Origin of the sequence: Acinetobacter sp. YH12155 (assembly GCF_013418255.1) — a bacterium.
In the GTDB taxonomy this organism is placed as follows: Bacteria; Pseudomonadota; Gammaproteobacteria; order Pseudomonadales; family Moraxellaceae; genus Acinetobacter; species Acinetobacter indicus.
Genome location: NZ_VPCK01000009.1, coordinates 57,672 through 102,259, shown reverse-complemented (window position 1 = coordinate 102,259; position 44,588 = coordinate 57,672). Strand labels below are relative to the sequence as shown.

The following is a 44,588-nucleotide window of genomic DNA, read 5'->3' as shown; positions in this document are numbered from 1 at the left end:
GAATAATTCAAGTGAATTTGTTTGAAAGAAGAACTTTAAAAGCTTTATTTTCACCCGATAAAATACCCATAAAACAAGAGGAAGCTCAAATGAGCTTCCTCTTGTGAAAAATTGTGGGACAGCAATGATCTTCAGGATGCTTTTTTTACGCCTGGGATTTCATTTTTTCAGTAGATGGATGAAGAGGCAATTATGAAGAGATTCGACAGAAAAATTACACAGCGTTGACCAAAATTAGCATTTTGACACCTGTGCCCTCCACGATCTTTTCTCAAAGTTTTTCTACATTAAAGTCAAGACAAATTGAATGTGCTCTTTGGAGTGTAACCATGAAGATCAACAAAATTTTATTGAGTACAGTACTGGCCAGCTCAGCGCTTATGATGGGTACAGCACACGCCGACAACAACACCCGTGTCGCAGTAGGTTCCGCTTTAGGTGGTGTGGTCGGTGCAGCCATTGGCCAGCAAATGGGCGGCTCAACCGGTGCGTTAATTGGTTCTGCCTTGGGTGGTGCCGGTGGTGCAGCAGTCTCTGCCGATAAACGTGACCGCAATGGTGCAGCCATTGGTGCCGCTTTAGGTAGCGCTGGTGGTTATAGTGTCGGTAAAAACATGGCCGGCAGCAATGGTGGTTATATTGGCGCAGCCTTAGGTGGTGGTGCCGGTGCAGTATTAGGCACCAAAGTCAGCGAAGATCGCCGTTATGATGACCGTTATGACCGTCGCTACGACAGCCGTGGCTACCGTTACAACGACTATCGTTATAATGACCGTTACCGCGGTGATAATGGCCTGCATCTGGGTCATTATAAAAACGGGAAACGCCGTTAATTTCAAAGTTCAAAATCTGAACCTATCACAAGCACCTTCGGGTGCTTGTGTTGTTTTACACGATGAAACCTTATATCGAAAAAAAACGATATACAAACATCGCGACACAACGTATGCTGTGAGCCATAGATATGTGAATAGAGAACGCCAATGCGCAGTTTAAAAGACACACAATTTTCCATTCTGGAACTGGCACCGGTTCGTGACGATAAAACCATTCAATTTTCCCTGCATCATGCGCTAGAGCTGGCGCAACGGGCAGAAAAACTGGGCTATGCCCGCTTCTGGCTGGCTGAACATCATAATATGGACGGCATTGCCAGCTCGGCCACAGCGGTGCTGCTCGGCTACATTCTGGCCAACACCCAAACCTTAAAAGTCGGCTCTGGCGGGATTATGTTGCCCAACCACGCCCCTTTAGTGGTGGCAGAACAGTTCGGTACACTGGCTACACTCTATCCGGACCGGATTGAGCTGGGTCTTGGTCGTGCGCCCGGCACTGATCAGACCACCATGCGTGCCTTGCGCCGTGGCCGTCAGGAAACTGAAGACCAGTTCCCGCAAGATGTGCTGGAAATTCTGCACTATTTCAAAGAACCTGAACCGCAGCAACGCATTGTAGCGACGCCGGGACAAGGCACCCATGTTCCGGTCTGGTTACTCGGTTCCAGCCTGTTTAGTGCCCAGCTGGCAGCCCGATTGGGTCTGCCCTACTCGTTTGCCTCACACTTTGCGCCGCGGATGCTCGGTCAGGCCATTCAGCTGTATCGGGATAACTTCCAGCCGTCTGAATATCTAGATCGGCCTTATGTATCGATGGGCGTGCCAACGGTCGTGGCGGCCACCGATGAAGAAGCGCAGTTTTTGGCCACCAGTGCCTATCAGCGGGTTTTAGGTTTAATGCGTGGTCAGAGCCTGAAACTGAAAGCGCCAGTCGCCAGCATGGACGGTTTATGGTCACCGGCTGAAAAAATGTCGGTGGATAACTTCTATGCCATGGGTCAAATTGGCTCACCTTCGACTGTTAAAGCCGGCTTAGAACAGTTGTTGAGCCGTTATGAGGTCGATGAGTTTATCTTTACCTGTGATGTCTATGACACTGAAAAACGTCTGCAAAACTTTGACTACCTGATGCAGCTCAAATAAGTTTCATCGAGCTGTAATGGAGCCTGTAAACCGTGTGGATTTACAGGCTTTTTTTATTGTGACGGTGAATCTATTCTCGCCCCATCCTGCACTGATATTTTCGTCACCGTGACCGAAATGACTGGCCAGATAGTTAAAGCGCTTTACCTTCCAGCAAGAGCTGACTAAAAATAGAGTAAAACATCTAAATTGATAAAACCAAGAATGAAAGGATGCCCTCATGGTCGTTAAACAGCAGGATACCGGCAAAAGCGTTTTTGAAAATTGTGCAGCAGACTTTCATGCCTTTCAGGGGCTTTGCATCAGTGCCAAAGACAGCAAACAGCATGACTTCAGTCAACGCAGCGTGGCGATTATTGGTGCCAATCAGGACAGTGTCTCGCAGCTGGACAAAATTGCCCAGGTCGCCAGTCAGGTTAAAGTCTTTCAGATTGAACCGCATTTTGTATTACCGAGTACCGAACGCGGTATCCATCGTTTAATCAGCCATCCGCTGGTATTTAAAAACCGCCGGCTGTTTAACAACCGGGTCAAGAATATTCTGGCCTTGCGCTTTTTAGATGCGCAGGTGGTAGATACCTGGCTAAAACGTCAGCTGACCCCGAATATTGCCGATACCCAGCACGCCTATTTTAAATCGGACAGTTATTATGCTGCGCTGCAACGTGACAACTGTCAGTTAATTACCTGGCCCATTGCCCGAATTGCAGAACACAGTATTTATACCATTGATGGCAGTGAATATAAGGTCGATGTGATTATTACGACTCACCGTAATCCGGAAAAGTAAATACAGGTACAAGTAAATTAAAAGAGCGGTAAATTAAGAGAAAAGTGTTATTAATTTTCAAGCCGATGAGAGCAATGGATGAAACAGGATTTTAGACCGTTTTTTTAGTTTTTTAATTTATTTTCAGTCTAATATCCACTGGAATACTGCAGCCTGCAGTATTCCAGTTTTAATAACAATTACTTAACCAATACGACGTTTTAGACCGGTCATTTGCAGGACACGGGTGGAAATTTCTTCAATCGACATTTCAGACACATTCAGGTATTTAATACCTTCAGAAATATAAATGCCTTCAATGGCACGTAATTCCATCTGGCACTGGTTAAAGCTGGCATAACGGCTATTGGCTTTACGTTCGGTACGAATTGCCACCAGACGCTCGGCATCAATCATCAAACCGAATAATTTATGTTTGTGTGGACGCAGCACAGCTGGCAAACGGTTATCATCCAGATCTTCTTCGGTCAGTGGATAGTTGGCCACACGTATACCAAACTGTAATGACAAATAAATCGAGGTTGGGGTTTTACCAGAACGGGATACGCCAATGAGAATCAGATCAGCTTTGTCATAGTGACGGGTACGTGCGCCATCATCATTGTCCAAAGCAAAATGCACCGCATCAATACGTGCCTTATATGACTCAGAATCTGTCACTGCGTGAGTTTGTCCAACCAAGGTGGTTGGTGGTGTACCCAATTCCTCTGAAAGCTTGCTAATTAAGCCTTCGAACACATCTAGGTTAATCGCTTTTGCAGTGTTAATAATGTCACGCACATATTGATCTACTAGCGTGTCAAAAACCAAAGGCAGTTGACCATCTTGCTGTGCACGCGCATTAATCTCAGTCACCACATTCATTGCCGCTTCTTCAGACGTAATATAAGGATGAATGTGAATATCAAAGTCTACATTTGGAAACTGCGCTAAAAGGGAGTGTCCCAAGGTTTCGGCTGTAATTGCGGTTCCATCGGAAATAAAGAACACACTCCGCTTAATTTGTTTACCTTCGGACATTAAAATTCTCCTTAAACATTTGTCTTAGTGCTATATAATCTTTATAGTAAACTGATCTTACATGACTGTCGCTTAGTTAAATCAAAAAGCTAAGCATATTCAATATAATTTCATGCCAAGATAGTGATTAATACTGCAAAAGTGGAGTAATAACTTTGGAAGCGCGCGTAATTGGTCTAGAAAAATTAGGGAAACACGACGTTGAGCTCGTAGGTGGGAAAAACTCATCTCTGGGCGAAATGATCAGCCATTTGTCTAATGCTGGCGTCTCTGTACCAGGTGGCTTTGCGACAACGGCTCAAGCTTATCGTGAATTTCTCGAGCAAAGTGGCCTAAACGCTAAAATTCAAGCCGAGCTTAAAACGTTAAATGTAGATGACGTCAATGCTCTTGCTGAGACAGGCGCAAAAATCCGTCAATGGATTGTCGACACTCCGCTTACGGCAGAACTTGAAAAAGAAATCCGCGATGCTTTCGCAGAACTTTCTAACGGCAACCCTGACATCGCGGTTGCCGTTCGTTCATCTGCTACCGCAGAAGATTTGCCAGATGCTTCTTTCGCGGGTCAACAGGAAACTTTCCTGAACATCCGTGGCATCGACAACGTCCTGATTGCCATTAAAGAAGTATTTGCCTCTTTGTACAACGACCGCGCAATTTCTTACCGTGTACACCAAAACTTTGACCATGATGTTGTTGCCCTGTCTGCTGGCGTACAACGCATGGTGCGCTCAGAAACAGGTGCCGCAGGTGTAATGTTCACCCTGGATACAGAATCTGGTTTCCGTGATGCAGTCTTTATTACGGCTTCTTACGGTCTGGGTGAAATGGTGGTACAAGGTGCGGTCAACCCGGACGAATTCTATATCTCTAAGCCACTGTTAAGAGCAGGTAAACACGCAGTTCTACGTCGTAACCTCGGTTCTAAACACCAGAAAATGATTTATGGTGAAGAAGGTGCGGCTGGTAAATCTGTGGTTGTGGTTGATGTTGAAAAAGCCGACCGTCAACAGTTCGCCTTAAACGATCACGAACTGCAAGAACTGGCAAAACAGGCGTTAATCATTGAAGAGCACTATGGTGCACCAATGGACATCGAATGGGCCAAAGATGGTGATGACGGTTTAATTTACATTGTTCAGGCGCGTCCGGAAACAGTGAAAAGCCGTCAAAACGTGGGCACCATGGAACGCTACCTGCTGAAACAACGCGGCACTGTGTTGTGTGAAGGCCGTTCAATTGGTCAGCGTATCGGTTCTGGTAAAGTTCGCATCGTAACCTCGATTAAAGAAATGGACAAAGTCCAAGACGGTGATGTACTGGTTTCTGACATGACCGACCCGGATTGGGAACCAGTGATGAAACGTGCCGCTGCCATTGTCACGAACCGTGGTGGTCGTACCTGTCACGCTGCGATTATTGCGCGTGAATTAGGTGTTCCTGCAATTGTGGGTTGTGGTAATGCCACTGAAGTCTTGACTGACGGTCAGGAAGTGACAGTATCTTGTGCTGAAGGTGATACCGGTTTCATTTACGAAGGTGCTTTAGATTTTGAAGTACAACGTAACTCAATCGAGTCGATGCCTGCGCTGCCGTTCAAGATCATGATGAACGTGGGTAACCCGGACCGTGCATTTGACTTCGCGCAAATTCCAAACGAAGGCATTGGCCTGGCACGTCTTGAGTTCATCATTAACCGTATGATTGGTGTGCATCCAAAAGCACTACTGAATATTGACAGCTTGCCACGTGAAACACGTGCAGCCGTAATGGCACGTACTGCGGGTTATACTTCTCCAGTTGAATTCTATGTGGAAAAACTGGTGGAAGGTATTTCAACGCTGGCAGCCGCGTTTGCAGACAAGCCAGTCATCGTGCGTATGTCTGACTTCAAATCAAACGAATATGCCAACCTGATTGGCGGTAAGTTATACGAGCCGGAAGAAGAAAACCCGATGCTAGGCTTCCGTGGTGCAAGCCGTTATGTATCAGACAACTTCCGTGACTGCTTCGAGCTTGAATGTCGCGCACTGAAAAAAGTCCGTGATGAAATGGGCTTAACCAACGTACAAATCATGATTCCATTTGTACGTACTGTGGCTGAAGCGAAACGTGTGATGGAACTGCTGGCACAAAATGGCCTGAAACGTGGTGAAAATGGTCTGAAAGTGATCATGATGTGTGAATTACCAACCAACGCCCTGTTGGCTGAGCAATTCCTTGAACACTTCGACGGTTTCTCAATCGGTTCAAACGACTTGACCCAGTTAACCCTTGGTTTAGACCGTGACTCAGGTATTGTTTCTCACCTGTTTGATGAACGTGATGCAGCGGTAAAAGCCCTGCTGTCGATGGCGATTCATGCTTGCCGTAAAGCCGGTAAATATGTCGGCATCTGTGGTCAAGGTCCATCTGACCACCCTGACCTGGCAAAATGGCTGATGGAACAAGGGATTGAATCTGTATCGCTGAACCCAGACTCAGTATTAGACACCTGGTTCTTCCTTGCTGAAGAAAAAGCTCAACAAGCTTAATAAAACATGTTAAAAAAGACCCATTCATTGGGTCTTTTTTATTTATAGATTTGAGATTTAAACTTTATGCAGATTTACTTGGCACGAAATAATCAACAAGCCGGTCCATATACCCTGGAGCAAGTAAACCAGATGCTTGCCAGCCAGCAAGTGTTACTGACAGATCTTGCATGGCATCAAGGGATGACAGAATGGAAAGCTTTAGGTGAGCTCACCCAAGGTAAACTTGTATATCAACCTGAAGGCTACGAGCCTGCGCCGGCCGCACCGGAAGCATCACCGTTTCAGCAGCCGCAGAATACTGCCAGCTATAACAATTCAAGCCTGAACCAGCCGCAAGCAAAAGCCACTCAAACCGAACTGGCCTCTATCGGCACCCGTGCACTGGCGAAAATTATTGACCTCTTGCTGTGGTTACCGGCTGCCGCCATTCCATCTTTCTTTTTAACGCAGGACCAGTTTGGTCAACTGTCTGAACTGCAACAGAAAATGCAGTCAGCCACCAGCTCTGATCAGGCCGTGCAATTACAGTCAGAACTGTTTCGCCTGATTCCTGCCGATGCCTGGCAAATGATGGCTATTTACCTGCTGATTATGCTCGGGATTCAGGCGTTTCTGCTGGCCAAAAGTGGACAGAGTATTGGTAAACGTTTAACCAAAATCAAGATTGTCGATGCTGAAGACCACAGCAAAGTAGGCCTGACCCGCGTATTTGCCCTGCGTACCCTGGTTTTCATTATTTTGAATCTGTTATTCATGCCGTTTATTACAATTGCCGATTATATCTTCGCTTTGGGTGAAAAACGTCAGACCTTGCATGACAAACTGGCCAAAACCAAAGTCGTAAAGCAAGAAAAATAAAAGATCAAAAAAGGGATGAAATTTCATCCCTTTTTTATTCATTACATTGATATACAAATAAAAATATTTCGTAAAAAAGTTAATTCCGAGTGACAGAATCGGTTTTTATTACAGTCATTTAAAGCCGCTTTTTGAGTAGCTTAGTTTGTCGATATCAGGCATAATGCCCTACAACGTAGCGGTGTATCATGATTGACAAGGATTTTTGCGTCAAAAAAATACTTATCAATCATGCGACACTATAATCGCTATCCCATAATTAAATTAGGGAATGGGACTCTTCACCGAGGTTGTAAAATGAGACAAACGATTTTAGCTGTATTGTCTTTATCTACGATGGCTGCACTCTTAACCGGGTGTGGTGGTGATATGGTACTTCTAAACTCGCAAGGTCCAGTTGCTGAAGGTCAATCGAACTTGATGATGACTGCGATCTACTTGATGCTATTAGTGGTGATTCCTTCAATCATCATGGCATTATGGTTTGGTTGGAAATATCGCGCATCAAATAAAGATGCAGACTATAAACCAACATGGGCACACTCTACTGCGATTGAAATCGTGGTTTGGGGTATCCCGGTTATTATTATTGGTATTTTAGCTTGGTTAACTTGGTGGGGTTCCCACAAGTATGACCCATACCGTCCAATCGAGTCAGATAAGGCTCCATTAACTGTTCAGGTTATTGCCGAACAATTCAAATGGATCTTCATCTACCCAGAACAGAACATTGCGACTGTTAACGAAATCCGCTTCCCAGAGCAAACGCCGGTAAGCCTTCGTTTAACATCTAACTTTACAATGAACTCGTTCTTTATCCCTGCATTGTCTGGTCAGATTTATGCAATGGCGGGTATGCAGACTCACCTGAATATATTAGCGAACAGCACTGGTCAATACCGCGGCTTCTCATCTAACTACTCAGGTTACGGTTTCTCTCAAATGCGCTTCCTTGCTCACTCTGTAACTGAAGCTGATTTTGATCAATGGGTAACTGCGGTTAAAGCCGGACAAGGCACAACGATCAATCCTGAAGCTGTTCAAAAAACAGTTCTAGATCAAGCTGAATTTGCATCTTTACGTGACGGTAACCGTTCACAGAAACAAATTGATGCAATGGTTCGTAACGCGAAAACAGAACTAGAGAAAAAACTTGCTGCAACTGCTGAAGCAGAAGGTCCTTATAAGACTCAGCCACATCCTGTGACTTATTACTCTTCTGTAGAGCAAGGCTTGTTTGAATCTGTGATCAATAAATACATGAGTAACTATCATGGTGCAGACCATTCAGCTCAAGCTGAAACTGCGCTTGAAGCGCCTGCTTCAGAAGCTCATGTAAACGTTGAACATGCGACTGCTTCTGTAGAGGAATAAGACATGTTTGGTAAGTTAGGACTAGATGCAATTCCGTACGATCCAATCGTACAGGCTACAGTTGTAATGATGATCCTGGGCGGTCTCGTTCTTGTTGCGGGTATTACCTACTTCAAGAAATGGGGTTACCTGTGGAATGAATGGTTCACATCTGTAGACCATAAAAAAATTGGTATCATGTATATCATCGTGTCTGTGGTCATGCTGCTGCGTGGTTTCGCCGATGCGATCATGATGCGTCTTCAGCAATTCCTTGCACGAGGTGGTGGCGAAGGTTATTTACACCCTGAGCACTACGACCAGATCTTCACCGCACACGGTGTGATCATGATCTTCTTCGTGGCAATGGGTCTTGTAGTAGGCTTGATGAACATCTCTGTACCTTTACAGATTGGTGCTCGTGACGTTGCCTTCCCATTATTAAACTCTTTAAGCTTCTGGCTGTTCGCTGGTGCTGCGGGTCTAATCATGGTTTCACTTGCAATTGGTGAGTTCGCTGCAACAGGCTGGATGGCTTATCCTCCACTGTCAGGTATTGAATACTCTCCAGGCGTAGGTATGGACTACTACATCTGGGCATTACAGATCTCCGGTTTAGGTACGCTTCTAACGGGTGTTAACTTCTTCGTTACCATCATCAAGATGCGTGCGCCTGGCATGAAATTAATGGACATGCCGATCTTTACCTGGACATCTTTATGTACAGCGGTACTGATCATTGCTTCATTCCCAGTGTTAACTGCAACAATTGCAATGTTAACGCTTGACCGTTACTTCGGTTTCCACTTCTTTACAAACGACATGGGTGGTAGCCCAATGTTGTATGTAAACCTGATCTGGACTTGGGGTCACCCTGAAGTTTATATCTTGGTATTACCAGCATTTGGTATTTACTCAGAAGTTGTTGCGACGTTCTCTCGTAAAACGTTGTTCGGCTACAAATCAATGGTGTATGCAACTGTAGCAATTACTGTATTGTCTTTCGTTGTATGGGTTCACCACTTCTTTACCATGGGTGCAGGTGCCAACGTTAACGCGTTCTTCGGTATCATGACCATGATTATTGCGATCCCGACGGGTGTGAAAATCTTCTCTTGGTTATTCACCATGTACAAGGGCCGCATCACCTACACAACTCCAATGCTGTGGACACTTGGCTTCCTAGTGACTTTCGGTATCGGTGGTTTAACAGGTGTATTAATGGCAGTTCCACCAGCGGACTTCCTGGTACACAACTCTTTATTCCTGATCGCTCACTTCCATAACGTAATTATTGGTGGTGTAGTATTCGCGATGTTCGCAGGTATCATTTTCTACTGGCCAAAAATGTTTGGTTGGAGACTGAATGAAACTTGGGGTAAAGCTGCATTCTGGTTCTGGTTCTTAGGTTTCTACTTTGCGTTCATGCCGCTGTATATCCTTGGTTTCATGGGTATGACGCGTCGTCTGAACACATATGACAACCCAGATTGGGACCCATATGTCATGATCGCGATGGTGGGTTCGGTAATGATTGCCATTGGTATTGCATGCTTCTTAATGCAAATCATTGTTGGCTTCTTGCAACGTAACCAGCGTCTTGACCACACTGGCGACCCTTGGGATGGCCGTACCCTTGAATGGGCGACTTCATCTCCTGCTCCGTTCTATAACTTTGCGCATCTTCCAAAGATCAATGGTATTGATACTTTCTGGACTGACAAAGAGAATGGCGTAGCTTACGCGAAACCAGCGAAGTACGAAGACATCCACATGCCAACCAACCGTGCTGCGGGCTTTGTGATTGCTATGTTTATCACAGTAATGGGCTTTGCACTTATCTGGCACATCTGGTGGTTAGTAGTTGTAACGTTTATCGCGTCTATCATTTCGTTCATCGTGAGCTCGTTCACGAAGAAAGTGGACTACTATGTTCCTGCAGCAGAAGTAGAACGCATTGAAAACGAACGTTATGCCTTACTTGAAAAACACTTGAAGAAGGACTAAGACAATGGCTGAGGTACTTCATCACGACAACCACGGACACGATGAGCATCATCATCACGATGATACTGACATCACTGTCTTTGGTTTCTGGACTTACTTGATGAGTGACTTGATCATTTTCGGTACACTCTTCATTGCATTCGCTGTATTAAGCAGCCACGTTCCAGTTGGTACTCCAAGTGCAAAAGATCTTTTTGGCGAGTCTTTAGGTTTCGTTTTAACTGAAACCTTCGCCCTGCTGATCTCTTCAGTAACCTTTGGTTTTGCAGTTCTGGCTGCATACAAAAAAGATGTTGCTAAAGTTTTAACTTGGTTAGGCATCACATGGATCTTCGGTGCGATCTTTATTGGCATGGAACTATATGAGTTCAATCATTTAGTTCACGCTGGTCATGGCCCAAGCGTTAGTGCGTTCTTATCTGCGTTCTTTACTTTAGTTGGTACGCACGGTATTCACGTTACTTCTGGTCTGGTATGGATGATCGTGTTAATGATTCAAATCAAGAAATATGGTTTGACTCTACCTAACATGCGTCGTCTTGCTTGCCTAAGCTTGTTCTGGCACTTCCTTGACATCGTATGGATCTGTGTATTCAGCGTCGTTTACTTGATGGGAGTTCTATAATGGGTCACGATCACAACGCTGCTGGCGCATCACACGGTAACTTCAAGCAGTACTCTGTTGGCTTTATCCTGTCTGTTATTTTAACCGTTATTCCTTTTGGTATGGTTATGGCAGGTGGTTTTAGCCGCAGTCTGCTGGTCACAGTTATTGCGATTACTGCGGTTGCTCAGGTTCTTGTACAGTTAGTTTACTTCCTGCACATGAACTCGTCTTCAGAACAACGCTGGAACGTGATTGCGTTTATTTATACAATCCTCTGTATCGCTATTCTGTTAGTCGGTTCAGTATGGATTATGAACTACCTTCACTACAACATGATGATCTAAACTGGTTGTCATGCTGAAAAAGTATTTATTCCTGACTAAGCCAGGAATTCTCTTCGGTAACTTCGTTACCACTTTGGGTGGCTACTTTGTAGCCACTCAAGGTTCTGTAGATTTCCTTCTCCTGCTTCTTACCCTTCTGGGCACTACCCTGGTAGTGGCATCTGGATGTGTGGTTAATAACGTAATTGACCAAGACATCGACCAAAAAATGAAACGTACACAAAATCGTGCGATGGTAAAAAAAACCATTTCAGTTCCGGTTGCTTTAGCGTTTGCTTTGGTACTGGGTGTACTGGGTTTTAGTATTTTATGGTTTGGGGTAAATGCGTACGCTTTCCTTTTTGCCGTGATTGGTTTTGTGGTTTATGTCGGCTTTTATAGCTTATGGACCAAACGCACCACCATTCATCAGACCATTATTGGTAGTATTTCGGGCGCAAGTCCACCAGTCATTGGTTATACTGCGGTTGCAAACCAGTTTGACCTGGCTGCCCTGCTTATTTTTCTGGGCTATGCACTGTGGCAAATGCCGCATTCCTGGGCGATTGCCATTTACCGCTTCGATGACTACAAAAATGCAGGTATTCCAATTTTACCTGTGGCGCGTTCTGTGTATCGCACCAAAGTAGAGTCGCTAATTTATGTGATTCTGTTTACAGTGGTCATGAATGCCTTATTTGTATTTGGATATGCCAACTGGTTATATCTGCTGATTTTAAATGCCCTGTGTATTTACTGGCTGTACATTGCCATCCTCGGCTTTAAAGCAGAAAATGATCAGCTGTGGGCAAAACGCTTCTTCCTGTTCTCTGTAATTTTAATTACCGTGATCAGTTTAAGCTTCAGCATTACTGCGCAAGCTCCTGCAAATTCAATCATCCTCTTTTAAAAGATAGAGCCCTCTCTATCTTTTAAGATGGGACTCCCCTTTCTGCTTCCGGTTTTCTTTTCTTCGATCTCTTTTTCTGATTTATAGCTACTTACTCTCTATTAGTAAGCTTATTACCATAATTCCCCCACCTCACTCTTTTGTTGAAATAAGTGATCAAGCTCTTTGTTCAATGGCTTGTATTTCGTTAGCAAAAGCACTAAAATTCACGCTTCGCAATTTTGCGACACAACCCTGGTTGTGACTCCTTGCTTCTGGCTATTTGGTCAGGGGCTGCATAAACCGTAAGGAGCTGACAATGCGTCACTACGAAATCGTACTTTTGGTACACCCAGACCAAAGCGATCAAGTTGTGGGTATGGTAGAACGTTACCTGACTCACATCAAAGAAGCTGAAGGTCAAATTCACCGTTTAGAAGATTGGGGCCGTCGTCAATTGGCTTACCCAATTAACAAAATTCACAAAGCGCACTACATTTTAATGAACGTTGAATGTGGTCAAACGACTCTTGATGAACTTGAAGAATTGTTCCGTTATAACGACGCGATCCTTCGTAGCTTAATCATCCGTCGTGAAAACGCTATCACTGAAGAGTCTTTACTGGCTAAGAGTGCTGAAGAAAAACGTGCGCGTAAAGCTCAACGTGAAGAAGCACAACAAGTTAACCAAGACTCTGCTGAAGCATAAGGAGAACATCAATGGCACGTTTTTACCGTCGTCGCAAGTTCTGCCGCTTTACAGCTGAGAACGTTACGTACATCGACTACAAAGATATCGATACTTTAAAACAGTACATCACTGAAAACGGCAAGATCGTTCCTAGCCGTATTACAGGTACTAAAGCTCGTTACCAACGTCAATTAGCGCTTGCGATCAAACAAGCTCGCTACTTAGCGTTGATCCCTTACACTGACAATCATAAGTGAGGTTGAGCTGTGGATATTATCTTATTACAACGCATTAAAAACCTTGGTAAATTAGGCGATAAAGTATCAGTTAAAGCTGGTTACGGCCGTAACTTCCTTATCCCTCAAGGTAAAGCAGTTGCTGCGACTGAAGCAAACACTGCTGCTTTTGAAGCTCGTCGTGCTGAACTTGAGAAGCAAGAAGCTGAAGTATTGGCTGCTGCTCAAGCACGTGCTGACCAACTGAACGAAGTAAATATCGTAATCACTGCGAAAGCGGGTGACGAAGGTAAATTATTCGGTTCAATCGGTACTCGTGACATCGCTGACGCGTTAACGAACGCTGGTTTAGAAGTAGACCGTTCAGAAGTTCGTTTACCAAACGGTGCGCTTCGTCACACTGGTGAATTCAACATCGCAATCCAATTGCACCATGATGTTGTTGCTGAAGTTCTCGTTACTATCGTATCTGAGTAATTTCTCGCAAGAAAAAAGGGCATGCCTTGGCATGCTCTTTTTTTATTTCTGTAAAAATCTCCTCACCTTTTTGTAAGCTATCCGTTCTTAAAATCTGCTCGCTTTTTTTGCCAGAGCGCGTATGATTTGTGGTTACACCGTTTATTGAATTCATGCTATAAGACCACCGGTTTTATTTGGTATTCATCGTATTAAAATCAGGGAATTATATGTCACAGGCGCTGGCCAACACCAAACCAACTCCAGTCAAAACAGAGAGTTCCAGCAACGATTCCGGTGCGCTCAAAGAGTTTCGCACCCCGCCGCATAACCTGGCCATTGAGCAGGCCGTTCTGGCTGCCCTCATGACCGTGGCCGAATCACTGGAACAGGTCGGAGATGTATTACAGGAATCCGATTTCTACGCCACGCGACACAAATATATTTACCGTGCCATTGATACCCTGGCCAAAGAAAACTCCCCTTATGATGCCGTTCTGGTCAATGACTGGCTGATCAAGCACAATCTGCTTGATGCCATTGGTGGTGAAGAATATCTCATGCAGCTGATGGCCGATTCACCATCGAGTTTCTATAACCTGGAAACTTATGCGGCTAAAATTAAAGAGTTTTCGACCTTAAGAAACATGATTAAAGTCAGCTCGGAAATTCTGCAAAATGCCTATGACACCAAAGGCCGCACTGTCAGTGAAATTCTAGACCTCGCTGAAACCAATATTTTCCAGATTGCCGAGCAGCACAATAACAACAAGAAAAATGCCGGTCCGAAAGCCATTAATACCGTCGTGGCCGATGTCTTCGACAAGTTAAATGAACTGTCGCAAATGGATGGCAACATTACCGGTCTGACCACCGGCTTTGTCGAGCTGGACAATAAAACTTCGGGGATGCAAGCTGGCGACCTGATTATTGTTGCGGCCCGTCCGTCAATGGGTAAAACCACCTTTGCCATGAACCTGGTTGAAAGTGTACTGTTCAATAACGACCTGCCGGCGCTGGTTTACTCCATGGAAATGCCAGCCGATTCAATTGCCATGCGTCTGATTTCCTCGTATGGCAAAGTGCATCAGGGGAATTTACGTTCCGGCAAACTCAGCGGCGATGAATGGTCCAAAGTCACCGGCACCATTTTACAGCTACAAGAAAAACATTTATATATTGATGACTCATCAGCACTGCCTCCAACCGAAGTACGTTCGCGTGCACGCCGAATTGCCAAACAGCACGGCGGCAAACTCGGCTGTATCATGGTCGACTATTTGCAGCTGATGAAAGTACCGGGCATGGGCGATAACCGTGTCGGCGAGATTTCAGAAATTTCGCGTAGCTTGAAAGCCCTGGCCAAAGAAATGCAATGTCCGGTCATTGCCCTCTCCCAGCTCAACCGCTCGCTGGAAAACCGTCCCAACAAACGCCCAGTAATGTCCGACTTACGTGAATCGGGTGCGATTGAGCAGGATGCCGACTTGATCATGTTCATTTACCGTGATGAGGTCTATAACAAGGAATCTAAAGAAGCCGGTACTGCCGAAATTATTATTGGTAAACAGCGTAACGGCCCGATTGGTACCGTGCGTCTGGCGTTTGAAGGCCAATACACCCGCTTTAGTAACCTTTCCCCTGAGTTTTATGCTCAGTACGATGATGATGAATAATTCAGCCATCATTGCCTTTCCATGACCCTGTAGGAGTAAATAAGGGTGCGCCAAGCTACAGTTTATATTGATCGCGCTGCGCTTCAATATAATTTAAACCGTGTCAGACAACTTGCCCCAACTGCCAAAATTGTCAGTATGGTCAAAGCCAATGCTTATGGACATGGCGTTAAAGACTGCTTAGCAGCCTTACAAGACAGCGATGCCTTTGGTGTCGCCTGTTTACAAGAAGCACTGGAAATTCGTGAACTGGGGTTCCAGCAACCCATCACCCTGATTGAAGGCGTGTTCACTAAAGATGAAATGCCAATTGTCATTGAACGGAATATCGAGATTGTGGTGCATCAGCCTGAACAGGTTACATGGCTCATTGCGCACAAAGATGCCTATATCTCTAAAAATCTGAAAGTCTGGGTTAAGCTCAACAGCGGCATGAACCGTCTGGGCTTTAAACTTGAGGTGATTAAAGAGGTCATTCAGCAATTAAAATCGGCCGGCTTTACCTGTGTTCTGGCGATGCACTTTGCCAATGCAGATGCTGATCATCCACTGAATGATGAACAGATCCGTCAGTTTCTGGAAGTAAAAAACGACTGCGCACCGATTTTAGCTTCGTGCTGTAATTCTGCTGCTATTTATAAATATCCGGAACTGCATTTTGATTTTGTCCGTCCCGGCATCATGCTTTATGGCGCAACTCCGTTTGCAGACCGAGATATTTATGCACTAGATTTAAAACCGGTGATGACCTTTAGCGCAGAAATTATTGCCTTAAATGAGATTCAGGCCGGTGAACAGGTTGGTTATGGCTCGACCTTTACTGCCGATAAAGCTATGCAACTGGCTATTGTGTCCATTGGCTACGGTGATGGCTATCCACGTGCCTTCTTTGCGCAGAATTTTGTCGCCATTAAAGGCCAAAAAGCAGCTGTAGTCGGTCGTGTTGCCATGGATATGATTGCTATTGATGTAACTGGATTGGATGTTCAGTTAGGCACGGAAGTCGAGCTTTGGGGCAAGCAACGATTAGTGGATGATGTCGCAGCAGCCAATGGCACCATTGGTTATGAGCTGTTGTGCCGCTTAACCCAGCGTCCGGACCGTAAAGTTATTTAATCTTTTCAATAAAAGAGAATCTCAATGGAGGTTCTTTTTTTATTCTTTTTATAACGCAGGCAGCAGATTTAAGCCACCTCATCTACCACCGAATGATTTAGCGCCTCATATAGCACCTGAAGCAATCCATCAACCTGTGTGGCATTTAATTGATGCGGTAAAAATTGCGCATGACCGAGTTGCTGAAAATAGGCTTTGATCTCGCTATTACGCATCACATATTTCATGGCCCAATCCTGAAAACGCTGCTGGGCAACATGATTCTCGGTAAAAATTTGGATATTCTGATGACGCGGATCACCAACAATCCCGGCAAAAATTTCCTGAACGGCCTGTTCATCACCTTGCAGACATTGAAAAAAATAACCCTCTGCATAGCACAGCACACCCGATACCTGATGCTGGGTATTAGCATTGCGCGCTTCGATCAGAATATTGCGTAAATCTTGCAGTAAATTTTCAGCCGTCGAGGTACTCTGGCTGGCATAGCAAAGCTGAAACATATTCAAGTCCTTATCATGATCTGTACGAATATTTTTTGATTTTCTTAAGGATTTATCATTCAAGGAAAACTTGATTAAAATAAAGGGACTGAGCTTTTAAGTCAAATAATCTTCGGTTGGCACCGGCAATTCCTGCAACCCGCGTCTTAAGGTATCGGACCACTGCTTGCTGATATTTTCAAAGTACGGGTCTTCTTCGTAAATGCGTTTGCCCAAAGGAATATGCAGGCTGTCTTTATGATAGACCATACAGTCCAGCGGCATCCCCACGGACACATTGGAACGTAAAGTGGAATCAAAAGAAATCAGGCCGCAGCGCAAGGCATCTTCTAATGACATATCGTAACGCAAGGCCCGGTCAAGAATTGGTTTGCCATATTTGCTTTCTCCAATCTGGAAAAACGGCGTATCACGCGTGGCGCAAATAAAATTGCCTTGTGGATAAATATGATACAGCTGCATCGGCTCGCCTTTAATCTGCCCGCCCACCAGCAAATTGCAATAATAATTATGCTGCTCGTCTTTATCGTCAGTGACATCCTGAATGACTTTTTTCAGCAAGCAGCCCACCAATTCTGCCACTTCAAACATGGTTTTGACACTATATAAATGCGGTTCCTGGTTTAAAGTCAGATGATTTTTTAAATGACCGATGACTGCCTGTGTGGTCGCCAGGTTACCCGAGGTCTGAATGGTAATCAGGCGCTCGCCTTCCACGCCAAAGGTATACAGCTTGCGAAATACCGAAATGTGATCGACCCCGGCATTGGTACGCGAATCACTAATAAACACCAGACCATCTTTTAAACGCAGCGCACAGCAATACGTCATAGCATTATCCTTTTAATTGTCATCCATTACTTAGCAGGCCAGAACCTGCACCATGGTCTGCATATGCTCGATGCCGCCTTTTTCTCTTACGCCCCGGACCGGCGCCACATCCCAATAATCCCGCCCGACGGCCAGATAGACATGCGAGTCTGGCTGAAAGGCCAGATTGCTGACATCAAAACAGTACCAGTGCTGTTCTAAAAATACCTCTACCCAGGCATGACTGGCAAGATGTGAACTGTTGCTGCTATATAAATAACCGGAAACATAACGTGCCGGGATGCCTAAAGATTTACACATGGCAATCAGCACATGGGCATGGTCCTGACAGACGCCCTGTTTGGCCTGAAAGGCTTCAATGGCGGTGGTCTGCACCGAAGTTTGGGCCGGACGGTATGGCATATGGCTTAAAATCGCTTCTGACAAACGGATCAGGTTGTCACGATTCACCTGCAACACATACTGCCGTGCAAAACACTGCATTTCAGGGCTGCACAGCGTGCTGGCTGTTGGTTGTAAAAATAGATAGGGATTCAGCTGATCTTGCAGGCCCCATCGCGTCTGCGGACGCAACTCGACAATACCCTGCGCCATAATACTCAGACTTTGATAGCTAAAGCGCTGGGTGCTGGTCATCCAGATATTCTGAAAAGCATCCTGTTTAATCTCGGATTCCCCTGGCACACTAATCGCCCAATGATGAACCTGTTGATGGGCATTGTTCGGCGGGGTCATTTTAATATATTGAATACTGTTACAGGCCGGTGCCGAATAATGATAATGGGTCTGGTGATTAATCATGAGCCTCATGCATCGGCCTCGAACAGTTGCTGGATATGGTCACTAAACTGGTAAAAATGCATGCTGTCGGGCTGCTGCTTCAGCTTCATCCAGATTTCGGGTAAAGAATCCCAGCCGGCTTGGGTCAATAACCCTACCACCACTTCAATATAATAGACCGTGCCCTGAATATCCTGCTTTAAGCGCAATTGCCGGTCCAGTTGCTCGAGATGCTGCCCCAGTTTAAAGAACAGGAAAATATCAGATGCTTCAGCCTCTAAGACTTCATGACAATCTCCAACTACATCACAGATATAGGCTGGATTTTCTTTGGCATTTTTAATGTACTGGTTTAATTCGGCATAGGCATGTGCCGACAAGACCCCGCGTAAATCCTGAATATTATCTTTGGCATACTGAAACTGCTGATGAAAAGAGGCGGGCTGTTCCGGATTTAGAATCAGCTCATTTAAAGATGCCGCATCAAAGGCTGGCAAACAGAAGGCGTGTGCATACTGCAAGGCATCATCATTATATTTAAATGGAAACTGACTGCATAAATACTGGATGCGGGTCAAATAACGACCCAACCAGAAAATCTGCTGTGCATTACGACTCAGTAAAATCACATGATTCTCCTTGGGAGTTGTTATGAATGTAAGGGATCAACCACCCAGGTATCTTTAATGCCACCACCTTGAGATGAATTGACCACCAGCGAACCGGCCTGCATGGCCACACGGGTTAAGCCACCGGGAACAATTTCAGTACGATAAGGCGAGCTGAGCACAAAAGGACGTAAATCAATATGCCGTTCGGCAATGCCCTGTTCGGTTAAGGTCGGACTCACCGACAGATTCAGGGTCGGCTGGGCAATGTAGGCTTGCGGTGCGGCCAGAATTTTCATTTTAAACTCGGCCAGTTGCTCCTCGGAGGCTTGAGGACCAATCAGCATGCCATATCCGCCTGAACCTTGTGCTTCTTTCACTACCAACTGTTCCAGATGTTCCAGCACATAGGCCAGATCATCTGCTTCGCGGCACTGATAGGTCGGGACATTATTTAAGATTGGTTGTTCACCCAAATAGAAATGAATCATTTTATCGACATAAGGATAAATGGATTTGTCATCGGCCACCCCGGTACCCGGCGCATTGGCGATGACGACGTGATGCTGTAAATAGGCCGACATCAGGCCCGGCACACCCAGGGTGCTGTCCGGTCTGAAACAGAGCGGGTCTAAAAATGCATCATCTACCCTGCGATAAATTACATCAACCTGCTGTTTGCCCCGCACCGTTTTCACATAAACCTTGTCATTTAATACAAACAGGTCACTCGATGTTACCAAAGGTACACCCATCTCACGGGCTAAAAATGCATGTTCATAATAGGCATTGTTATAGCGCCCCGGGGTCAGCACCACAATAAAAGGCTGATCGACATAGGCATTTTCGGCCAGAATTTCTTTTAAAAGCTGCGGATAATGCTCGATGCCCTGAATATTATTCTGCTGATACAGCTGGGGAATCAGTTTCTGGCTAATCTTACGGCTTTCCAGCATATAAGACACACCCGATGGCGTTCTTAAATTGTCTTCCAGCACAAAAAATTCACCGTGCTGATCACGAATAATGTCAATGCCACTAATCTGACTATAGACCTTACCCTTCAGACCATGACCAAGCATATGTGGCTGATAGGCTTCGTGGGTCAGCACCTGCAGTTCCGGTACAATGCCAGCTTTTAGAATATCCTGTTGATGATAAATATCATGTAAAAACAGATTTAGCGCCCGGGTACGCTGGGCACAGCCCAAGGCCACTGTATTCCATTGCTGCCGGGCCATAACCCGCGGAATAATATCAAAAGGAATGGTGCGCTCGGTGCCTTCCTGATCGCCATACACGGTAAAGGTAATTCCCTGATACAGAAAATGTGCTTTGGCGGCATCATTCAGTGCTGTCAGTTCTTCTAAACTGTGCTGGGTCAGCCATGGTTCGATTTTCTGCGCGGCACTATCGGCAAGGCTCTGTTCGCCCGACAATTCATTAAAAAATTCAGATTTCAATTGTTCGAATAATACAGATGATTTTTGCTGCGGCAGCGAAATATCGGTCACCGAGACCTGCACCCGCTCTAAAAGATGGTCTGATGTTATTGTATCTATTGAATTTGTATCTTGATTTTCTTTCAGCATACAAACCTCATCATTGTTATCCTTTCTAATTTTATATAAGCAATTCCAGTGCCAATAATTGTGACTTGGTATTCACTCTTTCTTTATCGCCGATCTGTACAGATAAAACAAATCTTATTTTGCTTCATCTTGTATCAATTTATGGCCAGACCTCGTGCCTGCCACTTGCCAAAAAGCATGACATTTCTTATTGTGTGGACTATAGCCATGTACTCTCCAATATTTATCTCAGCGCTGATTCCAATATGTCGACACAAGAAAAAGAAACGTCCAATAGCCTCTATCGCCAGTGGCAAATCCTGTCCCGCCTTTCTACCGGAAAATGGATGGGTACCCGTGAATTACAGGAAATTCTGCAACGTGAAGGCATTGATATCAGCCTGCGTACCATCCAGCGCGATTTAAACCAGATTTCGCAGCGCTTCCCGATTGAAAATAATGGCACCGTCCCGCAAGGCTGGCGCTGGCGCTCCGATGCACCGCTACAAAGCCTGCCGCACATGACCAGCTCACAGGCAGTCACCTTTATGATGGTGGAAGAACATCTCAAACATCTGTTACCACCTAGCCTGATTGAGGAAATGACTCCGTGGTTTGATCTGGCACGGCGCAGCCTGTCGACCCAGAACAATGTCCGCCAGTGGATTAACCGGGTGCGGATTGTGCCGGCCATTCAGCCGCTGATTCCGCCAGTGGTCGATAAAAGCGCACAACAGGCTATTTATGAAGGCTTATTGCAGGATAAACAGCTGGAATGTGTTTACCATCCACGTACCACCGCTTCGGAAGAAAAGACCTATATTCTGAATCCGCTGGCGCTGGTACAAAAAGGTGCAGTGATTTATCTGATTTGCACCCGACACGACAAAACCGATATTCAGACCTTTGCCCTGCATCGCTTTAAATCGGCGGAGGTATTAAATTCCCGCGCCCTGCATCCGGTTAATTTTGATATTGATGCCTATATTGAATCCGGCGCGCTGGGCTTTAGAGTCGATTACAGCAAGCCGACTGAAAATATCGAGTTGAAACTGACCATGTCAGAAGCCGATGCACATTATTTTGAAGAAACCCGTTTAAGCAAAGACCAGCAGATTATCCAGCTGGACAATGGCTTGTATCAGGTCATTTCCAATGTACCATTTACCTCACAACTGGTGTGGTGGCTGCGCAGTTTTGGCAAAAAACTGGTACAGATTGAACCGGCAGAAGTGTCTGACGCTGTGCATCAAGTCAATGAATAAAAAAGGTCCCAAGTCCGGGACCTAACATTTGCTTATCATTTTTTTCAATTTTTTTGTTATCGCTGCTGATTTTTAGGGAAGTTGAACAGGATACGATTACTGTTAGCATGCCAATTCAGCCGTATTATAACGAATGGTTTTTAAGGTCATCGTGCACTCCTCTCTGTTTGGATAAGATGACTGTAACGCTTCCAACATCATCTGTGAAATCATAAGATCTGCAGCTTAAATCTGTTTTTTTCTTAAACTCAATTTCCACTTTATTTATTCAGCACATAAAAAAGCCCGCGATCTCAACCGCGGGCTTTTTCACAAATTAGGATCTTTTAAGCAGATTTACGGGCTTGGGCATTTTTACGAATGGTGATCATCACCAATTGAACTGCCGCAGGAGTCACGCCTGGAATACGGCTGGCCTGCGCCAGAGTTTCCGGCAATACCTGTTTCAGCTTCATGGTGATTTCACGCGACAGACCGGATACGCCGTCATAATCAAAATCAGCCGGGATTTTGGTTTCTTCCAGACGTTTCATCTGCGCCACATCTTCATGCTGACGGTTGATATACCCTTCGTATTTTACCGCAATTTCAATCTGGTCACCGACTTGCTGCGACACTTCTGAACCAGTCAGTTCGGCAATTTGCGCAAAAGTGATGTTTGGACGTTTCAGCAGGTCAATTGCAGAACATTCTTTGGACAGATCAGCACCGGTCATTTCAACGAATTTTTTACCCATCGGGTTATTTGGCGCAGCCCACAAGTGCTGTAAACGGCCTTTCTCACGCTCAACTGCATCCATTTTTTCACAGTAAGCATTCCAGCGCGCATCATCCACCAGACCCAGTTCACGGCCAATCGCGGTTAAACGCTGATCTGCGTTATCTTCACGCAGCATTAAACGGTATTCGGCACGTGAGGTGAACATCCGGTACGGTTCTTTGGTTCCCAAGGTAATCAGGTCGTCAACCAGTACGCCCATATACGCTTCATCACGTTTTGGCGTCCACTGTTCCTGATCCCAGGCACGGCGTGCAGCGTTCAAACCTGCAAGCAGACCTTGCGCACCGGCTTCTTCATAACCAGTGGTACCGTTGATTTGACCAGCAAAATACAGGTTATTAATGGCTTTGGTTTCCAAAGTGAATTTCAACGCTTGTGGGTTAAAGTAATCATATTCAATCGCATAACCCGGACGCAGAATATGGGCATTTTCCATACCACGGATTGAGCGTACCAGTTCAAACTGCACATCAAAAGGCAGTGAAGTTGAAATACCGTTTGGATACAGCTCATGTGTATCTAGACCTTCAGGCTCCAAGAACACTTGGTGCGAATCTTTGTCGGCAAAACGGTGAATTTTATCTTCAATCGAAGGACAGTAACGTGGACCTACCCCTTCAATCACGCCGGTATACATTGGCGAACGATCCAAACCACCACGGATAATGTCATGGGTTTTTTCATTGGTATGGGTGATATAACAGTTGACCTGTTCAGGATGCATCGAGGCATCGCCCATAAATGACATCACTGGAGATGGGAAATCACCCGGCTGCGGGGTCATCACCGAGAAATCGACTGAACGTGCATCAATACGCGGTGGAGTCCCAGTTTTTAAACGGCCCACTGGTAGTTGTAATTCACGTAAACGGTGTGCCAGAGAAATAGAGGGTGGATCACCGGCACGACCACCGCTGGATTTTTCCAGACCGACGTGAATCACACCACCCAGGAAGGTCCCGGCAGTCAGCACTACCGTTTTGGCATCAAAGCGAATGCCCATTTGGGTGACCACACCTTTAACGGTATCGCCTTCTACAATCAGGTCATCCGCCGCTTGCTGGAAAATATCCAAGTTTGCTTGGTTCTCAAGCGTTTCACGAATCGCGGCTTTATAACGAACCCGATCAGCCTGCGCACGTGTGGCACGCACTGCAGCACCTTTACGCGAGTTCAGAATACGGAATTGAATCCCGCCTTTATCGGCAGCCAGCGCCATCGCACCGCCCAAGGCATCAATTTCACGCACCAGATGCGATTTACCAATACCACCAATGGCCGGGTTACAGCTCATCTGCCCCAAAGTCTCAATGTTATGAGTTAAGAGCAAGGTTTGTCGGCCCATACGCGCCGCAGCCAAAGCCGCTTCCGTACCCGCGTGACCGCCGCCGATAACAATGACATCGTAAACTTTAGGATAATGCATAGTGGTAAATTGAGAGATAAAAAGAAATGACAGAATATTATAGCAAAAGCCGGCGTATAAGTTGACAGATTAAGTCAATTTTATTTGGATTTTCTCGTGGTTTTTCACCTGATTGATTGGCTGGCAATGTAAATGAACGTTGCAGATATACTGCAAATAAAAACATTTCATATTAAAAATTAACCAGATATAGGTTGTTTTATTTTGATTATTTTTTATCCTAAATCATGTACTCATTACAAACAAGCACAGGTACGAATTATGAATAAGAAGATACTCCTCTCATCCATCCTCTGCGGTTTATGTTTATCTCCATTTGCAGCTGTACAGGCAAATGACAAAGTTGAAAAAGTGTACGATTCACAGCGCTATCAGAATGTCTGTAAAGGCAAATCTCAAGGTGCTGCGGTCAGCTTTGCCTATCGTGGCATTATCTGGAACGGTACCTGCCAGCCACAGTTCTTCCCGGCAGACAGAAAACTCGATATTCACGGTGATGAAGCTGCACTGTATACCACCTGTGGCCAAGACATGAATGCAACCACGGCAACCATTTCCGGTGCAGAAGTTCGTGGTAAATGTGCCCTTGGATTTACCCCGCCGCGTCCTGCTCAAATGTAAACTCCAACCCGATTCACATCTAGCCAAAATATGTGAACTCAATCAAGAAAACAGCCATTTATTACCAAGTAAATGGCTGTTTTTATTATTTTTATGGTTGATTTAAAACTCAACTCAATTACACTGAAACTGGGGAAAATAAGAATTAAATAGGATGATGCCATGCAAAGCGGCATTTTTACCTTCTTTCTACCGCTAACCTTGGCGGTATTAATGATGGGTTTGGGCTTGCTACTCAGCCCTAAAGATTTTATTCGGGTCAATCAGCAACCGAAAGTCATTTTTATTGCCTTGTTTACCCGGCAGGTCTTGCTGGTTGGACTGGCATTTATTCTCTGCCTGTTTTTAGAACTGCCTCCTTTGCTGGCAGTGGGGTTAATGTTGCTGTCAGCTACCCCTAGTGGTTCCACCTCTGCCCTGTTCAGTTATGTCTATAAAGGCGATGTAGCCCTGAATATTGTCGTGGTCGCCATCAATTCGGTGATGGCCATTTTAACCCTGCCTTTTATCATTAGCATTGCCATGCGCTATTTCATGGCCGATCAGACCGAAATCAACATGCCAATTGAACGGATTGCCTATACCTTCCTGCTAATTTTAGTACCAGTCTGTCTGGGAATGGCCATTCGCTCGTCTTTTCCAGAGCTGGCCAAACGGCTGAGTAAACCGATTCGGCGCATGTCGGTATATTTTATTTTTGCCCTGTTCTTTTTCGCGCTCTTTCAGGAGCGCTATCAGCTGGCGCAGTATATGGAACAGGTTGGACTGGCCACCGCCCTGTATGCTTTTGTCAGTCTGGTGGCCGGTTATGTGCTGCCACAGCTGATGGACATTTCCGAACAGCAGGCGCGCTCCTGCGGTTTCTTTATGAGTATTCATAACACCGCGCTGTCTTTAACCCTGGCACTGTCGGTACTACAAAGCACCCAGATTGCCATTCCTGCCGCCATTTACACCATCTTCATGTATATGTTTGCCTTGATCTTTGGACATTTACTGGCTAGACGAATGCCGTTAAATTCGGTAAAACAGAAAGTCATAGAGTAATTTGAATAAACAGTAAAAGATATTTTGCATGAAGCAACTGTCTTTTCTCACAAGGATAAATTTGACAGGAAGGTCATATGGATTCAGGCATTATTACCGTTATGCTGCCCTTGGCGCTGGCCATTATTATGGTTGGGCTGGGGCTGGAACTCACGCCCAAAGATTTCGCACGCGTTACCAAACACCCCAAAGCAGTCCTGGTCGCACTATTTTGCCAGCTGGTATTGCTGGTCGGGATTGCCTTTTTATTATGTAAAATTCTGGCACTACCGCCGTTACTGGCCGTCGGCATGATGCTGCTGGCTGCTTCGCCGGGTGGCAGTACCGCCAACCTGTTCAGCTATTTATTTAAGGGCGATCTGGCGCTCAACATTACCTTAACCGCAATTAACTCGGTGATTGCAGCACTGACCTTACCCATTATCGTCAATTTCGCAATTGCCCACTTTTTACAGGCTGACCAAAGCATTGGCCTGCAATTCAGTAAAATCTTGCAGGTATTCGGGATTATTATTGTGCCGGTGATTATTGGCATGTTAATTCGTCATTATGCCCCGCGACTGACCGAGAAACTGAATAAACCGTTACGGATTTTTGCAGTGATCTTTCTGATTTTAATTATCATTGGGGCCATTGTGCAGGAGCGACACAATATCCTGAATTATATTGGTGATATTGGCCTGGCTACCGCACTGTTCTGTATTTCCAGTCTGGTGATTGGTTACTTCGTCCCACGCCTGTTTGGGATTAATAGCGCCCAGGCCCGTGCCAGTGCCTTTGAAATTGGGATTCATAACAGCACGCTTGCCATGACCATTGCCTTAACCGTTATGGCCAGTTCAACCGTGGCCATGCCGGCGGCAGTCTATTCTATTTTCATGTATATCTTCGCCGCCATTTTTGGCATGTTATTAAACCGCTTTGTGCCGATTGCCGAACCCAAGCCTGTGGTGGCAAACAGTTAAGTACTTTTTTCACCCAAGGATGTCGCGCTGGCATCCTTTTTATTTTGTACATTGGTAGGCGAAACCGATTGCCTTCCGCTACAATATCCTTTTGAAAAAACAAATTAGGTTATTCCTGTGAAGTGGTTACAAATACATATTACTGTTGATCAAGCTCAAGTCGACTTTACTGAAACATTACTCAGCTCACTTGGCGCCGTGAGTGTAACGCTGGATGATGCTGAAAATCAGGACTTGCTTGAACCACTTCCAGGCGAAACACCGCTGTGGAACAAGGTGATTGTGACCGGTATTTATGCACAGGACGAAAACGAAGAAATTGATGTGGCTGCGCTGGAAACTTTCATTCGCACTCAACTGCCAGATGCACCAATGCGTAGCGAATTCCTGGAAGATCAGGTCTGGGAACGCTCATGGATGGATTATTACGAGCCAATCCAGATTGCTGAAAAATTCTGGATTGTACCGGAATGGCTAGAGCCCCCTGAAGCAGATGCGGTGAATATTAAACTGGATCCGGGTCTGGCCTTTGGTACCGGTAACCATGCCTCAACGTTCCTGTGCCTGCAATGGTTAGGTAAAACCGATGTTAAAGATAAAATCGTCATCGACTATGGTTGCGGTTCTGGCATTTTAGGTGTTGCTGCCCTACTTTTAGGTGCGAAAAAAGTCTATGCCACTGATATTGACCCGCAGGCGGTTTTAGCCACCCAGCAAAATGCTGAATTGAATGGCGTACTGGATCGTCTGTTTGTCGGTCTGCCTGAAGAGTTTAATGAAACCTTAAAAAATCAGAAAGCCGATGTACTGGTTGCCAACATTCTGGCTGGCCCGTTAATGATGCTTGCGCCTGAATTCGCAACTTTAACCAAATCTGAGGGAGAGTTCGCACTTGCAGGTGTAATCGAAGAGCAAGTTGCTGAAGTTTCTAGTGTTTATTCTGAATTTTTTGATATATTAGAGGTCGAAAAACGTGAAGAAAACTGGTGCCGAATTTCCGGGAAGCGCCAGCCGCATTAATCAACCTCTATAGATCTTATGAGTGAAAAGCAGACCAAGTGCCCCGAGTGTTTAACCACCTATAAAGTTTCTGTTGCACAGCTTACAGTGGCTCAGGGCATGGTTTGCTGTCCCAAATGTGCCTCTACCTTTAATGCACTCTCGCATCTGGTGCAGCCAAAGCCTGCGCCAACCCAGCTCGAATACAACGGTTTTACTGGTGGACAGGTCAGTTCGCCGGTTCTGGCCGATCATGGTCTGGCTTTTGACGACACACATGAAACCCATCTGCTGGATATTTTTGACCGTAAGGTTGAACATTCCAATATTGATTTAAAGACCTACTTAAACAATCTGAATTATTTCAGCACCGAACCGATTGCCAGTATTCCCTCGATGAATCTGTCTGAAAATGAACTGCAGCAAGAACGCAAGAAACATGGTGCGGGCTATTACACGCTGTGGGGTATTGTCAATTTTAGTCTGGTCGGTTTGCTGATTTTCCAGATTCTATGGTTTAACCCGAAATTCATGAACAACAGCCCTGCCCTGACTGTGGCTTTTAACGGGGTCTGCCAGCTGTTTAACTGTGAAACCTTTGAAAAGCAGTACAGCCTGATTTCAATTAACCGTGTGCGGGTGAAACGCTATGACCATGAACATACCTTGTTCTCCGGCGAGCTGATCAATTTTCATGACAAGAGTTTGGTATTGCCAAAACTGAAAATCACCTTAAAAGATGATAATGAAGAAGTGGCGTCCTATGTACTCGAACCGAAAGAGTATTTAATTAAAAGTCTGGCCAGCATTGAGCGGATTCCAAAAAATACCCCATTCAAGTTTGAAATTCAGCTGCCAGTGACCCGAAAAAGCTTTGATACCTATAATTTAGAAATTATCAAGCCTTAAAAATTAAAAAAAAATGTAAAAAAAGTGCAGTTTTCTTGCTCACTTTTTCTAAGACAATGGTATGATACGCGCCACGTAAGCTTAGTGCTGCATACTCCTCAGTAATTCAAAACAAATAGAAACTCGCAGAATGCGCCTTATTTTCAATAACGCGTATTGAGCAGGTTTTTTCGTTTCGATTTTTGGTCTGTAACAATTATTAATCTATTGTTACGCTTATTTTTCGACCAGCGCTGTGAGTTGTGGCAAGCTAAATGTTCCAGTTTTAGAACTCTCGTTTTAGGATCTAAAACGGGGTTCATTTATTTATAGACCACATTTATATATCACTTTACCCAAGTGATATCTGATTTTTCGGATTAATTCGCATGAATAGCAAATCTCCTATTTTTACTGCACAATCTGATGTCGCTCTTCGTATCCACGTTGATCGCGCAGTTCGCCATTACTTTGCTCAATTGCAAGGCGAGCAACCTTCTCAGGTGTATGACATGGTGCTAGCAGAAATGGAGAAACCTCTTTTATCTGTAGTTCTAGAATATACACGTGGTAACCAGACACGTGCTGCCGAGATTCTAGGCTTAAACCGTGGTACTTTACGTAAAAAGTTAAAAGCTCACGGTTTAATGAGTGAATAAATGATAAAATGCTCGCGGCTTTCGTGGGCATTTTTTTTAACCGCATTTTGCTAATGTTTTAATCTGTTTTTTGATAACTGTGACGAAAATCATGACTATTAAACGCGCTTTAATCTCTGTTTCTGACAAAACTGGAATTGTTGAATTTGCACAAAATCTAGTGGCTCTTGGGGTAGAAATTTTATCTACAGGCGGTACATATAAGTTGCTTAAAGACAACAATATCGCTGTAGTTGAAGTTTCAGAGCACACCGGTTTTCCAGAAATGATGGATGGTCGTGTAAAAACTTTACATCCTAAAATTCATGGCGGCATTCTGGCTCGTCGCGGTCTAGACGAAGCTGTAATGGCAGAACACAACATCGATGCAATCGATTTGGTGGTAGTGAACCTTTATCCATTTGCAGCAACGGTTGCAAAACCTGACTGCACCCTGCCAGATGCGATTGAAAACATCGACATCGGTGGTCCAACCATGGTTCGTGCTGCGGCGAAAAACCATGCGTCTGTCGGTATCGTCGTCAACGCATCTGACTATGCGACTGTTATTGCCGAGCTTAAAGCTGAAGGCAGCCTGTCATACGCAACCCGTTTTGACCTGGCAGTGAAAGCATTTGAACATACTGCACAATACGACGGCATGATCGCATCTTACTTAGGCGCTCGCGTAGGTAAAGAACAAGGCGAAGCAGACAAATTTGCGCGTACGTTCAATACACAATTGAACAAAGCACAAGATTTACGTTACGGTGAAAACCCGCATCAATCTGCTGCATTCTATGTAGACCCAGCGGCAACTGAAGCATCTGTTTCAACAGCTAAACAGCTGCAAGGTAAAGAACTTTCTTATAACAACATCGCCGACACTGATGCTGCGCTTGAATGCGTGAAATCATTCGCGAAACCTGCTTGTGTGATCGTAAAACACGCGAATCCATGTGGTGTTGCGGTATCTTTAGACGGCATTCAAGCGGCTTACGACTTGGCTTATGCAACCGATCCTGAATCTGCATTCGGTGGCATCATTGCATTCAACCGTGAATTAGACGTTGCAACTGCACAAGCCATTGTTGACCGTCAATTCGTTGAAGTGATTATTGCACCAAGCGTTGCTGAAGGTGTTTTGGACGTGACTGGCGCGAAGAAAAACGTACGTGTACTGGTCTGTGGCGAATTACCAGCAATTGACGAACGTGCGCCACAAATGGACTATAAACGTGTCAACGGTGGTTTGCTGGTGCAAGACCAAGACTTGGGCATGATCACCAAAGATGATCTTAAAGTGGTGACCAAACGTGCTCCAACCGAGCAAGAAATTGACGACATGATCTTTGCCTGGAAAGTGGCGAAATACGTGAAGTCTAACGCGATTGTGTATGCGAAAAACCGTCAAACCATCGGTGTGGGCGCAGGCCAAATGAGCCGTGTAAACTCTGCGCGTATTGCAGCAATTAAAGCTGAACATGCAGGCCTCGTGGTTGAAGGTGCAGTGATGGCATCTGACGCATTCTTCCCGTTCCGTGATGGTATTGATAACGCTGCGAAAGCAGGGATCAAATGCATTATCCAGCCGGGTGGTTCTATGCGTGATGAAGAAACCATTGCAGCAGCTGACGAAGCTGGTATTGCCATGGTGTTCACTGGCATGCGTCACTTCCGTCACTAATTAACTAAATTAATTAGAAGTCGTATTTAATCATCCCCCTAAATCCCCCTTTGTAAAAAGGGGGACTTTTCGCGTAAGAGAACAGTGTTTTTCGCGATTCCCCTCCCTTTCTTAAAGGGAGGTTGGGAGGGATTCAATTTTGAGGGATTTTTTAAATGAACATTTTAGTTTTGGGTAATGGCGGTCGTGAACATGCATTGGCATGGAAAATCGCACAAGATGAAAAAGTTGCTAAAGTTTTTGTTGCACCAGGCAACGCAGGTACAGCAACCGAAGCTAAATGTGAAAACATCAATTTAAGCATTTTAGACAATGCGGCGATTATCGACTTTGCAAAAAACAATGCGGTAGATTTAATCGTGGTTGGTCCTGAAGCACCGCTGGTCAATGGTGTGGTGGATGCTTGCCGTGAAGCAGGTTTAAAAATCTGGGGTCCAACCCAGTTTGCAGCGCAGCTTGAAGGCTCTAAAGCATTTGCCAAGCATTTCTTAAAACGCCACAACATTCCAACTGCATTCTATGACGTATTCACTGAAGTTGATGCAGCCAAAGCCTTTGTTGAAAAAAATGGTGCGCCGATTGTGATTAAGGCGGATGGTCTTGCTGCAGGTAAAGGCGTAATCGTGGCGATGACCAACGAAGAAGCATTTGCAGCCATTGATGACATGCTGGCAGGCAACAAATTTGGTGATGCCGGTTCTCGCGTAGTCATCGAAGAATTCCTTGCAGGTGAAGAAGCATCATTCATTTGTATGATTGATGGCGACAACATCTTGCCAATGGCCACTTCTCAAGACCATAAACGTATTTTTGAAGGCGACCAAGGTCCAAACACAGGCGGTATGGGTGCCTACTCTCCTGCGCCTGTGGTGACTGCAGACGTATTTGAGCGCGTGATGAAAGAGGTAATGCGCCCAACCATTGACGGTATGAAAGCAGATGGTCACGTATACACCGGTTTCTTGTACGCTGGCTTGATGATTGATGAACAAGGTCAACCAAAGGTGATCGAGTTTAACTGTCGTTTCGGCGACCCTGAAACTCAACCAATCATGATGCGTTTAAAATCATCTTTGGTTGATCTGGTTGAGGCTGGTATTGCAGGTAACTTGCCAGCAGAAGCTGAATGGGATGAGCGTAAGACTGTCGGTATTGTTTTAGCATCTAAAGGCTACCCAGAAACGTCTAGCAATGGCGATGTGATTTCTGGTTTAAACACCGAAATGACCGATGCCAAAGTGTTCCATGCCGGTACAAAAGCCAATGAAAATGGTGAGATTGTCACTGCTGGTGGTCGTGTACTTTGCGTAACTGCACTAGGCAACACCATTGGTGAAGCACAAGCAAAAGCTTTAGAACTTTGCCAAAAAGTAACCTTCGACGGCGTTCAATATCGTAAAGATATTGGTTACCGTGCGATTGCGCGTGAAAATGCTTAATTCTCTCTTAGATTGATTAAGTAAAAAACCCCGCTGAGTGCGGGGTTTTTTATGCTTCGAAGGTTTCCCTCTCCTCTCAGGAGAGGGTCAGGGAGAGGTGCTTTAATTTTTCATTATGAAGCCAACCCTCCGCCTCACCTTCTCCCTGAGCCATATATAGCGCAAGAGAAGGGATTTCATGTCTTATCTCATTACGGAAATTATCATTCTTTTCTTGATAAATGCATTTATGATGCATCAAGAGCTTATTAATCATTTTAACATGAAAATCCACCTGCAAACCCCTCGCCTGATCCTCCGCCAATGGCAAGACAGTGATGCATCCCCATTTATCCAAATGTGTGCCGATCCTGAAGTCATGCGCTATTTCCTCAATCCCTTGACCGAGCAGCAAAGTCTGGCTTTTATGCAACGTATCCAAAATTTTATTGCCACACACGGCTGGGGCCTGTTTGCTGTCGAACTAAAAAGCAGCAGTGAATTTATCGGGTTTATTGGTTTACATCAGCATCTAGAACACTATGATTTTGCCCCATGTATTGAAATTGGCTGGCGACTAGCCAAGCAATACTGGCACAACGGTTATGCCACCGAAGGCTCAAAAGCCGTACTGGATTATGCTTTTCGTGAGCTACAGCTGGACAACGTAGTTTCCTTTACTACCGTGCTCAACACGCCCTCGGAAAAAGTCATGCAAAAAATTGGCTTAAGCAAAGTCAAAACCTTTGCGCATCCGCTGGTGCCGGCAGATCATCCTTTACTCATGCATGTGCTCTATCAAATTGATCGCCAAAGCTATCTGCAAGCGCATTAAAAATCTCAAGTTTGGATGAAAACTGTCATAGGATTGAAGGAAATAATCATTATAAAGATCTATCATCCTACCCCATCTGTGCTATATCTATTTTTACGATTTAGATTGGATAATTTTTTATATAAACATCTATAAGATTTTTTCATAGATTTAGCCCTTTCAATTCAAAATAGTAAATTGATTTGTTTATTCTTTTCTTATTTTATGAACTTTACTTATGCAGGAATACGGCTAAAGGTCTAGTTTCTATACACTATTTTGTATATCAATTTATTGTTATGATGTAGGCCATTTTTTCGCTATCTTCTAAAAATAAAGTTTTCAATTACATGGCTTTAAGCGTTTTTAAAGTCAATTGAAAAATACAGCAGATAGCTAAAAGCCTAAACGAATTCGCGCACTGGACGGACTTGAATCTCGCCTCTTTCGGCTCAAGTGAAACCCCGGCGCTTAAAATTATCAATAAAGTAACAGCCTGGCTGCTTCACTTTATTTGGGATGGACACATGAAAAAGTTCCTTGGCCTGGTTCTAGGTCTTTCTGTTGGTTTAGCTGGCTGTGCAAAACAGGAAACGCCGGCAACTGACGCCGCACAAACTGATGCTGCAACTGTACAAACCGTCACCATGGCATCTACCGGTTCCGATGCTGACATCTGGCGCTATATTGCGACTTTGCCTGAAACTGAAGCGGCGGGTATCAAGCTGGAAGTGAAAAACTTCACCGATTACGTTTCAATGAACACCGCTGTGGCAAACAATGAAATTGATGTGAACGCATTCCAGTCTTATGCTTATCTGGTGGCTTACAATGCCAACAATGAGCAGAAGATTGCGCCGGTTTCGACCACCTATCTTGAGCCAATGGGTATTTACTCAAGCAAAGTGAAAAAAGTGGAAGAGTTCCAGAACGGCGCGACCATTGCTATTCCGAATGATGCAGCCAATGAAGCGCGTGCCCTGCTGTTATTGCAATCTGCAGGTCTGATCAAGCTGAAAGCAGACTTCTCTCCTGCAACGGGCACTCCAAATGACATTACTGAAAATGCCAAAGCAATTGTCATCAAGCCAATTCAAATGGCGACTGCAGTTCGTGTTAAAGATGAAGTGGATGCCATTGTGCTAGGCAATACCCTAGCGATGGAAGGCGGTTTAAACGTACTGAAAGATTCAATCTTCTACGAACCAATTGACCAGAGCACCAAGCTGAACGTCAACGTATTGGCAGTTGCAGAAGCACGTAAAGATGACCCGATCCTGAAAAAAGTCGGTGAGCTTTATCACACTGAAGCGGTGAAACAGTATGTAGATCAAAACTTCGGTGGCACAAAAGTTGCGGTAAATAAACCTGTCAGCTATTTAACTGAAACCAATTAAGCATATAATGCTGAGTTAACAAACAGGCAAAGTGTACTTTGCCTGTTTTTCATTTTTGTACAGTTTCTTGACGCTATGATCGAATTTAAGAATATTTCCAAACATTATCAGCTTAAAGGCCAGACCATTCGCGCGCTGGATCAGGTCAATCTGCAAATTCCAGATGGCAGTATCTTTGGAATTATTGGTTATAGTGGTGCAGGAAAAAGTACCCTCATTCGTCTGATTAATTTGCTGGAGCGCCCGAATGAAGGTCAGGTAATCATCAATAACACTGACTTTACCGCTTTAAGTGCCAAGGCGCTGCGTCAGGAACGTGCCAATATCGGCATGATTTTCCAGCACTTTAACCTGCTGCAAACCAAAACCGTAGCGGCCAATATTGAAATGCCGATGAAACTGCTCGGCTGGTCGGCGGCAGAGCGTGAAAAACGCCTGAATGAACTGCTCGAATTTATTGATCTGAAACATAAAAAAGATGCCTATCCAGATGAGCTGTCTGGCGGTCAAAAACAGCGGGTCGGGATTGCCCGTGCCCTGGCCAATCATCCTAAAATCTTACTTTGTGATGAAGCCACCAGTGCGCTGGATCCGCAAACCACGCAATCGGTGCTGGAACTGCTAAAAAAAATTAATCGTGAACAAGGCATTACCATTGTCATGGTCACCCATGAAATGGATGTAATTGAATCAGTCTGTGATTATGTGGCCGTTATGGAACATGGCCAGGTGATTGAAACCGGTTCTACCCTGGACATTTTTAGCCAGCCGCAGCATCCAACCACCAAGAATTTTATTCAAACCGTGCTGCAACAGCAGTTACCGGTGAATATTTTAAACAATCTGGAAAACCAGAATCAGCACAGTATTTACTGCCTGAAATTTTTAGGGAAATCGGCGCAGGAAACCGTGATTCAGGCAGTAATTAAACAGTTTGATTTAAGCCTGAATATTTTATTTGCTAACATGACTGAAATTAATGGCGCGGTGATTGGGCAGATGTTTATTCAGTTGCTAGGGGACCCGGCCATTATTCAGCAAGCACTTCAGTTCCTCGAACAAAATGGGGTTCAGGTTGAACAAGCAGGAGTACAAGGATGAGAGATTTAATTGTCCAGTGGCTCACCAGCCTGACCGCGCCGTTCTGGAAAAGCGCCCTGTCGATGGACCAGTTTGTCACAGCCTTACAAGAAACTTTCCACATGGTGTTTTTTGCCATGCTGTTTGGCTGTATCTGGGGCTTTATTCAGGGGATTACCCTGGTCGCCACCCGTCCGGGCGGTATTTTACCGAACCGCGCGATTTATCATGGCCTGAACCCGATTGTAAATGCGCTACGTTCCCTGCCGTTTATTATCCTGTTAATTGCCGTTATTCCTTTAACCAAGTTTCTGGTCGGTACCTCAATTGGCACCTGGGCTGCCATTGTCCCGCTGACCATTTATGTCGGTCCATATATTGGCCGTCTGGTGGAAACCTCATTGCTGGAAGTGAATGAAGGGATTATTGAGTCAGCACAAGCCATGGGTGCGACACCGCTGCATATTATTTTCAAGTTTATTTTGCCGGAAGCACGTAGCTCGCTGATTCTAAACCTGACCACCGCCACCATCAGCCTGATTGGTGCAACTGCAATGGCCGGTGCCGTCGGTGCCGGTGGTATTGGTGATCTGGCGATTTCTTACGGTTACCAGCGTTTTGATACCAGCGTGGTGATTCTGACCGTCATTGTGCTGCTGATTCTGGTGCAAATTGTGCAGATGCTGGGTGAATGGCTGGCTAAACTCAGATAAGGGTTCACCTCTCTATTCTCTATCCAAAGCGAGATAGATTCCTCGTCCTCAAATCAATCACCCTCTACGGAGGGTTTTATTTTGGCTGTTAATCACCCTCATAGCAGCCCGAAAACGCTGGTTTTCAGCCCATGCAGATTACTGTTCAAGTGATGAGAAACCAATCCGCTACGTTGGTTTACATATCTAAAACTTCGCCATTTCCCCTTAATTTCAAACTGAAAGCCAAAATCCCGTGCTAAAATGTGCAGTGGTTTTTGCAGGGACTGATTTATGCACTTTGTTCATCTTGGTATTCATACTGAATTTTCGATTACAGAATCTATCGTACGTATACCTGATTTAGTCAAAGCCGCAGCCAGTGAAGAAATGCCTGCCCTGGCCATCACCGACCTGTCCAACCTGCATGCCGCCGTCAAATTCTATGGCAAATGTCTGGGCAAAGGCATCAAGCCGATCATGGGTTCGGAAATCCGCCTGAATGATGCCGAACATCGCATGACCTTACTGGCCATGAACAATCATGGCTGGCGTAATCTGACCGAAATCGTGTCGCGCGGTTTTATTGAAGGCCAGCAGCTGGATATTCCCTGCGTACAGAAAGACTGGGTCTTGGAGCAGCATGACGATTTAATCGCCCTGCTCGGCATTCACTCCGATGTCGGTAAAATGCTCTGCACCTCGAACCCGCAAAAAGCCGAACCTTTACTTGAAGAATGGATTGCCAAGTTTGGAAACCGGGTTTATCTGGCCCTGACCCGCACCAATCGCCCGAATGAAGAAGACTTCATTTATGAAGCGGTACAGCTGGCGAAAAAATATAATATTGGCGTGGTGGCACATAATGATGTGCACTTCATCAGCCGTGAAGATTTTGAAGCGCATGAAGCGCGCGTCTGTATTGCCGATGGTTATGTCTTGGGTGATAGCCGCCGTCCGAAAAACTACAGCCCGGAGCAGTATTTTAAAACCGCTGCAGAAATGACCGAGCTGTTTGCCGACATTCCGTCTGCCATTGAAAACACCTATCACATTGCCAAGCGCTGTAATGTGACGCTGCAACTGGGCAAATACTTCCTGCCGGATTACCCGATTCCGGAAGGCCATACCATTGAAACCTTCTTTGCGCATTTATCCAAGGAAGGTCTGGAAGAGCGCCTGAACCATCTTTATCCGGTAGCGCAGCGCGATGAAGACTGGCCTGAAATCCGCAAACCGTATGATGAGCGGATTGAATACGAAATTAATATTATTAACTCGATGGGATTCCCGGGTTACTTTCTGATCGTGATGGACTTCATTCAGTGGTCGAAGAATAACGGCGTGCCGGTCGGTCCGGGTCGTGGTTCGGGTGCCGGCTCGCTGGTGGCGTACAGTTTAAAAATTACCGATCTGGATCCGCTGCGCTATGAACTGCTGTTCGAACGTTTCCTGAACCCGGAACGTGTCTCGATGCCCGACTTTGACGTCGACTTCTGTATTGCCGGCCGTGACCGCGTGATTGACTACGTGGCCCGTACCTATGGCCGTGATGCGGTATCGCAGATTGCCACCTTCGGTACCATGGCCGCTAAAGGCGCGATTCGTGACGTGGCCCGGGTTTTGGGTAAATCTTATGGTCTGGCCGACCGTATTTCCAAAATGATTCCGACCAAACCTTTGGGTCTGAGTCTGGAAGAGTCGCTGGCGGCTGAACCGCAGTTAAAAGATATTGTCACCAATCCGGGTAACCCGGACTATGACGATGCTTCTGAAATCTGGGAAATGGCATTAAAGCTCGAAGGCATTACCCGAAATACCGGTAAACACGCCGGTGGTGTGGTCATTGCACCGACCAAAATTACCGACTTCTCTGCGGTACTGTGCGATGCCGATGGCACCGGCCGGGTGGCCCAATACGATAAAGATGACGTTGAAGCCGCTGGTCTGGTCAAGTTCGACTTCCTGGGGCTGCGTAACCTGACTGTAATTGAAGATGCGGTGCAGAATATTAATAAACGGGTTAAACCCGAGATCCCGCTGGATATTGCCCATATTCCGCTGGATGACAAAGATGCCTATTTGGTCTTTGCCAATGCCAATACCACCGCGGTGTTCCAGTTTGAATCCGTGGGCATGAAAAAGATGCTGAAAGAAGCACGCCCGAGTAAATTTGAAGAAATTATTGCTTTCGTATCTTTGTATCGTCCGGGTCCAATGGACCTGATTCCGGACTTTATTCATCGTATGCATGGCGGTGAATTTGAATACCTGCATCCGCTGCTCGAAGGCGTACTGGAGCCAACTTACGGGATTATGGTGTATCAGGAGCAGGTGATGCAGGCCGCACAGTACTGTGCCGGCTATACGCTTGGTGGTGCAGACTTGCTGCGCCGTGCCATGGGTAAGAAAAAACCCGAAGAAATGGTCAAGCAGCGTAAAATCTTTATTGAAGGTGCAGCCCAAAAAGATATTGATGAAGCCACCGCCAACCATATTTTCGACTATATGGAAAAGTTCGCCGGCTATGGTTTTAACAAATCACACGCGGCTGCCTATGCGTTAGTGGCCTACCAGACCGCCTGGCTCAAAGCCCATTACCCGGCTGAGTTCCTGGCTGCCGTCATGTCCTCGGAAATGCAGAACACCGATAACGTGGTGTTCCTGATTGATGACTGCCGCCACAATGGTCTGGAAGTATTACCACCGTCGGTGAATATGTCGCTGTATCATTTCCATGCCACCGATGACAAAACCATTGTGTATGGTTTAGGCGCAATTAAAGGCGTGGGTGAACAGGCCATGCAATCGGTGATTGATTCGCGTATCCAGCAAGGGCCATATAAAGACCTGTTTGATTTCTGTCACCGGATTGACCTGAAAAAAATCAATAAACGGACCTTAGAGGCCCTAATCCGTGCCGGTGCTCTGGACTGTTTGGGCATTGAACGTTCCAGCCTGATGGCGCAGTTACCGGAAGCAGTGCAAGCCGCAGAACAGGCCCGTTCTAACCGTGAAACCGGCATTATGGACCTGTTTGGTGAAGTCGAAGAAGTACAGCGCAAACCGGCAAAACCGGTCAAACCGTGGTCCGATGAAGTCCGCTTAAAAGGTGAAAAAGATACTTTAGGCCTGTACCTGACCGGCCACCCGATTGATGTATACCGGGCTGAGCTGAAATCCTTTATTCCGGCGCGAATTAATGAACTGAGTCCGACCCGCCGTGGGGTCACCACAGTCTTTGCCGGACTGGTGCTGGATGTGGCCAACTTCCCGAACCGGGTGGTGGTGACCTTAGATGATGGCACCGCACGAATTGAAGTATCAGCCAATCACGAGCGTTTCCAGCGCTTTAAAGACATCATCCAGGTTGAAAAAGTGGTGGTGATTGAAGGCGAAATTTATGAGCGCGAAGGTTTTGACCGTCCAATGGGGCGTCTGACCAAAGCCTTTAGCCTGAATGAAATCCGTCAGAAACGGGCCAACAGTATCAAGATTACGCTATCTGCCGAACATGACAGTAAAACGCTGAGTCGTGATGTACAGCAGATTTTGATGCCGTATACCAATATTGATATGAGCGCGCATATTCCTGTGATCCTGTATGTAGATTATGGCTATGCCACTGCTGAACTGCATTTAGGCGTGCAATGGAAAGTCGCGCCAATGGATGAACTGCTGATCAAGCTACGTGATTATTTTGGTAAAGATGCTCTGCATATCGAATATCAGGTGAAATCTAAAGCCGCCCAAGCGGTTGCGCATGAGCCCAAGCCTGCCCACGTTCCGGCACCTCCAGCGGACATGAGCATGGATGATGCGCTCGATTTATATCAGGCCGAAATGGGTCAATATTCTTAATTTAAAATTTTCTTTATTCTGGACCTTGTATGAGTCAAGTCGACAATGCTGCCTTGTCAGCACATCTCTCCCATGTGCGTATTGTCATGGTCAATACCACTCTGCCCGCCAATATCGGCAGCGCCTTACGCGCCATGAAAACCATGGGCCTGTCCAAACTGGTGCTGGTCGCACCGAAGACCTATCCGCATCCGGATATTGACGCACTGGCGGCCGGTGCCACCGATCTGATTGAACAGATTGAAATTGTCGACACCCTGGAACAGGCCATTCAGGACTGTCATCTGGTGTTTGGTACCAGTGCGCGCAGCCGCACCATTCCCTGGCCGCTGCTGGATGTCCGCCCGGCTGCGGAAAAAGCCATGCAGGCCGTCACGGCATCGCATCAGGAAATTGCGGTGATTTTTGGCCGTGAAGATCGTGGTCTGACCAATGAAGAACTGGCCCTGGCCAATTACCATGTCACCATTCCGGTGAATAGCGATTACGGCGTGTTAAACGTGGCCCAGGCCATTCAGATTATCTGTTATGAAATGCGGATGGCAGCCATGGCCCGGGTAGAACAGCAGCCAGACCCTAAAGCCACCATGCAAGTTCTTGATGGTATCGAAATGGAATGGGATGAACCTTTAGTGACCCATGCCCAGATGGAACAGTTCTATCCGCATATTGAAAAAATGCTGGCCGAGATTGAATTTATGGATCCGAAAAATCCAAGATTATTACCTTTGCGCTTGCGTCGGCTTTTTGGACGTATACAATTAGATCGTATGGAATATCACTTATTACGTGGCATTTTTAGTCGCGTACAGGCATTGAATAACGGTTCATGGAAAAAATCATCAACAACATCGACACAGGACGAGGATCAAGATAATGCTTAAACAGCTCAAAGAAGATATACAAGCTGTCTTTGCGCGCGATCCTGCTGCACGCAATACCTTGGAAGTCTTAACTACCTATCCCGGCATTCATGCCCTGATCATGCATCGGGTTGCACATGAACTCTGGAACAAAGACTGCAAGGGTTCGGCGCGCCTGCTGTCTTCATTTAGCCGCTTTGCCACCGGTATTGAAATTCATCCGGGCGCGAAAATTGGTCGCCGTTTCTTTATTGACCACGGTATGGGTGTGGTGATTGGTGAAACAGCCGAAATTGGCGATGATGTGACCCTGTATCATGGCGTGACCCTTGGGGGGACCACCTGGAACAAAGGCAAACGTCACCCGACTTTAGAAGATGGCGTGATTGTCGGTGCTGGCGCGAAAATTCTCGGGCCATTTACCGTGGGTAAAAATGCCAAAGTCGGTTCCAATGCAGTGGTGACCAAAGCGGTACCGGCCAATACCACCGCGGTCGGCAATCCGGCGCGTTTTATTACCAAAGATCAGCCAAAAGATGAAGCCGAAGCACGCCGCCGTGACTATGCCGAAAGCATCGGTTTCCAGCCGTATGCGGCTACCCAGGATCAGTCTGATCCGATTCTAGACGGTATGCGGGTCTTGCTCGACCGTATTCAGCACAATGAAAAACGCATGAATACCTTATGTCAGCGTCTGTCTTTACTCGACCCAAGCTTTAAAAAGCAGCAGCAAAACGAACAGCCATTTAGTGCTGAAGAATTAAAAATTATTGAAGATGTGCGCCGTGAATGTGAAGCACAAAGCAGTCAGTCCAAAGCTTAACAACACGGTAACAGCAAACTTCTTGCCTTCTCTTGCATGTTCGTCACAGATTTTTTAGACTGACGAACATGCTCAGCCATTTTAAAATAAATTAACGGATGAATATTATGACGCTTAAACCTTTGGCATTTGCTCTGATTGCGACCACTTTAGTTTCAGCCTGTTCCACTGCACCAAAACAACAAAACCCAGCCAATGCACCAATTGTGTTTACCGAGCCTGATCTGACCCCTCCATTTTATGCTTTAAATCCGTTTAATTATGATGCACCTCCTCCATTTGAACTAAACCTGCAACAGGCTGCGGCCCAGCCAGTGACCAAAATGGAAGTAACTGCCCCGGATAATCCATCGAAAAAAATTACTTTAGACACCAACCGTCTGATTATTCCGACCATCAACAACAACCAGCGCAGCTTGAAGTTTGCGGTGCTGGCCGGTGAAAATGAAATTGACATCACCGAAATTGATGACTTTTTACAGATGGTCGAAGGTAAAGCACGTCACTATCCACCACGTTTTACTGACCGTCAGGAACGCCGCGGTTTTGAAGCTAAACTCAAAGAAGTCACCCAACAACTGGACAGCCTGGCGGTACAGGAAAATGCCTCTTTTGATGTGCTGATTCGTGCCTTTAAAGCCAGCGTAATGGCACGTAACCTGGACTTAGGTTCAATTTATACCACCCGTTCTCTGGCTTATGCACAGCGCATCCTGAAAATTAACAAGGAAGATGCCGAAGCCAATTTCTGGTTTGGTTTTGCCCTGTCTGAAGGTGGCGGTCATCGTGAAGCAATTTCTTATTTAGATAAAGCCATGAAAGCCGGCGTACAGGAAGCCTATCTGGCTGCTGCCAACAACTATATTGCTTTAGAGCAAAAGAAAAATGCGGTACAGACCTTGAAAAACTACAAGATCAAGTATCCGCAAGAAGCAGCTGTGGCAGACCGTTTAATTACTGAAATTGAAAAACAGGGCCGCTGGAATGTCTGGCAAATCATGACACCGAAGGCTTAAGTCTGGTGAAAGAAAAAATAGGTCATGTTATATGGCCTATTTTTTTGTCAATTGAAAAAACCAAGAAATTCAGTATGATTAAAAAAAACTTATAAAATACGATGCGAATTCACATGACCACTATGACGTATAAGATGATGCTGGCCACCGCGCTCAGCAGTTCCATTCTCGTTGGCTGCCAAACGGTCAGTGTTAAACAGCAAGCATTAAATGTCAGCATTGCCAACGAACGGGAAAGTATTTTATCTCGTGACCGCTTGAGCGAGGCCAGCCTCAATGTCTTGTCCATGACTGGCCGTGAAGCGCAAATCTGTACCGAAAACCCGAAACAGTGTATTGATGAACTGAAGCAGATTCCGGAAATTCTGGATGAACAGCTGCTGTCCACTGCCAGCGAAGTTTATCTGGCCAAAGCCATGCAACTGGCCGATTCTTCCAATTGTAAAATCGGAATTTTAAGCAAACACCAGTCTGAAGAAAAACAGCAATTACAGCAGCAGAACTATCAAAAATGCCTCGACCAGCAGCTGTTTATGCTGGATAAAAGTATCCGTTATAGCTATGCCTATATGTTCAAAACCGAACGGGCGCCACAAGACCGGATTTTTGACAACCGTCAGGTACAAATCCGCGACTTTTATAATCAGGCCATTGCCAAACTGGTGTCCAGCTATACCCTGCGCTATCAACCAGATGTGGTGGCCAGCCAGATTCAGGTCGGTGAAAGTACCTATCATATTGACTTCAATTATTTTCCAACCTTAAAACAGCAAAAAATCGAGCAGTTAAGAGCCACCTATGACCTGAACTTTTCAGGCTTGCGCTCCATTACCCGTCGTGATGGTTTTGGCTCGGAATTTCTGGTAATTCTGCCGGAGCAACGCGCAGATCAGCCAGAGAAAGCCCGTTATATTATTGATCCTTTAAGCCATCGTTATCCAAACAATCAGAATCCGAATATCCATCAGGCCCGTTATCTGGCGGCAACTTTGGTGGCTGAACCGCAGCAGTTTGGCAATGTAGAGGATATCCTGAACAAGGATTTTCGCCTGCGCGCCTATGATCCCTATAAATATGAACAGGCCCGCATTGCCAATAAAAACTATCCGCTGGCGGCTAATTTTTCTGCGCCTTATGGACTGTGGCTGGCGGAAAATAATCTGCTGAAATCGGCTTATCTGTCACTGATTGACCGTGATGACAAGCTGACCATGCCGCATTTATATTTTCTGGAACCATATAATCCGAATAAAAAAGTGCTGGTTTTGGTGCATGGTCTGGCCAGTAGTCCGGAAGCCTGGATTCGCTTAACCAACGATATTATGGGTGATCCAGTGTTACGCGAGCATTATCAGGTCTGGCAGGTGTTTTATTCGACCAATATGCCAATTATTGAAAGCCGTTTCCAGATTCATGCCCTGCTGACCCAAGCCTTCCAGCAGGTCAACCCTAAAGCTGCAGCAAAAAAAGATGCGG

41 protein-coding genes (1 of these 41 only partly in view) are annotated in these 44,588 nt (G+C 45.6%); 33 read left to right on the top strand and 8 right to left on the bottom strand.

From position 1 onward, the window contains the following. Positions 1-329 precede the first annotated feature (329 nt). The 3 genes from FTU86_RS08480 to FTU86_RS08470 all read left to right on the top strand — a co-directional run bounded on the left by FTU86_RS08480 (position 330) and on the right by FTU86_RS08470 (position 2,769). A complete protein-coding gene (locus FTU86_RS08480) occupies positions 330-833 on the top strand; it encodes a glycine zipper domain-containing protein (protein WP_045794933.1) in 504 nt (167 codons plus the stop codon). 150 nt (positions 834-983) lie between these two features. Then, positions 984-1,979 carry an LLM class flavin-dependent oxidoreductase gene (locus tag FTU86_RS08475; RefSeq protein WP_005178716.1) on the top strand — a complete coding sequence of 332 codons (996 nt, stop codon included), beginning with the start codon at positions 984-986 and terminating at the stop codon, positions 1,977-1,979. Between the two features lie 220 nt (positions 1,980-2,199). Further along, positions 2,200-2,769 carry a hypothetical protein gene (locus FTU86_RS08470; protein WP_005178717.1) on the top strand — a complete coding sequence of 190 codons (570 nt, stop codon included), beginning with the start codon at positions 2,200-2,202 and terminating at the stop codon, positions 2,767-2,769. 183 nt (positions 2,770-2,952) lie between these two features. Here the strand turns inward: FTU86_RS08470 and FTU86_RS08465 are convergent, their stop codons facing one another. Further along, positions 2,953-3,789, bottom strand: a complete 837-nt coding sequence (locus FTU86_RS08465; RefSeq protein WP_104488923.1) for a pyruvate, water dikinase regulatory protein — start codon at positions 3,787-3,789, stop codon at positions 2,953-2,955. Between the two features lie 155 nt (positions 3,790-3,944). Between FTU86_RS08465 and ppsA the strand changes: the two genes are divergently transcribed. The 12 genes from ppsA to alr all read left to right on the top strand — a co-directional run bounded on the left by ppsA (position 3,945) and on the right by alr (position 16,538). Further along, entirely contained in the window at positions 3,945-6,323 is a 2,379-nt protein-coding gene (gene ppsA, locus FTU86_RS08460) for a phosphoenolpyruvate synthase (RefSeq protein ID WP_005178721.1), read from the top strand. Between the two features lie 66 nt (positions 6,324-6,389). Further along, positions 6,390-7,184 carry an RDD family protein gene (locus FTU86_RS08455; protein WP_075166879.1) on the top strand — a complete coding sequence of 265 codons (795 nt, stop codon included), beginning with the start codon at positions 6,390-6,392 and terminating at the stop codon, positions 7,182-7,184. Positions 7,185-7,481: 297 nt separating this feature from the next. Beyond that, positions 7,482-8,558, top strand: a complete 1,077-nt coding sequence (gene cyoA, locus FTU86_RS08450) for a ubiquinol oxidase subunit II (protein WP_104491605.1) — start codon at positions 7,482-7,484, stop codon at positions 8,556-8,558. A 3-nt stretch (positions 8,559-8,561) separates the two neighbouring features. Continuing rightward, positions 8,562-10,544 (top strand): cytochrome o ubiquinol oxidase subunit I, encoded by a 1,983-nt coding sequence (gene cyoB, locus FTU86_RS08445; protein ID WP_104491607.1) that lies wholly within the window; start codon positions 8,562-8,564, stop codon positions 10,542-10,544. 4 nt (positions 10,545-10,548) lie between these two features. Then, positions 10,549-11,169 (top strand): cytochrome o ubiquinol oxidase subunit III, encoded by a 621-nt coding sequence (gene cyoC, locus FTU86_RS08440; protein WP_005178726.1) that lies wholly within the window; start codon positions 10,549-10,551, stop codon positions 11,167-11,169. Beyond that, positions 11,166-11,495, top strand: a complete 330-nt coding sequence (locus FTU86_RS08435; protein ID WP_171301768.1) for a cytochrome o ubiquinol oxidase subunit IV — start codon at positions 11,166-11,168, stop codon at positions 11,493-11,495. Before cyoC ends, FTU86_RS08435 begins: the two co-directional genes overlap by 4 nt. Before the next feature lie 10 nt (positions 11,496-11,505). Beyond that, positions 11,506-12,384 (top strand): heme o synthase, encoded by an 879-nt coding sequence (gene cyoE, locus FTU86_RS08430; protein WP_180036818.1) that lies wholly within the window; start codon positions 11,506-11,508, stop codon positions 12,382-12,384. Positions 12,385-12,682: 298 nt separating this feature from the next. Then, entirely contained in the window at positions 12,683-13,072 is a 390-nt protein-coding gene (gene rpsF / locus FTU86_RS08425; RefSeq protein ID WP_005178734.1) for a 30S ribosomal protein S6, read from the top strand. A gap of 11 nt (positions 13,073-13,083) precedes the next feature. Then, positions 13,084-13,311 (top strand): 30S ribosomal protein S18, encoded by a 228-nt coding sequence (gene rpsR, locus FTU86_RS08420; RefSeq protein WP_004719336.1) that lies wholly within the window; start codon positions 13,084-13,086, stop codon positions 13,309-13,311. Between the two features lie 9 nt (positions 13,312-13,320). Further along, the gene (gene rplI, locus FTU86_RS08415; protein ID WP_005178742.1) at positions 13,321-13,767 is read left to right on the top strand and encodes a 50S ribosomal protein L9; all 447 of its coding nucleotides are present in this window, start codon (positions 13,321-13,323) and stop codon (positions 13,765-13,767) included. Between the two features lie 209 nt (positions 13,768-13,976). After that, entirely contained in the window at positions 13,977-15,422 is a 1,446-nt protein-coding gene (dnaB, locus tag FTU86_RS08410; protein ID WP_005178744.1) for a replicative DNA helicase, read from the top strand. Between the two features lie 45 nt (positions 15,423-15,467). Then, entirely contained in the window at positions 15,468-16,538 is a 1,071-nt protein-coding gene (gene alr, locus FTU86_RS08405; RefSeq protein ID WP_104491610.1) for an alanine racemase, read from the top strand. 68 nt (positions 16,539-16,606) lie between these two features. Here alr and FTU86_RS08400 read toward each other — a convergent pair whose 3' ends face one another. The 5 genes from FTU86_RS08400 to FTU86_RS08380 all read right to left on the bottom strand — a co-directional run bounded on the left by FTU86_RS08400 (position 16,607) and on the right by FTU86_RS08380 (position 20,852). Beyond that, positions 16,607-17,041, bottom strand: coding sequence for a BLUF domain-containing protein (locus FTU86_RS08400; RefSeq protein WP_016659098.1), 435 nt, complete (start codon positions 17,039-17,041; stop codon positions 16,607-16,609). A 96-nt stretch (positions 17,042-17,137) separates the two neighbouring features. After that, positions 17,138-17,872: a proteasome-type protease gene (locus tag FTU86_RS08395; protein WP_104491612.1), complete on the bottom strand. Its 735-nt coding sequence runs from the start codon at positions 17,870-17,872 to the stop codon at positions 17,138-17,140. A 30-nt stretch (positions 17,873-17,902) separates the two neighbouring features. Beyond that, positions 17,903-18,682, bottom strand: coding sequence for a transglutaminase family protein (locus tag FTU86_RS08390; protein WP_104491613.1), 780 nt, complete (start codon positions 18,680-18,682; stop codon positions 17,903-17,905). After that, positions 18,679-19,281: an alpha-E domain-containing protein gene (locus FTU86_RS08385; protein ID WP_016659100.1), complete on the bottom strand. Its 603-nt coding sequence runs from the start codon at positions 19,279-19,281 to the stop codon at positions 18,679-18,681. Before FTU86_RS08385 ends, FTU86_RS08390 begins: the two co-directional genes overlap by 4 nt. A gap of 20 nt (positions 19,282-19,301) precedes the next feature. After that, positions 19,302-20,852: a circularly permuted type 2 ATP-grasp protein gene (locus FTU86_RS08380; RefSeq protein WP_180036817.1), complete on the bottom strand. Its 1,551-nt coding sequence runs from the start codon at positions 20,850-20,852 to the stop codon at positions 19,302-19,304. A 245-nt stretch (positions 20,853-21,097) separates the two neighbouring features. Here FTU86_RS08380 and FTU86_RS08375 point away from each other — a divergent pair, with 245 nt between their 5' ends. After that, positions 21,098-22,096 (top strand): YafY family protein, encoded by a 999-nt coding sequence (locus tag FTU86_RS08375; RefSeq protein WP_016659102.1) that lies wholly within the window; start codon positions 21,098-21,100, stop codon positions 22,094-22,096. Positions 22,097-22,422: 326 nt separating this feature from the next. Here FTU86_RS08375 and mnmG read toward each other — a convergent pair whose 3' ends face one another. Then, positions 22,423-24,303 (bottom strand): tRNA uridine-5-carboxymethylaminomethyl(34) synthesis enzyme MnmG, encoded by a 1,881-nt coding sequence (mnmG, locus tag FTU86_RS08370; RefSeq protein WP_016659103.1) that lies wholly within the window; start codon positions 24,301-24,303, stop codon positions 22,423-22,425. Between the two features lie 261 nt (positions 24,304-24,564). On the opposite strand from mnmG, the gene FTU86_RS08365 reads away from it, so the two are divergent. From FTU86_RS08365 to purD, 8 genes are all read left to right on the top strand, one after another. Beyond that, positions 24,565-24,924 (top strand): hypothetical protein, encoded by a 360-nt coding sequence (locus FTU86_RS08365; protein ID WP_005178766.1) that lies wholly within the window; start codon positions 24,565-24,567, stop codon positions 24,922-24,924. 162 nt (positions 24,925-25,086) lie between these two features. Further along, positions 25,087-25,971 (top strand): bile acid:sodium symporter family protein, encoded by an 885-nt coding sequence (locus FTU86_RS08360; RefSeq protein WP_160241209.1) that lies wholly within the window; start codon positions 25,087-25,089, stop codon positions 25,969-25,971. A gap of 77 nt (positions 25,972-26,048) precedes the next feature. Further along, positions 26,049-26,936 (top strand): bile acid:sodium symporter family protein, encoded by an 888-nt coding sequence (locus tag FTU86_RS08355; RefSeq protein ID WP_016659105.1) that lies wholly within the window; start codon positions 26,049-26,051, stop codon positions 26,934-26,936. A 117-nt stretch (positions 26,937-27,053) separates the two neighbouring features. Continuing rightward, positions 27,054-27,956 carry a 50S ribosomal protein L11 methyltransferase gene (gene prmA, locus FTU86_RS08350; protein ID WP_016659106.1) on the top strand — a complete coding sequence of 301 codons (903 nt, stop codon included), beginning with the start codon at positions 27,054-27,056 and terminating at the stop codon, positions 27,954-27,956. A gap of 18 nt (positions 27,957-27,974) precedes the next feature. Then, complete coding sequence (locus FTU86_RS08345; protein WP_104491618.1) at positions 27,975-28,844, top strand: DUF3426 domain-containing protein; 870 nt, start codon at positions 27,975-27,977, stop codon at positions 28,842-28,844. Positions 28,845-29,212: 368 nt separating this feature from the next. Further along, the gene (gene fis / locus FTU86_RS08340) at positions 29,213-29,482 is read left to right on the top strand and encodes a DNA-binding transcriptional regulator Fis (RefSeq protein WP_001086304.1); all 270 of its coding nucleotides are present in this window, start codon (positions 29,213-29,215) and stop codon (positions 29,480-29,482) included. Positions 29,483-29,573: 91 nt separating this feature from the next. After that, positions 29,574-31,148, top strand: a complete 1,575-nt coding sequence (purH, locus tag FTU86_RS08335) for a bifunctional phosphoribosylaminoimidazolecarboxamide formyltransferase/IMP cyclohydrolase (protein WP_005178775.1) — start codon at positions 29,574-29,576, stop codon at positions 31,146-31,148. A gap of 155 nt (positions 31,149-31,303) precedes the next feature. Further along, a complete protein-coding gene (gene purD / locus FTU86_RS08330) occupies positions 31,304-32,587 on the top strand; it encodes a phosphoribosylamine--glycine ligase (RefSeq protein ID WP_180036816.1) in 1,284 nt (427 codons plus the stop codon). Positions 32,588-32,663: 76 nt separating this feature from the next. Here the strand turns inward: purD and FTU86_RS13890 are convergent, their stop codons facing one another. After that, positions 32,664-33,008: a hypothetical protein gene (locus tag FTU86_RS13890; protein ID WP_373684734.1), complete on the bottom strand. Its 345-nt coding sequence runs from the start codon at positions 33,006-33,008 to the stop codon at positions 32,664-32,666. On the opposite strand from FTU86_RS13890, the gene FTU86_RS08325 reads away from it, so the two are divergent. From FTU86_RS08325 to FTU86_RS08285, 9 genes are all read left to right on the top strand, one after another. Continuing rightward, the gene (locus FTU86_RS08325; RefSeq protein ID WP_225876429.1) at positions 32,919-33,401 is read left to right on the top strand and encodes a GNAT family N-acetyltransferase; all 483 of its coding nucleotides are present in this window, start codon (positions 32,919-32,921) and stop codon (positions 33,399-33,401) included. The two genes, FTU86_RS13890 and FTU86_RS08325, sit on opposite strands and share 90 nt — an antisense overlap. A gap of 506 nt (positions 33,402-33,907) precedes the next feature. Beyond that, entirely contained in the window at positions 33,908-34,777 is an 870-nt protein-coding gene (locus tag FTU86_RS08320) for a MetQ/NlpA family ABC transporter substrate-binding protein (RefSeq protein WP_005178787.1), read from the top strand. Positions 34,778-34,852: 75 nt separating this feature from the next. After that, positions 34,853-35,878 carry a methionine ABC transporter ATP-binding protein gene (locus FTU86_RS08315; protein WP_075174374.1) on the top strand — a complete coding sequence of 342 codons (1,026 nt, stop codon included), beginning with the start codon at positions 34,853-34,855 and terminating at the stop codon, positions 35,876-35,878. Further along, positions 35,875-36,570 (top strand): methionine ABC transporter permease, encoded by a 696-nt coding sequence (locus tag FTU86_RS08310; protein WP_180036814.1) that lies wholly within the window; start codon positions 35,875-35,877, stop codon positions 36,568-36,570. The genes FTU86_RS08315 and FTU86_RS08310 overlap by 4 nt, the downstream gene beginning before the upstream one ends. 273 nt (positions 36,571-36,843) lie before the next feature. Then, a complete protein-coding gene (gene dnaE, locus FTU86_RS08305) occupies positions 36,844-40,410 on the top strand; it encodes a DNA polymerase III subunit alpha (protein ID WP_168396940.1) in 3,567 nt (1,188 codons plus the stop codon). Positions 40,411-40,439: 29 nt separating this feature from the next. Further along, entirely contained in the window at positions 40,440-41,294 is an 855-nt protein-coding gene (locus FTU86_RS08300; protein ID WP_005178798.1) for an RNA methyltransferase, read from the top strand. After that, entirely contained in the window at positions 41,287-42,096 is an 810-nt protein-coding gene (gene cysE / locus FTU86_RS08295; protein ID WP_005178800.1) for a serine O-acetyltransferase, read from the top strand. The genes FTU86_RS08300 and cysE overlap by 8 nt, the downstream gene beginning before the upstream one ends. Before the next feature lie 107 nt (positions 42,097-42,203). Continuing rightward, positions 42,204-43,112: an ABUW_2363 family tetratricopeptide repeat lipoprotein gene (locus FTU86_RS08290; RefSeq protein ID WP_005178801.1), complete on the top strand. Its 909-nt coding sequence runs from the start codon at positions 42,204-42,206 to the stop codon at positions 43,110-43,112. Positions 43,113-43,225: 113 nt separating this feature from the next. After that, on the top strand, positions 43,226-44,588 hold the 5' portion of the coding sequence (locus tag FTU86_RS08285; protein ID WP_075166897.1) for a triacylglycerol lipase. Its footprint extends 641 nt past the window's final position; the window shows 1,363 of its 2,004 coding nt (coding positions 1-1,363); the start codon lies at positions 43,226-43,228; its stop codon lies off the right edge, out of view.

Bases quoted from the DNA above. Each gene is read 5' to 3' on its own strand.
- FTU86_RS08360 (WP_160241209.1), top strand. From the start codon at position 25,087: ATGCAAAGCGGCATTTTTACCTTCTTTCTACCGCTAACCTTGGCGGTA.
- purD (WP_180036816.1), top strand. From the start codon at position 31,304: ATGAACATTTTAGTTTTGGGTAATGGCGGTCGTGAACATGCATTGGCA.
- FTU86_RS08480 (WP_045794933.1), top strand. From the start codon at position 330: ATGAAGATCAACAAAATTTTATTGAGTACAGTACTGGCCAGCTCAGCG.
- FTU86_RS08355 (WP_016659105.1), top strand. From the start codon at position 26,049: ATGGATTCAGGCATTATTACCGTTATGCTGCCCTTGGCGCTGGCCATT.
- dnaB (WP_005178744.1), top strand. From the start codon at position 13,977: ATGTCACAGGCGCTGGCCAACACCAAACCAACTCCAGTCAAAACAGAG.
- FTU86_RS08390 (WP_104491613.1), bottom strand. From the start codon at position 18,682: ATGAGGCTCATGATTAATCACCAGACCCATTATCATTATTCGGCACCG.
- cyoC (WP_005178726.1), top strand. From the start codon at position 10,549: ATGGCTGAGGTACTTCATCACGACAACCACGGACACGATGAGCATCAT.
- cyoB (WP_104491607.1), top strand. From the start codon at position 8,562: ATGTTTGGTAAGTTAGGACTAGATGCAATTCCGTACGATCCAATCGTA.
- FTU86_RS08315 (WP_075174374.1), top strand. From the start codon at position 34,853: ATGATCGAATTTAAGAATATTTCCAAACATTATCAGCTTAAAGGCCAG.
- FTU86_RS08455 (WP_075166879.1), top strand. From the start codon at position 6,390: ATGCAGATTTACTTGGCACGAAATAATCAACAAGCCGGTCCATATACC.
- mnmG (WP_016659103.1), bottom strand. From the start codon at position 24,303: ATGCATTATCCTAAAGTTTACGATGTCATTGTTATCGGCGGCGGTCAC.
- FTU86_RS08475 (WP_005178716.1), top strand. From the start codon at position 984: ATGCGCAGTTTAAAAGACACACAATTTTCCATTCTGGAACTGGCACCG.
- fis (WP_001086304.1), top strand. From the start codon at position 29,213: ATGAATAGCAAATCTCCTATTTTTACTGCACAATCTGATGTCGCTCTT.
- FTU86_RS08300 (WP_005178798.1), top strand. From the start codon at position 40,440: ATGAGTCAAGTCGACAATGCTGCCTTGTCAGCACATCTCTCCCATGTG.
- purH (WP_005178775.1), top strand. From the start codon at position 29,574: ATGACTATTAAACGCGCTTTAATCTCTGTTTCTGACAAAACTGGAATT.
- FTU86_RS08320 (WP_005178787.1), top strand. From the start codon at position 33,908: ATGAAAAAGTTCCTTGGCCTGGTTCTAGGTCTTTCTGTTGGTTTAGCT.
- FTU86_RS08380 (WP_180036817.1), bottom strand. From the start codon at position 20,852: ATGCTGAAAGAAAATCAAGATACAAATTCAATAGATACAATAACATCA.
- rpsR (WP_004719336.1), top strand. From the start codon at position 13,084: ATGGCACGTTTTTACCGTCGTCGCAAGTTCTGCCGCTTTACAGCTGAG.
- FTU86_RS08400 (WP_016659098.1), bottom strand. From the start codon at position 17,041: ATGTTTCAGCTTTGCTATGCCAGCCAGAGTACCTCGACGGCTGAAAAT.
- FTU86_RS08470 (WP_005178717.1), top strand. From the start codon at position 2,200: ATGGTCGTTAAACAGCAGGATACCGGCAAAAGCGTTTTTGAAAATTGT.
- dnaE (WP_168396940.1), top strand. From the start codon at position 36,844: ATGCACTTTGTTCATCTTGGTATTCATACTGAATTTTCGATTACAGAA.
- FTU86_RS08375 (WP_016659102.1), top strand. From the start codon at position 21,098: ATGTCGACACAAGAAAAAGAAACGTCCAATAGCCTCTATCGCCAGTGG.
- FTU86_RS08395 (WP_104491612.1), bottom strand. From the start codon at position 17,872: ATGACGTATTGCTGTGCGCTGCGTTTAAAAGATGGTCTGGTGTTTATT.
- cyoA (WP_104491605.1), top strand. From the start codon at position 7,482: ATGAGACAAACGATTTTAGCTGTATTGTCTTTATCTACGATGGCTGCA.
- FTU86_RS08310 (WP_180036814.1), top strand. From the start codon at position 35,875: ATGAGAGATTTAATTGTCCAGTGGCTCACCAGCCTGACCGCGCCGTTC.
- FTU86_RS08345 (WP_104491618.1), top strand. From the start codon at position 27,975: ATGAGTGAAAAGCAGACCAAGTGCCCCGAGTGTTTAACCACCTATAAA.
- rpsF (WP_005178734.1), top strand. From the start codon at position 12,683: ATGCGTCACTACGAAATCGTACTTTTGGTACACCCAGACCAAAGCGAT.
- cyoE (WP_180036818.1), top strand. From the start codon at position 11,506: ATGCTGAAAAAGTATTTATTCCTGACTAAGCCAGGAATTCTCTTCGGT.
- FTU86_RS08465 (WP_104488923.1), bottom strand. From the start codon at position 3,789: ATGTCCGAAGGTAAACAAATTAAGCGGAGTGTGTTCTTTATTTCCGAT.
- FTU86_RS08365 (WP_005178766.1), top strand. From the start codon at position 24,565: ATGAATAAGAAGATACTCCTCTCATCCATCCTCTGCGGTTTATGTTTA.
- cysE (WP_005178800.1), top strand. From the start codon at position 41,287: ATGCTTAAACAGCTCAAAGAAGATATACAAGCTGTCTTTGCGCGCGAT.
- FTU86_RS08290 (WP_005178801.1), top strand. From the start codon at position 42,204: ATGACGCTTAAACCTTTGGCATTTGCTCTGATTGCGACCACTTTAGTT.